Origin of the sequence: Runella sp. MFBS21, assembly GCF_029433105.1 — a bacterium.
In the GTDB taxonomy this organism is placed as follows: Bacteria; Bacteroidota; Bacteroidia; order Cytophagales; family Spirosomataceae; genus Runella.
Window position 1 is genome coordinate 865,073 of the sequence record NZ_JARNTW010000001.1, and the last position, 57,671, is coordinate 922,743.

General features: G+C 42.8%; 39 protein-coding genes (2 of these 39 running past the window's edge). 35 read left to right on the plus strand and 4 right to left on the minus strand.

Features of this window, described 5'->3' with window-relative positions:
• The 14 genes from P1X15_RS03375 to P1X15_RS03440 form a co-directional block, all read left to right on the plus strand.
• A protein-coding gene (locus P1X15_RS03375; RefSeq protein WP_277336720.1) for a FecR family protein crosses the window boundary here: on the plus strand, positions 1 to 545 show its 3' portion. 544 nt of this gene lie to the left of the window's left edge; 545 of the gene's 1,089 nt are visible here — the last part of the coding sequence; its start codon lies off the left edge, out of view; it ends in the stop codon at positions 543 to 545.
• A gap of 360 nt (positions 546 to 905) precedes the next feature.
• Entirely contained in the window at positions 906 to 4,247 is a 3,342-nt protein-coding gene (locus tag P1X15_RS03380; RefSeq protein ID WP_277336721.1) for a TonB-dependent receptor, read from the plus strand.
• Positions 4,248 to 4,267: 20 nt separating this feature from the next.
• Complete coding sequence (locus P1X15_RS03385; protein ID WP_277336722.1) at positions 4,268 to 5,734, plus strand: RagB/SusD family nutrient uptake outer membrane protein; 1,467 nt, start codon at positions 4,268 to 4,270, stop codon at positions 5,732 to 5,734.
• 131 nt (positions 5,735 to 5,865) lie between these two features.
• On the plus strand, positions 5,866 to 7,485 hold the full coding sequence (locus P1X15_RS03390; RefSeq protein ID WP_277336895.1) for an FAD-dependent oxidoreductase: 1,620 nt from the start codon (positions 5,866 to 5,868) through the stop codon (positions 7,483 to 7,485).
• Between the two features lie 532 nt (positions 7,486 to 8,017).
• Positions 8,018 to 8,737 carry a DUF1080 domain-containing protein gene (locus tag P1X15_RS03395; RefSeq protein WP_277336896.1) on the plus strand — a complete coding sequence of 240 codons (720 nt, stop codon included), beginning with the start codon at positions 8,018 to 8,020 and terminating at the stop codon, positions 8,735 to 8,737.
• Positions 8,738 to 8,874: 137 nt separating this feature from the next.
• Positions 8,875 to 9,726 carry a sugar phosphate isomerase/epimerase gene (locus P1X15_RS03400; protein WP_277336723.1) on the plus strand — a complete coding sequence of 284 codons (852 nt, stop codon included), beginning with the start codon at positions 8,875 to 8,877 and terminating at the stop codon, positions 9,724 to 9,726.
• 37 nt (positions 9,727 to 9,763) lie between these two features.
• Positions 9,764 to 10,846, plus strand: a complete 1,083-nt coding sequence (locus tag P1X15_RS03405) for a ThuA domain-containing protein (RefSeq protein WP_277336724.1) — start codon at positions 9,764 to 9,766, stop codon at positions 10,844 to 10,846.
• Positions 10,847 to 10,876: 30 nt separating this feature from the next.
• Complete coding sequence (locus P1X15_RS03410; protein WP_277336725.1) at positions 10,877 to 11,704, plus strand: sugar phosphate isomerase/epimerase; 828 nt, start codon at positions 10,877 to 10,879, stop codon at positions 11,702 to 11,704.
• A gap of 9 nt (positions 11,705 to 11,713) precedes the next feature.
• Positions 11,714 to 12,523, plus strand: coding sequence for an alpha/beta fold hydrolase (locus P1X15_RS03415; RefSeq protein ID WP_277336726.1), 810 nt, complete (start codon positions 11,714 to 11,716; stop codon positions 12,521 to 12,523).
• A 172-nt stretch (positions 12,524 to 12,695) separates the two neighbouring features.
• Positions 12,696 to 13,733: an aldose 1-epimerase family protein gene (locus tag P1X15_RS03420; protein ID WP_277336727.1), complete on the plus strand. Its 1,038-nt coding sequence runs from the start codon at positions 12,696 to 12,698 to the stop codon at positions 13,731 to 13,733.
• 75 nt (positions 13,734 to 13,808) lie between these two features.
• Entirely contained in the window at positions 13,809 to 15,023 is a 1,215-nt protein-coding gene (locus tag P1X15_RS03425; protein WP_277336728.1) for a hypothetical protein, read from the plus strand.
• Positions 15,024 to 15,234: 211 nt separating this feature from the next.
• Positions 15,235 to 15,696 (plus strand): IS200/IS605 family transposase, encoded by a 462-nt coding sequence (gene tnpA / locus P1X15_RS03430; RefSeq protein ID WP_277336729.1) that lies wholly within the window; start codon positions 15,235 to 15,237, stop codon positions 15,694 to 15,696.
• A gap of 425 nt (positions 15,697 to 16,121) precedes the next feature.
• Positions 16,122 to 17,156: a sugar phosphate isomerase/epimerase gene (locus P1X15_RS03435; RefSeq protein WP_277336730.1), complete on the plus strand. Its 1,035-nt coding sequence runs from the start codon at positions 16,122 to 16,124 to the stop codon at positions 17,154 to 17,156.
• Between the two features lie 71 nt (positions 17,157 to 17,227).
• Positions 17,228 to 18,391: a Gfo/Idh/MocA family protein gene (locus P1X15_RS03440; RefSeq protein WP_277336731.1), complete on the plus strand. Its 1,164-nt coding sequence runs from the start codon at positions 17,228 to 17,230 to the stop codon at positions 18,389 to 18,391.
• Between the two features lie 327 nt (positions 18,392 to 18,718).
• Here P1X15_RS03440 and P1X15_RS03445 read toward each other — a convergent pair whose 3' ends face one another.
• Positions 18,719 to 19,435, minus strand: coding sequence for a LytTR family DNA-binding domain-containing protein (locus P1X15_RS03445; protein ID WP_277336732.1), 717 nt, complete (start codon positions 19,433 to 19,435; stop codon positions 18,719 to 18,721).
• A gap of 510 nt (positions 19,436 to 19,945) precedes the next feature.
• Between P1X15_RS03445 and P1X15_RS03450 the strand changes: the two genes are divergently transcribed.
• The 8 genes from P1X15_RS03450 (at position 19,946) to P1X15_RS03485 (ending at position 33,282) form a co-directional block, all read left to right on the plus strand.
• A complete protein-coding gene (locus tag P1X15_RS03450; RefSeq protein ID WP_277336733.1) occupies positions 19,946 to 21,433 on the plus strand; it encodes a sugar ABC transporter ATP-binding protein in 1,488 nt (495 codons plus the stop codon).
• 37 nt (positions 21,434 to 21,470) lie between these two features.
• Positions 21,471 to 22,424: an ABC transporter permease gene (locus tag P1X15_RS03455; RefSeq protein WP_277336734.1), complete on the plus strand. Its 954-nt coding sequence runs from the start codon at positions 21,471 to 21,473 to the stop codon at positions 22,422 to 22,424.
• 55 nt (positions 22,425 to 22,479) lie between these two features.
• A complete protein-coding gene (locus P1X15_RS03460; protein ID WP_277336735.1) occupies positions 22,480 to 23,412 on the plus strand; it encodes a sugar ABC transporter substrate-binding protein in 933 nt (310 codons plus the stop codon).
• A 509-nt stretch (positions 23,413 to 23,921) separates the two neighbouring features.
• Positions 23,922 to 26,951, plus strand: a complete 3,030-nt coding sequence (locus tag P1X15_RS03465) for a SusC/RagA family TonB-linked outer membrane protein (RefSeq protein WP_409049669.1) — start codon at positions 23,922 to 23,924, stop codon at positions 26,949 to 26,951.
• A 72-nt stretch (positions 26,952 to 27,023) separates the two neighbouring features.
• Complete coding sequence (locus P1X15_RS03470) at positions 27,024 to 28,532, plus strand: RagB/SusD family nutrient uptake outer membrane protein (RefSeq protein WP_277336737.1); 1,509 nt, start codon at positions 27,024 to 27,026, stop codon at positions 28,530 to 28,532.
• Between the two features lie 181 nt (positions 28,533 to 28,713).
• Entirely contained in the window at positions 28,714 to 31,419 is a 2,706-nt protein-coding gene (locus P1X15_RS03475) for a c-type cytochrome (protein ID WP_277336738.1), read from the plus strand.
• Positions 31,420 to 31,426: 7 nt separating this feature from the next.
• A complete protein-coding gene (locus P1X15_RS03480) occupies positions 31,427 to 32,317 on the plus strand; it encodes a hydroxypyruvate isomerase family protein (RefSeq protein ID WP_277336739.1) in 891 nt (296 codons plus the stop codon).
• A gap of 395 nt (positions 32,318 to 32,712) precedes the next feature.
• Positions 32,713 to 33,282 (plus strand): hypothetical protein, encoded by a 570-nt coding sequence (locus P1X15_RS03485; RefSeq protein ID WP_277336740.1) that lies wholly within the window; start codon positions 32,713 to 32,715, stop codon positions 33,280 to 33,282.
• A 99-nt stretch (positions 33,283 to 33,381) separates the two neighbouring features.
• Here the strand turns inward: P1X15_RS03485 and P1X15_RS03490 are convergent, their stop codons facing one another.
• Positions 33,382 to 33,828 (minus strand): hypothetical protein, encoded by a 447-nt coding sequence (locus tag P1X15_RS03490; protein WP_277336741.1) that lies wholly within the window; start codon positions 33,826 to 33,828, stop codon positions 33,382 to 33,384.
• Between the two features lie 200 nt (positions 33,829 to 34,028).
• Here P1X15_RS03490 and P1X15_RS03495 point away from each other — a divergent pair, with 200 nt between their 5' ends.
• Together P1X15_RS03495 and P1X15_RS03500 are read left to right on the plus strand one after the other, a co-directional pair.
• A complete protein-coding gene (locus P1X15_RS03495) occupies positions 34,029 to 36,005 on the plus strand; it encodes a sensor histidine kinase (RefSeq protein ID WP_277336742.1) in 1,977 nt (658 codons plus the stop codon).
• Between the two features lie 16 nt (positions 36,006 to 36,021).
• Positions 36,022 to 36,639, plus strand: a complete 618-nt coding sequence (locus P1X15_RS03500; protein WP_277336743.1) for a response regulator transcription factor — start codon at positions 36,022 to 36,024, stop codon at positions 36,637 to 36,639.
• A 20-nt stretch (positions 36,640 to 36,659) separates the two neighbouring features.
• Here the strand turns inward: P1X15_RS03500 and P1X15_RS03505 are convergent, their stop codons facing one another.
• Both P1X15_RS03505 and P1X15_RS03510 read right to left on the minus strand, forming a co-directional pair.
• Entirely contained in the window at positions 36,660 to 37,691 is a 1,032-nt protein-coding gene (locus P1X15_RS03505; protein WP_277336744.1) for a hypothetical protein, read from the minus strand.
• A 145-nt stretch (positions 37,692 to 37,836) separates the two neighbouring features.
• Complete coding sequence (locus P1X15_RS03510; RefSeq protein ID WP_277336745.1) at positions 37,837 to 38,571, minus strand: EcsC family protein; 735 nt, start codon at positions 38,569 to 38,571, stop codon at positions 37,837 to 37,839.
• Between the two features lie 237 nt (positions 38,572 to 38,808).
• On the opposite strand from P1X15_RS03510, the gene P1X15_RS03515 reads away from it, so the two are divergent.
• From P1X15_RS03515 to P1X15_RS03565, 11 genes are all read left to right on the plus strand, one after another.
• The gene (locus P1X15_RS03515; RefSeq protein ID WP_277336746.1) at positions 38,809 to 39,399 is read left to right on the plus strand and encodes an RNA polymerase sigma factor; all 591 of its coding nucleotides are present in this window, start codon (positions 38,809 to 38,811) and stop codon (positions 39,397 to 39,399) included.
• Between the two features lie 57 nt (positions 39,400 to 39,456).
• The gene (locus P1X15_RS03520; RefSeq protein ID WP_277336747.1) at positions 39,457 to 40,545 is read left to right on the plus strand and encodes a FecR family protein; all 1,089 of its coding nucleotides are present in this window, start codon (positions 39,457 to 39,459) and stop codon (positions 40,543 to 40,545) included.
• 269 nt (positions 40,546 to 40,814) lie between these two features.
• Positions 40,815 to 44,243, plus strand: coding sequence for a TonB-dependent receptor (locus P1X15_RS03525; protein WP_277336748.1), 3,429 nt, complete (start codon positions 40,815 to 40,817; stop codon positions 44,241 to 44,243).
• Positions 44,244 to 44,271: 28 nt separating this feature from the next.
• Positions 44,272 to 45,777: a RagB/SusD family nutrient uptake outer membrane protein gene (locus P1X15_RS03530; RefSeq protein ID WP_277336749.1), complete on the plus strand. Its 1,506-nt coding sequence runs from the start codon at positions 44,272 to 44,274 to the stop codon at positions 45,775 to 45,777.
• Between the two features lie 224 nt (positions 45,778 to 46,001).
• Positions 46,002 to 46,838: a ThuA domain-containing protein gene (locus P1X15_RS03535; protein ID WP_277336897.1), complete on the plus strand. Its 837-nt coding sequence runs from the start codon at positions 46,002 to 46,004 to the stop codon at positions 46,836 to 46,838.
• 61 nt (positions 46,839 to 46,899) lie between these two features.
• The gene (locus P1X15_RS03540) at positions 46,900 to 50,058 is read left to right on the plus strand and encodes a PVC-type heme-binding CxxCH protein (RefSeq protein WP_277336750.1); all 3,159 of its coding nucleotides are present in this window, start codon (positions 46,900 to 46,902) and stop codon (positions 50,056 to 50,058) included.
• Positions 50,059 to 50,243: 185 nt separating this feature from the next.
• Entirely contained in the window at positions 50,244 to 50,900 is a 657-nt protein-coding gene (locus P1X15_RS03545; protein ID WP_277336751.1) for an RNA polymerase sigma-70 factor, read from the plus strand.
• A gap of 49 nt (positions 50,901 to 50,949) precedes the next feature.
• On the plus strand, positions 50,950 to 51,960 hold the full coding sequence (locus tag P1X15_RS03550) for a FecR family protein (protein ID WP_277336752.1): 1,011 nt from the start codon (positions 50,950 to 50,952) through the stop codon (positions 51,958 to 51,960).
• Between the two features lie 30 nt (positions 51,961 to 51,990).
• Entirely contained in the window at positions 51,991 to 55,464 is a 3,474-nt protein-coding gene (locus P1X15_RS03555; protein ID WP_277336753.1) for a TonB-dependent receptor, read from the plus strand.
• A 20-nt stretch (positions 55,465 to 55,484) separates the two neighbouring features.
• Positions 55,485 to 56,909: a RagB/SusD family nutrient uptake outer membrane protein gene (locus P1X15_RS03560; RefSeq protein ID WP_277336754.1), complete on the plus strand. Its 1,425-nt coding sequence runs from the start codon at positions 55,485 to 55,487 to the stop codon at positions 56,907 to 56,909.
• 87 nt (positions 56,910 to 56,996) lie between these two features.
• Positions 56,997 to 57,671: the start of an FAD-dependent oxidoreductase gene (locus P1X15_RS03565; RefSeq protein ID WP_277336755.1), read on the plus strand. It continues 900 nt past the right edge of the window; the window shows 675 of its 1,575 coding nt (coding positions 1-675); the start codon lies at positions 56,997 to 56,999; its stop codon lies off the right edge, out of view.

The window sequence follows — 57,671 nt, forward strand, 5'->3', positions numbered from 1 at the left end:
CTTTTTTTGAGGTCTCTAAAAATCCGAACAAACCCTTTTTTGTTTTTGCTAATGGATTGATTACTAAAGTGCTTGGCACTTCTTTTACGGTCAAGGCCTATGATAAAGACCAAGAAGTAAAGGTGATTGTCAAGACGGGAAAAGTATCGGTATTTGCACAAGACGCGGCCTCGCAGGTTCAAAAATCGAGCCGAGAACTTACAGGTTTGGTGCTTACGCCCAATCAGCAAGTGACTTATAGTAGAGCCGATAGCCGACTGGTACGCTCGCTAGTTGAAAAACCCCAACTCCTGGCTTTGCCTGAGATTCAGCAGCAAAGTTTCGAGTTTAGACAAGCTCCGGTATCGGATGTATTTGATGTATTAGAAAAAGCGTATGGCGTCAAAATTGTCTATGATGAAGATTTGATGGGAGGTTGCGAACTCACCGCTACGCTCTCAGATGAGCCTTTATTAGAAAAAATGGAATTGATTTGTAAGGTACTCGAAGCGCAGTACGAACTGATAGATGCCCAAATTGTAGTAACAGGAAAAGGTTGTAAATGAGGCTCTTAAAAAAAGAATTTATAACTACTTAGCCCTAGGCGGTAAGCAGTAGGCATTTTTTACGAGGTTTTAGGCAAGCGCAGCGCAAACTCGTTGAGGAGGCAAACCCCAAAGCTTATAGCTTATAGCCCAAAGCATATTGCTAAGTATTTACGATGCTTTAATGATTGTTTTACCTAACCCCTTTTGTATTCCGAATGACTTAAAATTACGCTCAACCCCCAACCAACAAAAAGCCGGCGATGTGTCCGCATCACCGGCTTAGGATTCCCCAAAGTTTCTCAGGCTTTCACAACACTCGTTCTCAGGCGAGTGCGGGGATGTTTTTGTCAATCTTGTAAACCAACAAAGACCAAAGTTATGTCAAAACGTCGACAATTCAGCAAGATTCTGCTCAAAATCATGCGAATCACTTGTTATCAAATTTTCATCACAATTCTATGCACCTCTCTGGGGTATGCCATAGATACTCAAGCCCAAGAACTACTCGAACGCAAGGTTTCTATTCAAGTAGCAAATCAAGAAATAGGGCGTGCGCTTGAGCGTATTGAGAAAGTCGCCGATGTACATTTTATGTACAGCCCACAGATTATTGCGTCGAAACGTAAAGTGACGCTCGTAGCGAAAAATGAACGGCTTGCTACCATTTTGGACGGTCTGCTAAGACCTCTTAATCTTACGTATGAAGTAGTAGGCAATAAAATATTGCTCAACCGTATCACCACTCCTCCTAATCTTACCCCCGAAAGTCCTCGTTCGGAAATACGTACCAATCAGATGCTCATTGAGCAGCCTATCAAAGGAACGGTGACCGACGAATCAGGCTTGGGCTTACCGGGTGTAAGTGTACTAGTCAAAGGAACCAACAAAGGTACAATCACCGGAGCAGATGGAGGCTATGTATTGGTCGTACCTGACAACAACGCCGTATTGGTGTTTAGTTTTGTGGGTTATGAATCTCAAGAAATTGCGATTGGAAATCAGACGTCTGTCGATGTCAAACTCAAAACAGACATTAAGTCGTTGGGCGAAATCGTGGTTGTGGGGTATGGTCAAGTCAAAAAAAGCGACCTAACAGGCTCAGTAGCTTCAGTCAAAGCCAAAGACATCACGGCTTTTCCTATCACTACGCCCGTACAAGGTATCCAAGGGCGCGTATCGGGAGTGCAAGTTATTCAAAACTCGGGTGCCCCAGGTTCATCAATTTCGGTGCGTATACGAGGCGGAAACTCATTACGTGCCAGCAATGAGCCTTTGTATGTAGTGGACGGATTTGCGCTTTCGGGGAGTCTATCAGCTCTTAACCCTTCTGACATTGAATCCATTGAGGTGCTCAAAGATGCCTCAGCCACGGCTATTTATGGTTCTAGAGGTGCCAATGGAGTGGTGATTGTAACCACTAAAAAAGGAAAAGCAGGTAAAAGTCAAATAGATGTAGAGAGTTTTTATGGAGTACAATCTCCCACAAAACTTATTGAAATGATGAACGCACGCGAAATGGCTGAAATCGCCAACGAACGTGCGGCCAACGATGGCGTCAGTGCATTTTTCACGGCCCAAGAGATTGCTAGTTTTGGAGAAGGGACCAATTGGCAAAAAGAATTGCTACGGTCGGCACCTATTCAAAACCACGGCGCTACCTTCTCAGGAGGTACAGAGCGTATGCAATATTCTTTTTCTACCAATATTCTGTCGCAAGACGGCATTGTTCCCAATTCTAGTTACAAAAAAGGAACCATACGTGGCAACATCAATCACCGAGTCAATGACAAATTGACCTTTGATTTCAGCATGATACTGAGCCGCTTGAATCAGCGCCGTATCGACGGCGAAAACAGTAACCGTGGCAATGGGGCTCTTTCGGCCATTTTGGTAGCTCCCCCTACCGTGACTCCGTTTACCCCTCAAGGCGATTATAGCAATGTAGTGCCTTATTCGTTTAGTTCCAATGTGTTGCTCAATCCTTTTGCTTTGGTCAACGAGCGCCGCGACCAAGATGTGCAAGACTATGTATTGGCCAACACTGCCATTAATTATGAAATTCTCAAAGGACTTACGTTGAGGGTATCGGGTGGGATAGAAGCATTCAACAATCGAAGAGACCAGTACTCTACCCGCAAACTATCTACTTCTCCTTCTGGTTCGGCTTCGGTGTCTACTTCGCGTCAGACCAATCTCCTCAACGAAAATATCCTCAACTATGCGCGTACTTGGGGACAAAGTCATAGCTTGACAGTAACAACAGGATTGACTTACCAAAACCAAAAAAACAACTCTTTGAGTGCAGGTGGTAGCGGATTTGCTTCAGATGTGCTCACTACCAATGCCCTACAAGGTGCGGCTACGCCCGGAATCCCTGGAAGTGGTGCCTCTGAATGGACACTTTTGTCTTATTTAGGAAGGGTGAATTATACTTTCAAAGACCGCTACTTGCTCACCGCAAGCTATCGGGCCGATGGGTCGTCTAGGTTTGGGAAAAACAATAAATGGGGCTATTTCCCTTCTGCTGCTTTTGCTTGGCGAGCCATTGAGGAGGATTTCATGAAACAGCAGACGATTTTATCGGATTTGAAATTCAGAGTGTCTTGGGGACAAACCGGCAATACCGCCCTTAGCCCTTACCAAACCCTCAATAGCCTGAGTTCTTATCAGACCATTTTTGGAAACGATTTGGCGATTGGCTATGCCCCTAGCAGCAGTTTGTCAAATCCTACCTTGAAGTGGGAAACCACCACTCAGACCGATATCGGGGTAGACTTAGGGTTTTTGCGGGACCGCCTTCGAGTCACCGCCGATTATTATATGAAAGACACCAAAGATTTGTTGGCCATTGTATCCCTTCCTACTTCGGCGGGTTATGCTAGTACGACTCAAAACATCGGCGAAATCCAAAACTCTGGTGTCGAACTTGGGATAGATGCTAATGTGTTTTCGGGAGAATTCAAATGGGATATTTCAGCAAATGCTTCTTTCAATCGCAATAAGGTTAAATACTTGGTAGGAGGTAGCGATATTTTTGGAGCTGCTTTGCAAAATCCCTTAGGAGTACCCGTAAGTTTGGTGAGAGTAGGGCAGCCCGTGGGTGTTTTCTTTGGCTACCAAGAAAATGGCCTCAATGAAAAAGGTGAAATTGTTTTCAAAGACCTCAACAACGACGGTGTCATCAATACCAATGATAAAACCATCATCGGTAATCCCAACCCTAAAGCTATTTTTGGTTTTAGCTCATCGGCTTCTTATAAAAACTTCGAACTCAACCTATTTCTTCAGGGAGTGCAGGGGGTAGATTTGTTTAATTTCAACGTGGCGAGTTTTGCCAACAGTTTCAATTTTGGGGAAAATCAAATCAAAGATTTATATCTCAATCGTTGGACGCCGCAAAACCCTAACTCCACTGCCAAATATCCCAAGGTCAGTGTGAATACCAAGTTTAGAGAATCTGATCGGTATGTTGAAAATGGCTCTTTCATGCGTTTGAAAAACATTCAGTTGGCCTACAACATTCCGACCTCAGGCATCAAATGGCTGCGCAAAGCCCAAGTATATGTAAGTGGTCAAAACCTGCTCACCCTTACCAAATACTCTTGGTACGACCCCGAAGTAAGCACCTTAGGTGGCAGTACGTCTATCAGCCCAGGTGTAGATCAGTTTGGTTATCCTGTTGCCAAAACAATCACCCTTGGCGCTCGTCTTGGTTTTTAATTTCCTAAATGAAATCGAATATGAAAAAGATATTTTTTGCTTGCTTGGTCTTATTTCTTACCTCATGTGAACGCCTGTTGGAAGAAGTTCCTACCGACCGTTTGTCTCAAGAAAACTTCTATCAGAGCAAAGATGATTTGATTGCTGCCCTGAATGCGGTGTATTCACAAGTACGCGGAGCCAACTCCTACGGGACCAATTACCCCGCGCAGCTAAATGGTATGGCCGATTATTGTATTTCACGAGGTACTCAAATACCCGTGAGTGAATTTCAGGGATTGGACGGCACAAACATCGCCCGCACCGATGCCGTATGGAGAGATTTGTACCAAAGTATCAATTCAGCCAATATCGTGATTCAGGTTACGCCCAACGTCGCTTCGGTAAGCGAAGCCGACAAGAGTGCGATTGTGGCCGAAGCACGGTTTTTGAGGGCTTTCAATTACTATAATTTGGTGAGAAATTATGGCGGTGTCCCTTTACGAACAGCGCCTATTTTTGAGGTATCACAGGCCAGAGGAAAAAGGGCTTCGGTAGAAGAAGTCTATAAACTCATCATTGAAGATTTGCAATTTGCCGAAAACTCCCTGCCCAAAACCGTATCTGCTGGGCAAGCGGGGCGTCCTACTCAAGGAGCGGCCAAATTGCTCCTAGCCAGTGTCTACTTAACGCGTGAAAACTGGGCAGGTGCGCGCGACAAAGCCGACGAAGTAATAAAGTCGGGCGTGTATTCTTTGGTAGAAGTAAAAACTTCGGATGATTTTGAAAAACTTTTCGGGGCAGATTTAGCCACTACGCCCGAAGAAGTATTTTATATCAAATATGCTCGCATTACAGGGCAAGGCTGGGGATATCCGAGCTATCAACATCCGGCAGATGGCCCTTATACCACGGGAGTAAGAGCCCATTTTACTTTGCCTACTTTGCCCCTTATCCGCGATTGGTCCGACAAAGACCTTCGTAAAGACTACAATTTGTATTCATCCTATACCAATCGTAGCGGCCGCCTTACTACTTTTCCCGCCGCCGAACCGATTTGCTTCCGTAAGTTTAGGGATTTGCCAGCCAATCCTGCTGGTAATGATTTTCCAGTATTGCGATATGCGGAAGCGCTTCTCATCTATGCCGAAGCGGCAAGTCAAGCCAATGGCGGGCCTACCGCCCAAGCACTCGAAGCTCTCAATAAAGTGCACCGTAGAGCCTATGGTTATTTATCTACCACTACTTCGCCCGTTGATTTTTCTTTGGCGGGACTATCGGCTGCTTCGTTTAGAGATTTGGTCATGACCGAAAGAGCCTATGAGTTTATGATGGAAGCAAGCCGCTGGTACGACCTTAAACGGCTAGGCACTACCAAATTAAAAGAAGTTATCAAAACTGCTCGTGGCAAAGATGTCAAAGATACTCACTTGATGTGGCCTATTCCTAAACAAGAAATGGACAATAACCCTGATTTATCAGCTTCGGATCAAAACCCTGGCTATTAAGCACCTATTCAATAGTAAAAAAATGACAAAACAGTCTTTAGTTTAAACCAAAACAACTCTGCATTCTGATGAAAAGAAATATGTTTTTGACGTGGTTGATTCCATGCGTTTTGCTGTTTTCGAGCCATAAAATGGGTTCAGAAGCTACTTCGGCGGATGCCCAAACCGTGGCGGCGACGCGCAAAGCGGATATTATCGTATATGGAGGAACTTCGTCGGCGGTGATTGCGGCCGTTCAAGCAAAAAAAATGGGTAAATCCGTCATTGTCGTTTCTCCCGACAAACACCTCGGCGGACTTACGTCGGGTGGCTTGGGCTTTACCGATACTGGCAACAAAGAAGTGATTGGAGGACTTTCGCGGGAGTTTTATCAACGTCTGTATCAGCATTATCAAAAAGATGCTTCATGGCAATGGCAGAAAAAAGAAGAATATGGCAACAAAGGCCAAGGTACCCCTGCCCTCGACGGAGCCAACCGCACCATGTGGATTTTTGAACCTCATGCTGCTGAAGGAGTTTATGAAGATTTTGTGAAAGAATACGGCCTTACTATTTATCGCAACGAGTGGCTCGACCGTTCTGCCAAAGGCATCACTAAAAAAGGAGGAAGTATTACTTCAATCCGTACTTTGAGTGGTAATGTGTACGAAGGAAAAATGTTTATTGATGCTACTTATGAAGGCGATTTGATGGCCGCCGCCGGGGTCAAGTTTCATGTAGGTCGCGAAGCCAATAGTGTTTACAACGAAAAATGGAACGGCGTACAAGTGGGCGTTTTTCAGCATCGCCATTATTTCAAAGACAAAATCAGTCCTTACAAAATAGAAGGAGACCCTAAAAGTGGTTTGTTGCCAGAGGTATCGGCTTTGCCTCCCGGCAAAAACGGCGAAGGTGATGACAAGATTCAGGCCTATTGTTTTCGGATGTGTTTGAGCAATCACCCCGACAATCGGATTCCTTTTCCTAAACCAGAAGGCTATGATCCTAATCGCTACGAACTTTATGCACGCGTGTTTAAGGCAGGATGGCGCGAAACTTACGACAAGTTTGATCCCATTCCTAACCGCAAAACCGATACCAACAATCACGGACCTTTTAGTACCGACTACATCGGCAAAAACTATGATTATCCCAATGCTTCCTACGAGCGCCGCCGCCAAATCATCAAAGAGCATGAGTTGTACCAAAAAGGCTTGATGTATTTCCTCCAAAATGATGCGCGGGTACCAGCCGACGTACAAGACAAAATGAAGCAATGGGGGCTGCCCAAAGACGAGTTTAAAGACAATGGCGGATGGCCACATCAGCTTTACATCCGTGAAGCTCGCCGCATGCTTGGGGAGTTTGTAATGACCGAAGCCGACGCCCTTGGCAAAACCAAAGTGCCGAATCCAATTGGTATGGGCTCGTATGCGTTGGATTCTCACAATGCACAGCGATTTGTGACCGAAGATGGCTATGTACAAAATGAAGGTGACATCGGAGTGCATCCCGATAAGCCTTATTCGATTGCTTATGGGTCGATTTTGCCCAAAGAAAATGAATGCAACAACTTGCTGGTATCTGTTTGTGTATCAAGCTCTCATATTGCTTATGGCTCAATTCGGATGGAGCCAGTATTTATGATATTGGGGCAGTCGGCTGCTACAGCCGCCGCCCTTGCGATAGATAGTAAAGTGTCGCCACAAAAGCTACCCTACGAGAAATTGAAGGAAGTTTTGCTCAAAGACAAACAACGCTTAGAGTGGTAAAATACTTTACAATTGGTTAGTAATCCCAAAAGCCTCAGTGATTTTCGCTGGGGCTTTTTATTTGACGTTTTTAGCCAAAAAACAGGGGTAGTAATTACCCATAGCTTTCTTTAAAAAATAAGATAAAACCATAAATGAAGGAAAGATTTGAAAGCCAGGAGTTCCAATAATCTAGCATAATATTCAAATATCTCCTTCAAAAAGAGAACGGTGAAGCAAATAAGTGAAATTTTCAAGCTAACTGATAATCAATATTTTATTCCTAAAATTTCTTAAACAAAAAGCATTTTTATCTCACCTAAACTTCATCGAACAGGTATGTAAAGGATAGTAATCCATTGTGTTTTTAGAAATATTTGAATATAATATTGACTCTTGTTGAGGAGTTAAGTAATAAAGAGAGCCAAATACCGCCGAAACCAACAAAAAACATACAATCAAACGCAACATAATAATGATCAGTACTTTCAAACTTAGATATTTCACGTTGGGCTTGATAGCAGCCCTTTTTGTATCGTTTAGCTTCGATGCCATGAGCCAAGGAAAAAAAGCAAAAAAGGCAAAGAAAGACAAAGAGGGTTTTGTAAAAATATTTGACGGAAAATCGTTAGATGGCTGGGAAGGTGACCCTACCTATTGGCGGGTTGAAAACGGAAATTTGGTGGGAGAAATAACCCCTGCTACTCTGTTGAAAGCCAATTCTTTTATCATCTGGCAAGGTGGCGAGCCTGCCGATTTTGAGTTGAAAGGCGAATTCAACATCGCCGCTGCTGGCAATTCTGGTATCAATTATCGTAGTGTACGCGTTCCGGATGTTCCTTTTGCTTTGAAAGGGTACCAAGCAGATATCGACGGAAAGATTAATTATACGGGTCAAAACTACGAAGAACGCGGACGTACAACGCTGGCTTATCGTGGTCAAAAAACCAATATCAGTCCTTATTCAGGCGAAGCTACTCCTCAAGCGGTACGTTCTAAAGTACAAAGAAATGCTTGGACCAATTTGACCGTGACGGGTTCGTTGGGCAGCAGCGATTCTCTCAAAACATTAATCAAAAGCGAAGACTGGAATGAGTTTCATTTGGTCATCAAAGGCAATCACCTCAAACACTACATCAATGGCGTGCTGATGAGCGAAGTAATCGACGAAGATACCGTCAATGGCAAAGCGAGTGGGTTGTTGGGTGTACAAGTGCACGTAGGCCCGCCGATGAAAGTACAGTACCGTAATCTACGCATCAAGCAGTTGTAAAATAAAGATTGGATGAGCCAAGGTGAGTTTTCACCTTGGCACTGTTTTTATAAAAATCCGTACATTATCCACAATTGTCAACTGAAATCCACAATAGTTGACCCTTTAACTTAAAATTAAATAGGCTCAAAATTAAGATGAACAAAATAGGTTTTAATGTATTGGCTTGGTCGGCAGGAATGTCGGAAGAACTTTTTCCAATCCTCGACCGATTAAAAAAAATCGGTTACGACGGCGTTGAGTTTTTTGTAGGCGCACCTGACGATGCGATGTACAAAAAAGTGGGAGAGCATGCTCGTTCGTTGGGATTAGGAGTAACTACAGTGACAGTGGTAAGTCCTGACATGAACCCTATTCACGAGTCAGCCACGGTACGAGCCAAATCCCTCGACCGCATCAAATGGGCCATCGACCGCTCGCATGACCTCAATTCGACCGTATTGTGTGGGCCTTTCCATTCGGCACACGCCCACTTTGCAGCACATCCAGCTTTAGAAGAAGAGTATGCGCGCAGTGCTGAAGTCCTTCATGCGGCTGGCGAACATGCCGCTTCGGGCAATATCGTGTTGGCGATAGAAGCACTCAATCGTTTTGAGTGCTATCTCTGTAATACCATGGAGCAATTGTCGAAATTGGTAAAAATGGCTGACCATCCCCATGTGAGGGCTATGTTTGATACCCACCACGCCAATATCGAAGAAAAAAAATACGACAAAGCTATCAATACGATTGCGCCCGTGCTGAGTCACGTACACATCAGCGAAAATGACCGAGGAACCCCCGGCGACGGTCATGTGCCTTGGGATGCCGCTTTCTCTTCTTTGGCAGCGATAGACTATAAAGGATGGCTTACCATTGAGGCTTTTTCCAGAAATGACCCTGATTTTGCCAATGCTATCAACGTATGGCGTGAATACAACGACCCTTGGCACATTGCCGAAGAAGGATTAAAGTTTATCAAAGAAATGGGAGCCAAGCAAGGACTTTAGCCTTTTTATTATTTATCCGAAATCCTACACCTTTTATATGAAGCATATTCAGCATCTATTATTGCTTTTATCTTTTTTGGCGGTTGGTAGTAGTTTTCAAATCTCTCCTACCTCATCCAAGAATGCTACTCCTAAGGACGATTTAGAAAAATATCGTGTTGTATATCAGGGAGAAAAAGGGCCTGGTGTTGGAAAAAATATTGTTTTTATAGCTTCTGACCATGAATATCGCGGTGAAGAAACATTGCCTGCTTTGGCACGGATATTAGCCAAGCGTTTTGGATTTACTTGCACGGTGATTTTTGCTCTCGACGACCAAGGTAATATTCTACCCGGCAGCTCCAACTTACGAGGATTGGAAGTATTAGATAAGGCTGATTTGATGTTTATTTTCACGCGTTTTTCACATTTTGAAAACGCCGAAATGCAACACATCGATGATTATCTAAAACGTGGCAAACCCGTCATTGGTCTTCGTACCGCAACTCATGCTTTTGATATTAAAAATGACCCTACATGGGAGCACTATGGCTGGAATTATAAAGGCCATAAAACCGCTTGGAAGGATGGATTTGGAGAAGTAGTGCTAGGCGAAACATGGGTGTCACATTATGGTACAAACCACAAACAATCGTCAAGATTGATTCCCGACGAAGCACACGCTAAACATGCAATCCTGAGAGGAGTCAAAGATATGTGGGTGCAGTCAGGTGGCTACACCGCTGATCCCAAAAATGCTACTATAATCGCGCGAGGTGAAGTACTCAATGGTATGACTCCCGATGCAGCACCAGATCCAAACAAAAAACTACTTCCAGTAGCTTGGGTGCGCAATTATACCTTAGAATCAGGAGCAAGCGGACGGGTATTTGCTACTACTCACGGTGCTTCTGAGGATTTGCTCAATGAGGGTTTTCGTCGAATGCTCATCAACGCTGTTTTTTGGACAATGGGTCTTGAAAAGAAAATCAAACCCAATAGTGATATTGACTTTGTAGGGCCTTATAAGCCTACCACGTTCAATTTTACGGGTTATAAAGCCAATGTCAAACCAGCCGATTTAGCGGGCTGGGATTCGTTGATTATGCCAGGAGAAGTGGTAAAAAAAGAAAAAAAGTGATTTTTTAAATTCATTTGACATACTACAAAAATGACAGAAAAACTTCCGTTTCGTTTTGGTTCAGAGGTATATACTTGGTTTATGAGTGGCAATGGCCAAACCCACCAAGGACGTCTAGGACATATGATTGAAATCATTGCGCAAGCAGGCTTTACCGGAATTCAACCTATTTTTACTTGGATGGGAGATTTGGTAGACCCTGAGCGTTTGGCTGCCAAGCTCAAAGAACAAGGTATTGAATTAGCAGCCTTGGCGTTGGCACAAGAATGGAACGGAACCGAAGAATCAGACAGTGAGCGTATCGTAGCCGACAATGCCATTAGCTTATTGACACACTTTCCGGGGGCGGTATTGAATACCGTCCAAATCCCAACGGGACGTCATAGCATAGAAGAACGTCGCAAAAGTTTGGTAAACATTGTCAATTCTGTTTCGGCTCGTGCCAAGGAAAAAGGGATTGAATGTAGTTTTCATCCCAACTCTCCTCATACTTCTATTATCCGTACCGAAGAAGATTACAAAATAGTTTTGGAATCGCTTGATACGCGTGTTACAGGCTGGACTCCCGATGTAGGTCACATCATCAATGGTGATATGGATCCGCTTTCTAAAATGAAAGAATATCAGTCGCTTATCAATCACGTTCATTATAAAGATTGGGATGGTTCCCCGGAGTTTGCACTTATGGGTAAAGGCAAAGTGGATTTTGTTTCCATCACTCAATGGCTCAAAGACATCAACTACGATGGTTGGATTATTTGCGAAGACGAAGGAGCAGAAGCGTTGGAAGACCCTGATTTTGTAACCTTACACGATGGTCGCTGGATTACGACTGAACTTATTCCGAACCTAAAATAATCAATAAGAATGCCTATTGTAGAAACCAACGGACTCAAGCTATACTACGAAGAGCGTGGCTCTGCCTCAGCGCAGCCCCTATTACTGATTATGGGGATTACGGCACCCGGCTCAGTATGGGAGCCTCATGTGGCTTATTGGGAAAAATACTTTCGGTGCATTGTGGTCGATAACCGTGGCGTAGGAAAAACCGATAAACCTGCGGGACCTTATACTACTGCTCAAATGGCCGACGACTATGCAGGGTTGCTGGATGCCCTCAATCTCGAAAAGGTAAAAGTAGTAGGTTGCTCTATGGGTAGCACTATTGCGCAGCAGTTGGCGATTCGTCATCCTCAAAAAGTGAGTTCACTCGTGCTAATGTGCCCTTGGGCGCGCTGCGACAATGTGGCAAAGGCGATTTTTCAACACATCATGACTTGCAAAGCACGTTTTCGCCCCGAAGAATTTAGCCACTATATTCAGTTGCTGATTTATTCTAAAGCTTCTTGGGATGACGAAAAAGTCGCGGCGGAGCTAGCCGAAGGGCGTCAACAAGCAGCTATTGGAGCTGAGCCACAGCCTCTACACGCCCTTGAAGGTCAAGCATGGGCTTGTATTACGCACAATGCCCTAGAATCCCTTCCTACGCTTACCCAACCGGCTTTGGTGATTGGGGGTAAAGAGGATATTTTCACTCCTGTATGGATGGCCGAAGAAGTAGCTAAGGCAATTCCCAAAGCTGATTTGTACTTATACGAAAAAGCAGGGCACATTTTCCATTTCGAAAAACTAGAAGATTTTAATGAAAGAGTCAAAAGTTGGTTATTGGTGCATTAAAAAATCATAATTTTTTATTTGATTAGTGCATTGTATTCAATTTTGACAAGTTTTAAAACTCAATTTGTTGGGAAAAATTTGAGAGTATATCAGTATCCCACAAGGCGGTCATTCAAAACCCAATTGATGAAGGCTTTGTCCTTCTTTTAACCTTAATTTTTAGACATAGTCGATGAACGCATCAAAGCCATCTTGGACCAATAAACTTTCAAATGTAGCACAGTGGGGAGGCATCGAGACGTCGGTGATTGATAATGGCGCAGGGCGCGGTACTCGTATAGCTTGGTTCAATACAGGAGCAGGGTTAAGGTACAAAGTCGTCATAGACCGTGCGATGGATATTGCCGATGCATTTTACAACCAACACGGTTTGGCTTGGATAAGTCACGCTGGGGTGATGTCGCCTCAGCCCTTTTCGGATAAAGGAATCGATTGGTTAAAAACTTTCACGGGAGGTCTTTTGACTACTTGTGGTCTCGCACACGTGGGAGGCCCTGAATCAGACGAGTATGGCGAACGGGGTCTACATGGACAAATCAGCAATATCGCCGCAGAAATAGAATCTATCATTCAACCCGACCCATTGGCTGGAAAAATGGAAATGAGTATTACGGGTGTGATGCGCGAAACAAAAATCTTCGGTCCTAGTTTGGAGTTACGTCGCACTATTTCTAGCACCCTTGGCGAACCCGTATTGCGTATCCACGACGAAGTACTGAATCGAGGAAATACCCCTGCCCCCTTGATGTTGTTGTATCATTTCAATTTTGGGTGGCCCTTGGCCGATGAAGGTACTCAAATCTTGTGGGAAGGAGATTGGCAACCTCGTTTTGGCCCCGAAAAAGCCAAAATATTCAAAGAAGGAAATGATTTCAAAACTTGCCCTCCACCGCCCGAAGACCACCTTGGTTCGGGAGAAGAGGTAGCCTTTATCGACCCTACTGCCGATGAGACAGGGCGCTGCATGTGTGGTTTGCATAATCCTAACTTGGGAGTCACCCTAAAGCTCTATTTCCAAAAGAATCAATTGCCTCATCTTACCAACTGGCAACATTGGGGCAAAAATGAATATGTTACAGGGCTAGAGCCAGGTACGCATCCACCTATTGGACAGGCAAGTGCCCGAGCCCAAAACACGCTCATCTATCTTGCTCCTGGTGAGCGCCGTATCTATGACTTAACCATAGATGTGCGGGGCAGCGAAGCCTAAATCCCCAAAAAGAATCTTTCTAAAAACAAACACATATCAATTCAATCGTGCAAAAGCACTTATTATAACAATACAATGGCAAATATAAGTTTAGCAGCAAAAGCGCTTGAACAAGGCAAAGGAATTTTACGCTTAGCTCCTACGTGGGTACCTCGCTCTTTTTGTGTACCAGGACGCCGCATCAAGCTTCACCCTGATGATTATTATGTATTGGGTGGTGTGCGTGGTGGTATCGATGAGCGTTGGCTATCGTCAACTACTCCTGCCAAAAATGGCCCACTCACTGGCGAGCATGAAGGACTCAGTAAAGTAGTATATGAAGAGGGAGGACAAACCGAGCAAATCCTCTTGAAAGATGTCATTGATGAGCTAAAAGGCGAAATCATCGGCGACCGTCTTTGGGATGAATATCAAAGCTGGCCGATGTACTCTAAGTTTTTTGATAACATGGGGCCACTTCCTCACCATATTCACCACAATGATGAAGAAGCCGCTAAAATCGGGCAATTGGGTAAGCCAGAAGCCTATTATTATCCCCCTCAGCTTAACAATCACGGCGGTGACTTTCCTTATACCTTCTTCGGAATTGCGCCCGGTACTACCAAAGAGCAAATCAAAGAGTGCTTGATGAACTTCACCAAAGGCGACAACAAAATCACCATGTATTCGCAAGCTTTCCCGCTTATTCCGGGTACAGGCTGGGATGTGCCTCCAGGGATGTTGCACGCGCCGGGTAGCCTTTGTACTTATGAGCCTCAAAAAGCATCAGACGTATTTGCGATGTATCAATCGCTCGTAAATGAGGCCGTCATTCCCGAAGAATTGCTTTGGAACGGTACGCCTCCTGAGCGTATTGGGGACTATGACCAATTGATGGAAGTAATCGACTGGGATCTCAATACCAACCCCAATCTTCTCGAAACGCGTTTTATGCGTCCTATTCCAGTAAATCCTGATGTAGAAACAGAAGGCTACAGCGAAGTGTGGGTTTGCTACCGTTCAGAGGCATTTAGCGCTAAAGAATTGACCGTATATCCAGGTCAAACAGTTACTATCAAAGATAGCGCAGCCTATGGTTTAATTATGATGCAAGGTCATGGTAAAATGGGCGAATGGAATATTGAAACACCTGCTTTGATTCGTTACGGACAACTTACCAACGATGAGTTTTTTGTAACTGAAAAAGCGGCCAAAGAAGGCGTAACCATTACAAACTATTCTTCAACCGACCCCATCGTGATGTTGAAGCATTTTGGGCCTAATAACCCTGACTTAACAGTAGTTAAATAAAACACAAGTCCCTACGGGGGAATCTGATGAGATTCCCCCGTAGGGCTTACATAAACAGTAAAGAAAAATCAACAATACCCCATAGGGGTTACAAATCGGTAGAAATAATAGAATAAGGAAGAATTCAACAATGCTCCGTAGGGGTTACATAGCGGTAAAAACAAACGATAGGAAAACAATGATGCCCCGTAGGGGCTAAATATCGGTAACCGTGGCAAATACCTTTACTCAAATACATGTACATCTGGTATTTGCCGTCAAATATCGTCAAGCCATCATTCAACAAAAATGGAAAAATGATTTATATAAATATGCCACAGGCATTATTCAAAACAATGGACATAAATTATTGATTATAAATGGAATGCCAGATCATGTTCACATACTGATTGGATTTCGTACCACACAAACTCTTTCAGACCTAGTGCGTGATATAAAACAAATGACATCATTGTGGATAAATGAAAATAAACTAACGAGTCAAAAATTTGCTTGGCAAGAGGGATATGGTGCATTTTCATACGGACAATCTCAATTACCAACTATTATAAAATACATCGAAAATCAGGAAGAACATCATAAGAAAAAGACATTTAGGGAAGAATACATGGCGTTTTTAAGGCTTTTTGAGATAGAATTTGATGAAAAATATATTTTCAAAGAAATAGAGTAAAGTTTAGCACCTACGGTGCATAGAGGTATGTGGGCTGATTTGTTTGCTACCGATATACAACTCCTAGCGGAGTAAATGAAGAAGCCAAAAATGCCCCATAGGGGCTACATATCGGTAGAAAGGATAAGAATAGAAGAAGTAAAGTTTAGCACCTACGGTGCATAGGGATATGTGGGCTGATTTGTTTGCTACCGATATACAACTCCTAACGGAGTAAATGAAGAAGCCAAAAATGCCCCGTAGGGGCTACATATCGGTAGAAACAAAACATGGACGAAAGAAAAGTCAACCATGCCCCGTAGGGGCTATATATCGGTAGAAAGGATAAGAATAAAGGTTAAAAAATGCCCCATAGGGGCTACATATTATCGGTAAATCATCATAAACCAACAACATAAATCAAAATAAATAAACCTTTTCAAACTATGCCAGAGAATAATTATCCTAAACTCCACAACGCCACATGGCCTGGGATTGTGGGGAAAGGCCCTGATTCAGAGCCAGCTATTGCACTTGACACCATGCTCGAAATGACGGCCGCTGCTGAGGTAGATGGTGTTAAATTCGATGGAGTGGATTTAGGACTTTTTGATCCTCATTACGACCTAGATACATCAGATGACGGTATCAAACGTCTCGCTGATAAAGTAGCCAATCATGGCCTTCAAATTGGTAGCTTAGTAGCGCCTATTTGGGGTGGACCTGCCATGGGTACCAAAGAACAACGAGCTGAATTTGTAGAAATGGTTCGTAAATCTTGCCAAATCGGTCAAAAACTCCGTGAAATGGGCATCCGTCCTAATGGTATTGTACGTATCGACTCAGCTAGTAGTCCGCACGATTGGGCACTTGACCCTGTTGGCAATACCAAATTGATCGCTCAAACCTTCCGTGAAGCTGCTGATGTGGCTGCCGACTTTGGCGAGCGTCTTGCAGCAGAAGGCGAAATTTGCTGGGGCGGTATGCATTCATGGAAATACATGATAGAAACGCTCGAAGCTGTCGATCGTAAAAACGTTGGTTTCCAGGCGGATATGTCGCACACGACCCTTTATTTGTTGGGCTACAATGCTCCTGAGCACCGCGTATTGCCCGAAGATTTTCAGTGGGGTGATCGCGAGACTTTCCTTGAAGGCTTGAAAAAACTGACGGCGGCCCTTCGCCCTTGGACGATTGACTTCCACGTGGCTCAAAACGATGGTACTGTGTTTGGCTCAGGCTCGCACGACAAGACAGGCCGCCACTGCCTTGCCACTGATCCTAATGGAAAACTTGACATTACGCATGATGCAGGTCTTTGGCTACGCGACGAAAGTGGCGAACTTACCAAAGCCTTCCGTCATATTTGTTGGGATGGCTGTATGTTCCCGAATGCGGTTATGACCGAACAAAAAACTTGGAACGACATCTTGGCTGCTATGATTAAAGTACGTCAAGTACACGGTTGGTACGAGGCCTAATTTTATTAGGAAACTTTCTCTTAAAGTAGTTTTTAAGAGAAAGTTTGAAAACGACTAAACTCATTAACAAAATGGCACAAAAAAAACACATAAGAATCGGATTGGTGGGAACAGGTTTGATGGGCCGCACCCACGCCAATGGATACAACCGTATCGCTAACTTTTTTCCTGAATTAGAATATCAACCTGTATTGAAAGCAGTATGCTCACGCAATCCTGAGAAAGTACAGGCTTTTGCAGAGCAATGGGGATTTGAATCGTACGAGACTGACTGGAAAGCATTGGTGGCTCGCGACGACATTGATGCCGTCGACATCTGTACTCCTAACGACTCTCACGCCGAAATCGCCCTTGCCGCTGCCGCAGCTGGCAAAATGATTTTGTGCGAAAAACCCCTTTCACGTACTTTAGCCGAAGGGGAGGCTATGGTTGAAGCTGCTGAGAAGGCTGGCATAGCTACTACAGTATGGTACAATTATCGTCGGATTCCGGCGGTAACTTTAGCCAAACAAATTGTAGATTCGGGCAAATTGGGCAAGATTTTTCACTACCGTGCCAACTTTCTCCAAGATTGGACCATCAATGCCGACCTTCCACAAGGTGGAACAGGGCTTTGGCGGATGGATGTTGATTCGGCAGGCTCAGGCGTAACGGGTGACTTGCTCGCTCACTGTATTGATACCGCTATGTGGCTCAATGGCGCTATCACCGATGTATCGGCCATGACAGAAACTTTCGTAAAGCAGCGTATGCACCAAGTGACGGGCAAAATGACCCCCGTTGGTATCGATGATGCGTGTATTTTCCATTGTCATTTCGAAAATGGTTCTTTAGGGTTGTTTGAGTCAACGCGCTACGCCCGTGGACACAAGGCACTTTATACATTCGAAATCAACGGTGAGCATGCTTCTATCCGCTGGGACTTGCATGACCTCAACCGCCTAGAATACTTCGATCACAGCGATCAATCTATCGTACGCGGATGGCGCTCAATCCACGTGACCGACGGCGACCAACCTTACATGAATCGTTGGTGGATTCCGGGCTGTGGTATCGGGTATGAACATAGCTTTATCCACCAAGTAGCCGATTTCTTGAAAAGCCTCGAAACAGGAGAGCCTTGTGGTCCTACATTTAGAGATGCTTTACAAACACAAAAAGTATGCGAAGCGGTGATTGCCTCGGCCAATTCTCGTAGCTGGAAAGATACGGGCGTGGAAGGCCATATTGGTTAAATAATACTTGATAGTTATACTAAGTTTTAAGGACTTAGTATAATTCATTAAAAACCTCTTGAAGCGCGGACAAGTGTTCGCGCTTTTTCTGTGGGAGATGATAAATTTTAGATAATGGTCTTATCCTACCACGCCTTTCCGTAGAAAAGGAATCTTGATTCTTAGGACTTGTGAATGTCGTTACATTTGCAAACAGTAAGTAAAAAACTTAAATATAGTTTTGCAAAATAGCCTTCTGAATGAGGTAGCAAGTTTACTGCCTAGATTGAGAGGTTTGAAGATAGCCCTATCTTATAAAATAAGAGAAAACTCGCAGTTTGAGATGTATTAATTATTACGTGAAATAGTATGCATCTGAATGTGCTTCTGGTTGATTTTGTTGCGGTATAAGTCTCCAATCGGAATCTGCTCGCCGTTTACTAGTTGTATATCGTTTTTGCCAATACGAGCTATGGCATCCCTATGTACGAGATAAGAGCGGTGTACTCTCAAAAACACATCATGTTTGAGTTTTTCGGCCAGACTGCTGATTGTCAAAATCGGCAGATATACTTCATTTTTTGTCACTATTTGAACAAAATTTTCTTGAGCCTTCATGTAAAGTACATCTCTATAGCGAATCTGTATATAATTAAGGTTTTCTCTTACAAAAAAGTACGGCTCAACCGAGGCTAGTTCGATGGCGGTGTCCATACGTAGGCGTACTTTTTCAATGGCTTTCAAAAACCGATCATATTCCAGCGGCTTAAGCAAAAAATCAACGGGCGATACTTCATAACAATCCAGAGCATAATCGCGGTGGGCTGTTACGAAGATAACCAAGGGAGGAGCCTGGAGACTTTTTACAAAATTCAAACCTGATAGGTCGGGCATTTCGATGTCGCAGATAAGAAGATCTATTTTTTGCTCGGCGATGAGTTCATAGGCTTGCATGGCCGAATCACAAGTACCTATCAGATGAAGGAGTGGGTTCATGTCCACAAACTTTGCAACTATTTTTTGCCAGTATGGAGCATCGTCAATAATAAGGGTGTTAATTTTCATAAAAGTACTCTAATTTAAAGGATAGTTTGTGGGTGTTTGTTGACAAATCAATAGGTTTAGTCAATTAGTGTAATTTCTATTTTAAAGTAACCTAATATATTTATTAATTTTGACTTGGATTTATGAGATGTTGTGTTGACAAATGTAACAAAATAAGCCAATCCTCCGTGTGCATTTAATTATAATCTGGGTCATTTTGGCATTGTAATTAAAAAATAAAATAGGTTGACTCACAAGGGAATTCAAAATTGATACCAAAACTATAAAATACATTAGAAAATTGTCCTAACTTTTCCTAAAACCACCTGTGAGAGTATAAGTTATTTAATTTTCTTTACCCTACTTTAATTTAGTTTTTTGAGCGGGCTGTGAATCTCACAGCCCGCTTTTTAGTATCTACCAGTGAAAAGAGGAGGTAGGTTTTGACTATTTGGTGAGACTCTCTATGAGTATTTTATGCCCTTTTTGTGCTTATTATGGTAATTTTGCCACCAAAGGGCTAATTATAAAATGACCCTCAATCCTGATTATATTCTTCAAGTTTCTAATCTTACCAAGTCATTTTCGGGTATAAAAGCGCTCGAAGGTGTTCAACTCAACGTACGTAGAGGTGAAGTCCATGCCATTATGGGTGAAAATGGTGCTGGCAAATCCACCTTCATGAAGATTTTGATGGGACTGCTGCAAGCGGATGCAGGGCAGGTTTTTTTTGAAGGAGAAGAGTTGCGCCATAGCAGTGTTCATGAGGCATTGAAGAGAGGCATTTCGATGATTCACCAAGAGATATTGATGGTGCCAGAATTGACCGTAGCACAAAATATTTTTTTGGGAAGAGAAAATACCCCATGGCTCAAAGACCATGTTCGCGAGCAGGAAGCTGCGGAACTATTGACGCAATTGGGAATGAAGCTCAATCCGCGTACCAAAATGAAATACCTCAGTGTCGCTGAAATGCAAATGGTCGAAATTGCCAAAGCTATTTCTAACAATGCCAAGGTGATTATCATGGATGAGCCTACGTCGGCCATTTCGGACAAGGAAGTAGATGCGCTTTTCAAAATCATTCGTGACCTCAAGGCGCAAGGTGTGGCTATTTTGTATATCTCTCACAAAATGAACGAGATTTATGAAATCACGGATACTATCACTGTGCTACGCGATGGTAAGTATATCGGAACCAAAAGCACCAAAGATATAGACAACAAGCATCTTATCGCTATGATGGTAGGGCGCGAAATAGAAAGCTTATTTCCGCTTGCACTAGCTTCTAAAGGAGAAGTATTACTAGAAGTAAAAAACCTTAGCAGTAAAGGAAAATTTGAGGATATTAGCTTTGAAGTAAAAGCAGGAGAAGTACTTGGTTTGGCAGGACTCATGGGTGCGGGGCGTACCGAAATTGCCCGAGCGATTTTTGGGCTGGATGCATTCGATGGGGGAGAAGTATGGCTCAAAGGCGAAAAAGTAACTATAAAATCTCCTCAAGAAGCTATCAAAGCTGGCATAGGCTACGTAAGCGAAGACCGCAAAGGATTAGGCTTTATTCCAGGATTATCTGTGAAGCAGAATATCACCTTATCGAGTTTGCGGCGCCACTCAAAGCGAGGGCTTCTGCAATCAAAAAGCGAAGAAGAAATTGCAAATCGGACCATTTCGGAGCTTAAAATCAAGGCATCGAGTATGGAGCAAAAGGTGCGTTATCTAAGTGGAGGCAATCAACAAAAAGTCGTCATTGGGAAAGTACTTCAGGCATCGCCAGAAGTGGTTATTTTGGACGAACCTACGAGAGGGATTGACATTGGCGCTAAATCCGAAATTTATAAACTGATTCGTGACCTCACAGCCCGTGGGATGGCGGTGGTGATGATTTCTTCAGAGTTACCCGAAATCTTAGGGATGAGTGATCGTATTTTGGTGTTGTCGCAGGGGAAACAAACTGCCCTTTTGAACAAAGAAGAGGCATCGCAAGAAACAATCATGCGGTATGCTATGCATGAATAATTTAGTTTTTAAAAGAGAGAATAAATACTTATATACGGTGAAAAATACCTTTAAAATAAATACCAGAGGACTAGGGCAATACGGCATTTTTGTAGCTTTTGTGCTTATTTGTTTATTATTATCTTTTATAACACCCAAGTTTCTAACAGTTTCCAACTGGACTATTATTATCACTCAAGTATCTATCAATGCATTGCTCGCCTTTGGAGTGACATTTGTGATCATTACGGGTGGAATCGATTTGTCGCTAGGTTCGGTGGTGGCAGTTACGGGGGTTGTAGCTGCCTCAATGGCACATCCTGATACCTATCCCGTAGTGGTTCCGGTTTTGGTAGGAATTTTGGCTGGCGTGTCTATGGGGGCGCTCAATGGAGTCGTTATTACAAAGAGCAAAGTTCCACCTTTTATTGTGACGCTTGGGATGATGACCATCGGTCGAGGGTTGGCGTTGATTTTGAGTAAGGGTCGCCCTATCTCTAACCTTTCTGACGAATTTAACTTTATTGGAGGAGGTCAAATTATGGGTATTCCCTTGCCCATTATTATTTTGATAATAGCTTTTGTGATTTGCTCTATTATTTTAAAAAAAACCGTTTTGGGAAGATATATCTACGCGGTAGGTGGTAATGAACAAGCTGCCAAAGCTTCAGGGATTAGAGTAAATAAAGTGAAAATGGCCGTTTATACCCTTTGCGGCGGTTTGGCGGCTTTAGCGGGGATTTTGCTTACTTCTCGTATCACTACTGGGCAACCCAATGCGGGTGTAGGCTTTGAACTAGATGCTATTGCGGCGGCTATCATTGGTGGTACGAGCACATCGGGCGGTACTGGCACGATGACTGGTACCTTGATTGGGGCATTGCTGATAGGTGTAATTAGTAATGGTCTTGATTTGCTCAATGTGACCTCTTATTATCAACAAGTAGTGATGGGGGCGATTATTATTGGAGCGGTAGTTCTAGATAGCTGGAACCAATCCTCCCAAAAATAAACGTCTCATAAAGCTGATTTAGAAAACGATTTTATAAAATATTAATTGATTCAAAATGAGAATTATAAATTTAAGTTTGCTGGTTTTAGTAGCGTTGTTAGGAGGCTGTAATCAATCTTCAAGTGAGGATAAAAGCAGTGGCGATAAACTGACGGTGGGAGTGACGATGTTGAGTATGCAAAATGAGTTTATTGTCAACGTGAGTGATGAAATGGAAAAAAAAGCCAAAGAGCTAGGCGTAGAGCTTATCACTGTCGACGCCGAACGCTCTGCCCTAAAGCAGATTGAGCAGGTTGAGAGTTTTATTGCTCAAAAAGTAGATGTGATTGTGATGAACCCTTGTGAGGTAGAAGCAAGTTCACCTGCTGTAACGAAGGCGTTAGCGGCCAAAATCCCGATTATTAATGTCAATTCTGAGACCACCGCTGCTCCTTCGGCTTTCGTGGGGTCGGATGATGTAGAATCGGGGCGTATCGCTATGAAATACATTGCCGAAAAACTCGGCGGAAAAGGAAACGTATTGATGATGCATGGATATATGGGGCAAGCAGCTCAGATCAAAAGAGAGCAAGGCGCTCGTGAGATTTTAAAGCAGTATCCCAATCTCAAACTCCTAGCACACCAAACAGCCGAATGGGATCGCGCTAAATCTATGGCTTTGATGGAAAACTGGATACAGTCATATGGTAAGGATATCAACGCGGTATTTGCTCAAAACGATGAAATGGGTATGGGTGCCGTCAAAGCTCTTACCGATGCTGGTTTAAAAGATAAAGTGATTGTGGTAAGTATTGATGCAATTCCTGATGCTCTACAGGCTGTAAAGAAAGGAACTCTCAATGCCACAGTTTTCCAAAATGCGCCACAACAGGGCGCAAAAGCCATAGAAACGGCCGTGAAAATAGCCAAAGGCGAGGCCTATGAAAAGTCAGTTTTGATTCCCTTTCAGCTGGTGACGGCCGAAAACGTGGCGCAGTTTGCGAAGTAGCTTCTAAAGCCTATGTTTTGAACAAGTACATAGGTTTCAAAGCGTTTTTTAAAATATATTCAGAATAATTTTTTCATAAAATCTTACATTTCTCTATCTCTCAATAATTCCCTCTTTTTATATCTAATTTAGCCTAGAATAGGAAGAGATAATAAACGTTTGAAAATAGATTAAATTATTGATTATTAATGAATTAAGTGTCTATTTTGGCCACTTGAAATGTGTGCTTGTGCTTCTACCTATAGGTCTCTCCTTAAAGGCTTGATTTTTCTTTATTACTTACTTGTACAATTTATGGGTAGAATGTCATTCTTACAGGATGGCATAGGATAGTTGTTTTGAGAGTGTTTCAAATATTTGTATAATCTTATGGATTTATGGTACTTTTCTGAAAGTCTATGAGATTGTCATCTATCTACTTTTAACCTTTAAATTATTAACAAATGGAACAAAGATCTATCCTACTTAGAAGGGGGCTTTGGGGGTCAAGCTTTATCTTGGCACTGGTGATGTTTTTTTCCTCCACATCTTTTGCTCAAAAAACGGTCCAAGGAAAAGTGACCGGTCAAGAAGGTGAGGTTTTAGCGGGGGTAAGTGTGACTGTCAAAGGAACCACCCGTGGAACTACCACTGATGGCGAAGGGAATTACAAAGTAGATGTAGCCAATACCGCTACTTTAGTATTTAGCTACATTGGGTACACGGCCAAAGAAGTGCAAGTAGGAAGTCAGTCAACGATCAATGTGATTTTGAGTACTGACAACAAAATCCTTAACGAAATCGTAGTAGTGGGCTATGGTAGTCAAGTGAAAAAAGAAGTAACAGGAGCTGTTCAGACCATTACGTCTAAAGAAATCAAAGACATTCCCGTTTCGCAGATTGCCCAAAAACTTCAAGGGCAAGTAGCGGGGGTACAAATCAACCAAACCACAGGCCGTCCTGGACAAGGAATGAACGTACGTATTCGTGGTCAGCTTTCTGTAACTGCGGGTAGTGACCCATTGTATGTAATCGATGGTTTTCCTATCACAGGTAATATCGGCGCTATCAACCCTGACGAAATCGAAGATATTTCTATTTTGAAAGATGCGGCTTCTACTTCCTTGTATGGTTCGAGAGCTGCCAATGGGGTAGTGCTTATCACTACCAAAAGAGGGAAGTCGGGTCAGACAAACGTAAGTTTAAATGTTTTTACTGGAACGCAGGTCGTGCCTAAAAAAGGCCGTTTTGCAATGATGGACGCTGTAGAATTTGCGCAATTTAAAAAAGAATATTACGAAGACCAGGGAGATCCTGTGCCTGTTGAGTTTCAAAACCCTTCGCAATACGAAGGTAAAAACAATGACTGGTATGACGCTCTCCTTCGTCGCGCTCCTGTACAAAGCTACAACTTGACGGTAACGTCTAATAAAGACCGAGTAAGTACTTCGGTAGTAGCAGGGGTATTTAATCAACAAGGGGTAGTACTCAATACCAAATATCAACGCTACTCGCTTCGCTTAAACTCTGAGTACAAAGTGTCAGATAAAGTAACATTAGGGGTAAACATTGCACCTAACTATGTATTTGACAATACACCACGTACCGACGGTGACCGTGGTACAGGTATCTTATTTAATGCTATCCACACTTGGCCAGTGATGCCTATCCGTGACGAAAAAGGTGAGTTGACGCTTTTTAACCGTTTTCCTTCAAGTACTGGTAACATCTTCGCTTATCCTAACTGGGTAAGAGCCGCTTATGAGCTAGTAAATGAAACTCGTCAAGTGAATTTACTTTCAAATGCTTTTGTAGCTTATAGCCCTATTAAAGGTTTGACGTTCAAATCGTCGATGAACGTAGAATTGCTCAATCAAAAATTCTTCTTCTTCAATCCATCGACTGCCACTAACGCCATCAACACGGCTATTCCTGTTACAGCCAATACAATCCGCGAATACACGGATGATCTTGGATGGTTGAACGAAAATTTGGCTACTTATTCTAAATCTTTCAATAATCACAACTTTGAGCTTTTGGCTGGTTATACCAACCAAAGTTATAGAAGGGAAACAAGCCGTATTCAAGCGGATACATATGCTGATGACCGCCTTCCAACTATCCAAGGGGGTATCAATATCAACCGTGGTGGTACCAACAGTAACGTACAAGAATGGAGACTTACTTCTTTGCTTTCACGTTTGACTTACAACTACAAAGGCAAATATCTATTCACAGCATCTATTCGTCGTGATGGCTCTTCTCGTTTTGGTTCAAACAATCGTTGGGGTACATTCCCTTCATTGTCAGCAGGATGGGTATTATCTGATGAGGATTTTATGAAACAGTATAGTGCTATTTCTTTTGCTAAATTGAGAGCTAGTATAGGCATAACGGGTAACAATAACATCGGTAACTATACCCAATATGCTCTTATTAACAATACCGTAAACGTAGCATTTGGAAACAACGTAGCGGCTGGTGCTGTGGTATCTTCACTTGCCAACTCTAATCTTGGTTGGGAAACTACCCGTCAGATAGATTTAGGATTTGACATGGGTTTCCTCAATGACCGTTTCCAATTTACTTACGACTACTATCTTAAAAATACCACCAACTTGTTGTACGCAGTTCAAATCCCACAAGAGTCGGGTTTTGGTAACTTCAACGACAACATTGGTGAAATTAAATTCTGGGGACATGAGTTTTCGTTAAATTCTCGTATTCTTGACGGTAAATTGAAATGGAATGCAAATGCTAATATCTCTTTCAACCGCAATAAAGTTATTGCTCTTGCCCAAGGTATTGACCGTGTGTATGGTTTGCACCACATTACAAAAGTAGGATATCCGTTTGGTCAATTCTATGGACACTTGGCAAATGGAGTGTATAAAGATGCTGAAGACCTTAAAAATTCTCCAGTGGTGCCAGGTCGCTCTACCATAGGTAGTATCAAGCTTGTGGATATCAACGGTGATGGTGTCTTGACCAACGGTGGCGACAAAGATGACCGTACTATTTTGGGTAATCCTTTCCCTAAATTTACTTATGGTATTACTACCAACTTATCGTATGGAAATTTTGACTTTAGTGTGGTAGGTTCTGGTTCGCAAGGCAATCAGCTTTGGGTGCGCCATTTGTATAGTACTGCCAACCTTGACGGGGTATTTAATCTTCACAGAGAAGTGAAGTACCGTTGGCGCTCAGAAGCCAATCCCGGCAAAGGATTCTATGGTACTACTGTAGGTGGGGGTACTGTGACGGGTATCGAGCGTGACTGGCAAAACAGCCGCTTTGTAGCCGACGCGTCTTTCTTTACCATCAAAAACATCACATTAGGTTATACTATCAACAAACCTAACAAGCTGTTCCGTTCTGCGCGTGTGTATGCGTCAATCCAACAAGCATTTGTTTTCACCAAATACTGGGGTGGTTCCAATCCTGAAACAAGTGCCCAACAAAATGGTGCTGGTGACGGTGGAAACCTGAGCCCAGGTGTGGACTTGTTTAACTATCCTGTGCCACGTACTTCAACTCTTGGTGTAAACTTTAATTTCTAAAAAAGTCGATTTTGATTGAAGCTTCTTTCAAAGCCTAATCAAGTTAAATCAACTTAAACACATTGAACACAAATGAAAAAATCAATCATATTCTCTATTGCTTTAAGTTTAGGAGCATTTAGCTGTAGTGACGACTTCCTGACGGTAGTACCCGAGACTGCGTTAAGTTCTGCTACTTTCTTCAAAACGGAGTCAGACTTTATACAAGCTGCCAATGGGGCTTATGCTCCTCTGCGTTCGCTTCACAATATCAACTCGCACTATTTGGCCGAGCAGCACTCCGACAATGCTAGATATGTACGTAACATCTTGTTTGGAGCTACTGAAAACCAGTCTAACTTAGCTGATTTTAACGTACCAACTGCGAATGGAATCACTACCAATTCAAACGTCCTTACGGCGTATCGTCAAAACTACCTTATCATTGCGCGTGCCAATCAGATTTTGGCGCTGATAGATGCGGCTACGATTCCAGATGCGACCAAGAAAAACGTAAAAGGCCAAGCATTGTTTTTGCGGGCATTGTCTTATTTGGAGTTAGCGCGTTATTTTAACCGTGCTCCGCTTCAATTGACTCCAGTAAGCAATCGTTTGGAGGCTGCTGCTCCTCTTGCAGAAGCCAACCAATTGTATGATCAAATCATCAAAGATGCTACAGAAGCAGTAGGGCTATTGCCTGCAAAATCAGCTCAAGAAGCGGGTCGTGCTACTTCAGGAGCAGCGCGTGCGTTGTTAGCAAATGCTTACATCATCCAGAAAAAGTGGGCTGAAGCCGAAACTCAGCTTCGCGCCATAGTGACAAGCAATGAGTATAGCTTAATGCCAACCTATGCAGATGCATTCTCGACCAGCACTAGCAACAAAAACAACAAAGAATCAGTGTTTGAGGTGCAATTTTTGGAAGGCTCACAAGGACTTAATGGTAACTTTTTGTATAACATGATTCCTTATCCTATTGCGGCCAATGAGCTGGTGACTATTACTGGTACTACCAACCCTCAACCTTTGTCAGGAGAAGGTAACAATATCCCTACCCCTGATATGATAGAGGCTTACGAGACAGGAGATGCTCGCAAAGATGCGACGATTGGGTACATTACTTTGTCGGGAGCGTTGCATGTCAACAAAACTTTCCCATACATCAAAAAATATGCGAAGCCACACGCTTTGCACAACAACCACGGAACCAACTGGCCTATCTATCGCTATTCGGAAGTATTGTTGTTTTTGGCGGAAGCTTTGGTGGAGCAAAATAAATTGGCTGATGCTTTGCCGTTTATCAATCAAGTCCGTACTCGTGCAGGTTTGCCAAATGCTACGGTAGGCAGCCAAGCTGCCATGCGTGATTTGGTGTATAAAGAAAGACGTGTGGAGTTGGCATTTGAAGCAAAACGCTTGCACGATTTGGTACGTACGGGTCGTTTAGAGACGGTCATCAAAGCCTACGGCGACCGTGTAAAAGCCAATAAAGCGAGATATTATTTTCCTGAGGCAGGATTTGTACCAGGCGACGCCTTTTCCAACATAAGTCCTTATTATGGGCTTCCTGCGGCAGAGGCTGACTTGAGTCCTAACTTCTAAATAATGTCGGGTCAGTCAGAAAAGGCTGACCCGAACTTTTTCAAGAAGCTAGTGGCCTATTCCTAAAATAGTTGAGTAAAAACAATTGACATATGCGCTTTTAACGGTGAGTTTATTCCCAAAAAGTGGCTCTAAAAAAGGGATTTTAATCAACAAATTTTATCTTATCAATTCTAAAGTTATGTATCCTAAACACCGTTTTTCTTCTGTTTTGTTGGTGATAGTAGCTCTTTTTGTGTTTGGAGCTTCTTTCACAATCCTTCAGAAAACAGAGCCGGCCATCAATGGTCGAGACAATCCGAAGGTCGAGAAATTAAAACTTCAGCCTGGTTTTGTGGCCGAACACCTCTATAGCCCTTCTGACAACAAACAGGGCTCGTGGGTAGCAATGACTTTTGACGACAAAGGCCGAATGATTACTTCCGATCAGTATGGTACCTTATATCGAATCGTAATTCCGGCGATTGGACAAGGCACCAAGCCCACTTCAGTGGAGCCGTTGAAAATTGGAAAAGGTACCGAAATCGATACTATCGGTATGGGGTATGCCAATGGGCTATTGTATGCTTTTAATAGCCTTTATGTAATGATTAACAATGGCAAAAACAACAAAACTTTTCCCCGAAGAAGTGGTTTGTATCGCTTACAAGACACTGACAATGACGACCAATACGACAAAATTACTTTGATTAAGGAATTGGTAGGTGATGGCGAGCACGGACCTCACAGCATTATTTTATCGCCTGATAAAAAATCGCTTTTTGTGATTGCCGGGAACCATACCGATGTACCTAAAATGGATGCCTATCGCTTGCCTTCTAACTGGCAAGAAGATAACCTTTTTCCACTTATCAAAGACCCTCGCGGCCACGCCAACGACCGCATGGCACCGGGTGGCTGGATTGCCAATCTTGACCCTGAAGGAAAGCGTTGGGAGTTGATCAGTGCTGGTTATCGTAATGCCTTTGATATGGCTTTCAACGAAGTGGGAGATTTGTTTGTGTATGATGCTGATATGGAGTGGGATTTTGGTTTACCTTGGTATCGTCCTACGCGTATTTGCCATGCTACAAGTGCCAGCGAATGGGGATGGCGTACTGGAAATAGCAAATGGTCGGCTACTTTCCCCGACAACTTGCCGCCTGTAATGAACATCGGACAGGGATCGCCTACCAACTTGATTCACCTCAAAGACGCCAAATTCCCTGCTAAATATAAAAGAACGCTCTTAGCTTTTGACTGGAGCTTTGGTATCATGCACGGAATTCATTTAAAACCTTCTGGTTCTACCTATACTGCTGAGCATGAGGAGTTTTTGTCGGGTATTCCACTTCCTCTTACGGATGGGGTTATTGGCCCTGACGGTGCGTTGTATTTCTTGACTGGTGGGCGTCGATTGGAGGCTGATATGTATCGCGTGTATTACAATGGAACTGAGAATACGGCACCTGTGGCAGCTGCTCCTATCAATAAAGAAAATGAATTAAGAAGAAGCTTAGAGCGTTTTCATGGAGACCCTGACCCTGCGGCTATTGCCACTGCATGGCCTTATCTCAAACACCCTGACCGCTTCATTCGCTACGCCGCTAGATTGGCGGTAGAGCATCAGCCCGTAGCAGAATGGCAGGCCAAGGCCTTGAGCGAAAAAGACCCTATAACTTCTATCAATGCCATTATCGCATTGGCGCGTCAAGGCAAACCTGAAAACAAAAGTGCAATGATTAAATCATTGCTCAATGTCAACTTTAAATCATTGTCAGAATCTCAGCAACTGGATATTTTGCGTGCTTTTGAATTGATATTTTTAAGAACAGGACAGCCTGATGCTACTCAAAACGCCCAAATAGCAGCGTATCTGAATCCATATTATCCTGCTACAGGAGCTGATTTGAATCGTGCCCTTAGCAAAGCCTTGATTTATTTGGAAGCACCAGGGGTGATTCCTAAGACATTGGCACTTCTTGAAGCTAAAGAGCAGCCTACCAATCTTACCGCTGGAGGTTCTACTGCTACAGCTTCTGCTGAGTTGATTATGAGAAATCCACAGTATGGTTTGGATATTGCGGATATGTTGAAAAACATGCCTCCTGCTCAGCAAACTTACTACGCTACGATGTTGAGTTTGGCTAAAAAAGGTTGGACACCTGAATTACACGAGCGTTATTTCAAGTGGTTTTATAAAGCATTCAGCTACAAAGGTGGCCGTAGTTACGTTGGGTTTATTGACAGAGCTCGCAAACTAGCTTTGAAAAATGTACCTGAAAACAAAGTGGCTTATTACGACAAACTTTCGGGAGGGGAATTGTTGAGCAAATCAGGTAATGATCTTGTGAAAATTACCTATCCAAAAGGCCCCGGTAGAAACTGGAAAATGGATAATGCTATGCCTATACTCGAAGCAGGGCTGACCAACCGTAATTTCCAAAATGGAAAAAATATGTACGAAGCTATCACCTGTAACCGCTGCCACAGTATGCGCGGAGAAGGTGGAAGTATTGGTCCTGATTTGACTCAACTAGGTACTCGCTTCTCAGCCAAAGATATGCTAGAGGCCATTATTGACCCAAGCAAAGCAATATCTGACCAATATGCTGCTACGCATTTTACGCTTAAAAATGGACAGTCGATTGTGGGGCGTTTGACCAACGAAGATGCTAATACCTATTATGTATCTCAAAACCCCTATGAGCCTGAAACCGTAGTGAAAATTCCGAAAAAGAATGTAGTTTCTCATAAATATTCACCTGTTTCGATTATGTTCGGAAACCTCATCAATAGCCTCAACGAAGAAGAATTAAAAGACTTGATGGCTTATTTGATGGCGGGAGGAAACGAAAAGAATCCAATTTTTGCCGCCAAAACCGAAACAAAAAGCGGCGATAAATAATCCCCTTATGGCAGAAGGTTCATCTCGTCGTTCGGCACTCAAATCAATAGTGGGCAGTACAGCTTTGCTGGCTGCCCCTATTTCGCTTACAGAAGCTATGGCGGCTTCTGCGCAAGCATTAGGTCCTGCCTTGAATGGCCGCATCAAACAATCGGTGTGCCGTTGGTGCTACAGCAAAATTCCTCTCGAAGACCTTTGCAAAGAAGCCAAGGCCATAGGCATACAGTCGATAGAGCTGCAAGGCCCTAAAGAATGGCCTATTATTCAACAATACGGTTTGACTTGCGCCCTCCCCAATGGTGCGGGTATGGGTATTGAAAAAGGCTTCAACAACCCCGCCTATCATGATGAATTGGTGGCTAGCTACGAAGCGATTTTTCCTAAACTTGTGGAAGCAGGACTGAATACGATTATCTGTTTTTCGGGAAATCGTAAGGGGATTTCGGACGAAGAGGGCTTGGAGCATTGTACCAAAGGTCTTAAACGCCTTATGGCTGCTGCCGAAAAACACAAGGTAACGATGATTATGGAGCTTCTCAATAGCAAAGTCAATCACAAAGATTACCAATGTGACCATAGCGAATGGGGCGTTGAGTTGTGTAAGCGGGTAGGTTCGGAGCGTTTTAAGCTATTGTATGATATTTACCATATGCAAATCATGGAGGGAGATATCATCGCAAGCATTAAGAAAAATCATATGTATTTTGGTCATTATCACACAGGCGGTGTACCTGGTCGCGCCGAAATCGATGATACCCAAGAATTAAACTATTCCGCTATCATGAAGGCTATCGCCGATACGGGGTATCAGGGTTTTGTGGGGCAAGAATTTATTCCCAAACGTCCCGACCCAATCGCTTCATTGAAGCAAGCTTTCCAGATTTGTGATGTGTCTTGATATCCTCTAAGTTATTTATACTTCAACGGCCTCTGCTTCCAAAGCAAAGGCCGTTTTTGTTTTGAGGGATTTTCCAAAAGGTTAGTTATGATATCAACGCTACTCAAGGCCATATTATGTAGATGTTGGATTAATTTAATCGGAATAATATTTTGTTTAAGTGGTTGTTTTATTTGTTTTTATACTGAATTTTTGGTGCAACTAGGGGTTGAAAAGAATATGTTAGAATATTCTTCCGTTTAACCCGATTTTAGTGTGCTTCACCCTATAAAAACAACGCTTCATCCTAATTCCCTTTTTTACCCCAGAAATAGCTGCCACTTTTGTAGAGTCAAACACGACATAACAGCCAAAAACAATAAATAATACAGCCAACTTTAAGACAAAACTAAATCATGAAAACTCTATTTGCCACCGCCGCTTTAAGCCTTCTTACTTTGAGCACTATTGCAGAAGCTCAGAATGGAAAAAACCAAACAGAAATCGCTACTCAATTGGTAGCTTCGTTGCCTACTCAAGATTTTGAAATATATACCACTGCTTCTTATATCCATGTAAATGGAGCCGCTTTGGTAGCTTCTCTACCTATCGTAGATGAAAATGTACAAACAAGCATCACATGGGTAAATGCTCAGGCTTTGGTAGCTTCTCTACCTATCGTTGACGAAAATGTAGAAATGCCTACTTTGAGAAACGTTGGAAATTTGGTAGCAACCTTGCCTACAGTAGATGAAAATGTGGAGATGCCTTCTTTGAATAGCATCAACCCTAAAGCTTTAGTAGCTTCGTTGCCTATCATGGATGAAAACGTAGAAACTCCTGCTTTGAAAGTGAATATGACAAAATGGATGGCTGCTTTGCCTATCAGCGATGAGCATATCCAAACAAGCGTAGTAGTAGATACTTACATCAAAGCTACAGACTTGAAAAATCATTCAGTAGCAACTCGTTTGACTGAAGAATAATAAATTCGCTAGTTTCCAAATCAGATATAGAAGGCGTGTCAGAAAGAGATAAAACTCTGAAGACACGCCTTTTTTGGTGTTTTTAATAAAACATATTAATTATTTTTTTCCATAAAAAACCACTGTAGATTTTGGGTCAGCATTTGGAAAAGTAACTCCCAATTCTCCATTCATCAAAGAAGCGAGTTTAGTAGTGCCTTGGTATCCTTCTATTTCACCAGAAGAAGATTTTTTTAGCGTTAAACTTTCGTGAGTAGAAAAGGAATCACTGCTTTTGCCGGCCTTATCAGTTAGTGTAAACGTAATTCTAAAAGTAGCTGTCTCATCGCTGATTTTGATGACACTAATTTTTGAGGTCGCTGTTACACCAGAGGTATTAGTAGCAGGCAGATTTACGCGGGTTGTACCACCTACGGTATAGTAGGTACCATTGTATTCCCCCGCCATTTGATCAGCTAAAATAGGCTCTGGATCTTCTTTTTTGCAGGATGCTAGCATTACTATCAATCCGATAGTTACAAAGCAGAATTTAAAAAATGATTTCATAGTAGTAATTCATTGAAAGGATGAATGCGTTTGAAGATACACTACAAATAGTCTTACAAAACTAGGCTTTGCTAAACGCTTAAGTCAATCCTCCAAAAAGCGGATTTTAATAAAATCTGCCTTTTGGAGGATTTTATTAAATGGTTTTGTTTCAGAACTTTACGCTGCTAAATTAGAGGAGAATTGAATGACTCTATTTTATGAAAAACACCTTTGCCCTTCTTTTAATGATAGTGCTTTGTCCGCGAGTATTATGGGCACAGCAGGCTTATATTAATGAGTATCGAAAACAACTTGCCGCCGAGAAAATCGATACTTCTCGGATTCATATCATTGGCGATTTGGCAAGAATGCTAATCATGAACTCAGATACTTCCGAAGCGCTTAAATTGCTCAAGGAAGGATTGCAGCTTAGCCAAAAACATAGGTATGATTATGGCTTTGGGCATATTTATAATGGTTATGGTATTTTATATCTAGAGACTTCACGCTTTGTCGAAGCGGAAGCATACTTTCAAAAAAGCCATGATTACTTTAAAAAAAGTATAAAAGATACAGCACCTCTTGGAGTGGCTACCGCCCTTGCCAATCTGAGTCAGATTGCGGAAGAAAAGCGTGACATTGAAAAAGCCGTTGGGCTAAAATTAAAAGCGCTTGAAGTCTGGAATGCCACTTCCTTTCCTGAAAGATATGTAGCCGTAGGAAATTTATATGTAAGCATTGCGGGACTTTACAGTAAAGAAAAGCTATTTGAGAAAGCTATTTATTACAACAAAAAAGGAATTGACACGCGCCTTAATGCCAATATAAGAGATAGTGATTTGGCAACTTCTTACATTTTTTTGGTCAATGCTTTTATAAGAAATCATCAACTAGATAGTGCTTCGGCGTACTTATCTACAGTAGAAGAGATTGTAAATGAAATCAAAAGCCCAGTTCTCTACATGCGATACTATGGTATTTTAGGAGAGATTGCTTTTGAAAAGTCCCAATTTGAAGCAGCACTAGAAAGCAATAAAATGATGCTTCAATACGCCCAACAATCCCAAAAAGTAGCCTATGAAATAAGTGCCCATTTAAGTATAGGAAAGTGTCTTCAAAGGCTGAGGCAATTTAAACAAGCTTTGCCTTTTTTTAAACAGGCGCTTTTGATTTCCCAAAAAAACAATCGCCTAGAAACCCAAAAAAATGCCCTACAAGGATTGGCAGAAGTGTCTCATCAACTAGCTAATGATAAAGCAGCATTTAGATATTTATCTGAGTATTTGGTCTTGAATGATAGTATTCAAGCAGAAGAAACCAAGATTAAACTCAACGAAATTGACACCAAATATCAGACAGCTCAAAAAGAAAATCAAATACTGACTTTGGAAAAAGATAAACAGTATCAGAGAGCATGGATATATAGTTTGTTGGGAGGAATGTTGCTGTTGGCAGTGGTGATTGGATTTGGGTACCAAAATCTTTCAAACCAACGTAAAATAGCGCAACAACAAACTCTTTTAAAAGAAAAAGAAATACAACAACTCGAAAAAGAGCGACAACTTTTAGCGACCAATTCCATCTTAAAAGGACAAGAAGAAGAACGAACGCGCGTGGCAAGGGATTTACACGATGGATTGGGAGGAATTCTGACAACTGTTAAACTAACTTTAAATCAAGTGAGAGGAAATTTTATTTTGCCAGAAGCTAGTGTGGGGGTATTTAGCCGCGCACTTGATCAATTAGATGGTGCTATCAATGAAATGAGGCGTGTTGCACATAGCATGATGCCCGAAACGCTCGTGAAATATGGCTTAATTGACTCACTCAGAGATTTTTGTGAAGATATCAATGAAACAGGACAGATTCGCATCAAATACCAGTTTTTGGGAATAGACCAAAGATTAGAGTCTTCCACAGAAGTTATATTGTATCGCATAGTGCAGGAATTAATCAACAATATCCTTAAACATGCTCAGGCATCTGAGGCTTATCTACAACTAATAAAACAAGAAAGTGTGATTCATCTTACGGTAGAAGATAATGGAAAAGGATTTGCTCCTATTGCAATAAACCGTCATAAAAGTGCGGGTATGACCAATGTCGAAAATCGAGTGGCTTATTTAGGAGGCACGATAGATATCCAAAGTCAACCTAATGAAGGCACTTCAATCTTGATAGAAATCCCAGTTTAATAATTTTAACTTTTTTATGATTAATGTCTTTATTGTGGATGACCATCCACTGGTGGTAGAAGGTCTGAAGTCACTTTTATATGGTATGGACGACATACAGATAGTAGCCACCGCTGCGAATGCCTTTGAGGCTTTTGAAATCCTTCAAAAGGTCAATATTGATATTGCCTTCTTGGATATTAATTTGCCAGATGTCAATGGCATTGAATTATGTAAAAAAATCAAAGGAAAGTGGCCAAATATTAAGTGTATAGCACTTACTACTTCCAACGAGCGCACTATTATTGGGCGGATGATGCAAAATGGCGCAGTAGGATATCTGATGAAAAGCTCTTCCAAAGATGAACTCATCAGGGCGATTAGGCAAGTGTATGAGGGAGGCTATTTCATGAATGTAACTATGAGCGAACCCGTCGTTGATAGATCATTGACAGTGCCGTTTTTAACTCGTCGTGAAAAAGAAGTTCTGGGACTCATTGCTGATGGTATGACCAATGTCGAAATTGCCGATAAACTTTTTGTGAGTCCTACAACCATAAAAACTCACCGTGAAAACTTGTTGATGAAATTTGGGGTATCAAACACCGCTTCTCTTATCAAAGTCGCAGCCCAGCAAGGACTTTTAGAAGAGTAACAGCAGAAACAAAAGCTTTATTATTTTTCCTGACTGCGCCATTGCTCGGCTTTTTTCCCTACCCACCAAAACGACAGCGCTAGGATAGAAAAGAAAATACCTTTGTGGGTACGGTCCCAAAAATACTCAAAGTAGCGCGTGTAAATATTCAACAAGAAAAACACTAGACATACATCACGAAGCCGTTCGTTTTTGATTTTGAAGGCATAAATCGTAAGGCCAGTAATCACAATCGTAAAACCTACAGCCCAATACCACAAGGTTTGCTGTTTGATATTTGACCAGCGCTCAAAATCATCATAGTTTCCAAAAATAGAAAGCTGCCAAGCGGCCAACAAAAACAAAATAAGCCCGAATACATACGTAACTCGCTCAAATGAATAAAGAGGCTTGATTTTTTTAACCAACCATGAGCTTCCCCACACCACAAGCCCCGCCAATGTCAGACTAAGTGGATAATTCATGCCTGCAAACCTAAAATGTCCACCAGACCATTGGTAGGTTTGGGCCACCCACCAGCTTACCAACGCAAACAAAGCAACTGTCCAGAGAAGACTAGAAGGCAAAAAAGTAGCCACTAATGCGTACGACAATGTAGCTATCAACAAAGAGGGGCCATAATGCGAATCTTCTAACAGGCCCAAGCTTCGGCTCCAATACGCAATTGCCACAGCCATACTGAGGGCGATAGTGATGGTGTAAGACTCATTGCTTATGTGAGAATTAGGGTTTTTTAAATATCTTTTTCGGGCTAAGTAAATGAACGTCCCCGCTATCAAGGTGAATACAATACCCACGCTTGCCTCCGAAAATTCCCATTGCTTGCGTAGGAGTTCAATCCATTTTTCGTCAATGACCAAGGCCCCAAAAGCCAATAACCCGCACGAAACGGCCGAAATAAAAGCGTACCAAGTGATGGTATCGATATTCGAATTCTTGATTTCGTAAGAATTACGTAGGTCACTCGCCAACTCTGGGGAAATGGTTTGGGTTGTGACCCAATGTTGAATAGCGTTGTTGAGAGTGGCAGCTTCTTTTTTATCTAACTTCATATTATACTGTTTTTTTAGAACATTAAATGAATAAAAAATCTCATGCCAGAAGCGTAAGTGTGGCTAGATTTCTAAATTAGGAAAAAGGAAGCAGAGACTGAAAATTTTTTGAGTAAGCGGTCTTCAAATTTATTGAATCGTATTTTTAGGTTAATTTTTTCGTTGTTTCTTCCCACCGCATTCGATAGGCATTCATAGCAGTTTTGCCTAGCTTGTCGATAAGGCGATAGTTAACTACCACACCTACCGCAGCGCCGATTCCTGGGATGAGCTGAGCCATTTTGGCAAGGTCGATATAATCACGATATTCTTGTTGAAATTGTCTCCAATCGAAAGCATGGATATCTTCAGGTAATAATTTGCTTTTGTGTTCCCAATCTACCATCTGTAAATAGACTTCTTTGCGGCGCTGCTGACTCGAAAATGCCAATTGGAAAATATGCAAGATATAAACACGCTCGCGGTAGTCGTCGATAGGGTAGCCATACTGAGCAGCTATATCAAAAAGTAGCTTAAGCTTGATACTGAGCAGTAGGGGAAAATCGGCAATCGCCAATAAAAAACCTCCTGCACCTGCCACCCCTCCTTCGGCAGCACCGGCGGTTTTGTAAAAACTGATGCGTTTGAAAACAGCAGCTTCGCGCAGCTCAAAAGTAGGAGCGGGACTGGGCTGAGGAGTGATGAATTCGGCACCAAACAAAACCGCGCGCGTCATTTGTTTGATAGTGGTCGTAATGACCTCATGGATTTTCTCAGGAATAAGATTGTTGACCCAAGTCTGTATCGATTTGGCAAGCCGATTAGCCGCCGAAGGCTTTCTGAGCATTTGACGTTGCCATTGTTTAAGTTCTTTGAGGGCGAGTTGTTCGTAAGGGGTCATAAATGAAAGTGCGATTTTGTTTTTGATAAAGGTTTGTAAGTCAGTAGTTTGTGTAGGAAAATGATAATTAGTGTACCAATACGTAGTTGGGGTGTAAAAAAATTAAAAAATTTTTAGAAAAAATAGGATTAAAAAACACAGTTTGTGCCATTAGTATATAGAACGGCCCTTGGTCTCAATACGAAGATACGCATACATTTATTTCTAACCCTTATACTCTTTTATCCTTATTGTTTTGTGATACCACATCATCCTCATACTACTCTTTGGAATGCTTTTCGTGAAGGCGATCGTAGTGCGTTTAAGCGTATTTATGAGTTGTACGCCCGAGATTTGGTGAGCTATGGGTACAAAATCACGGCCAATGTCCAATTGATAGAAGATTGTATTCATGACCTTTTCATTGAACTTTGGCAGAGTCGTGGTAATCTCAGCGAGACAGATTCTATCAAATTTTATTTGTTTAGGTCGCTGCGCAACAAAATCACTCGGGTACAGCAGCGTGATGTATTTTATCAAGCTACGGATGTGGGCGAAATAGATACCACCGAAGAAGACGATTTTATCGAAAACCAACTGATAAAAAATGAAGGTCAAGAAGAAATGCTGCGCCAACTCCGCGAAGGCTATCGGCTGCTAAGTCCGCGTCAGCAGCAGGCCATTGATTTGCGATACACGCATCATTTTTCTAACGAAGAAGTCGCCCATATTATGGGAGTCAATTATCAATCAGCTTGCCGATTTATCTACACTGCCCTCAAAACCTTGCGCGAAACAGTACGCATTTTTTCAGTATTGATAGCTGTAAGTGCAAACTATATTTTCTAATCGAAGTCAGAATACTATATCCATACCCTTTTCCTATTCTTTATTACATTTTACCCGATGAACTATTATCAATATACTGCCGAAGACTTTGCCGCTGACGACTACTTCAAGGAGTGGGTTTGTTCGCCGACGGCAGAGAGCGAAACTTTTTGGAGAAATTTTTTGCGAGACTATCCCGAGCGCTATTATCATGTGGAAGAAGCAAAGCGTTTGGTAAGGGGACTTCAGCATCTCAATCTTACCCCTGATGCAGCGAAGTCGGTGCACCATATTTGGTGGCGTATCGAAAACACAATCAACGGCCTCGAAACACCTATCATGGCGCATCCTTCTCATCGTTGGACTCCTCGCCTATGGCTTGCTGCTGCTATCGTAATAGTAGGGCTTGGAGCAGGATGGGTATGGTGGAGTAGCTACGATGAACACCGCACTGTATCGCCCTTGGCGACACCGTATGTAGCTGTGCCAGAATGGGTAGAGGCTGTCAATGGAGCCGACAAAACCATGCTCATACAGCTATCTGACGGTAGCATAGTGCAGCTAGAAAAAAATAGCCGATTAAAGTATCCTACCGAGTTTAGCAAAATAAAACGAGAAGTGTATCTAGTAGGTGGGGCTTTTTTTGACGTACAAAAAAATCCTAATCGTCCTTTTTTGGTTTTTGCCAATGGTTTGGTTACGAGGGTGTTAGGGACAAGCTTTCACGTAAAGGCTTATCAAAAAGATCCCAATGTGACAGTGGCCGTAAAAACGGGTCGAGTATCTGTGTATGCAGACCGGCCTCATCCACAGCAAGACCCTGAGGTAGCAGGAGTAGTACTTACACCCAACCAAAAAGCGGTGTTTCATCGTGAAGAAGCTACCATTAGTAAGTTGCTCGTAGAGGCACCGGCGCTTCAGTTGCCACCCGCCGAAATGGCGCATTTGATATTTGAGGCTGCCCCTGCCAAAAAGGTATTTGAGGCCTTAGAAAAAGCCTACGGAGTAGAAGTGCTATTTGATGAGGAAATTATCAAGAATTGCACTCTGACGATTAATTTGACTGACGAAAATCTATATCAAAAATTGGAAGTAATCTGTAAAGTGCTGGATGCCAGTTATAAACTTATCGACGGGCAAATCATCATTTACAGTAAAGAGTGCTAAAGACTACTAACCTATGCCCTGAATAAACATTAGTATTTTAACTATTGGATAAACAGTGTGCTTATCATAAAACTATTCTTAAACCTTTAATGCTCATTTGATTTTATGACTTCAAACCCCTTACTCTTTTAATTAAAAAGCATCAGCAGTGTTAGGACCACTACTGATGCCATCGCCTCCTTGTGATTTTAGCCGATCAGCAAGCGTCTTTTGGTAAGACGTGTAGGAGGAGTTTTTGCTCAATTCTTAAACAAAAACAATCAAATCTAATGAAAAAAAAGGTACGTTTCAAACCCTTCGTGTATCACCTTATGAAAATTTCACTGATACAATGCCTACTGGCGGTGATTTTTACGGGTGTATCGCTAGCTCGTGTGGCTAGTGCCCAAGAGATACTCAATCAAAGAGTGACCATCCATGTCGAAAATCAAGAAATAAAAAAAGCACTTTCGGCTTTAGAAAAACAGGCCAAAGTCCGCTTTGCGTATCGCCCAGCAGCCCTTCCGTATGATAAAAAAGTGACGTTGATTGCTTCCAATGAACCTCTAGCTCAGGTACTTGGTCGCCTTATTAAGCCTCTAAAATTGCGTTATGAGATAGTGGGGCATCAGATTATTTTGAGTCGTGAAAAAGAAAGTGAGAGTCCTAGTTCATCTTTAAATACTATTCCGAAAGTAAGAACGCTGCCTTTTGCCAAGCGTGTGAATGGAACCGTAACCGACGAAAACAATGCTGGTTTGCCCGGAGTAAGTGTGGTAGTAAAGGGTACTACTAGAGGCACTACTACCAACGCAGAGGGACGTTTTGATATTGAAGTGCCCAACGACAATTCTATTCTTGTATTTAGCTATTTGGGTTATTTCTCCCAAGAAGTTGCGGTGGGAAATCAAACCCAACTCAATGTCTCTTTAAAAGTAGACACAAAATCGTTGGAAGAAGTAGTAGTGGTAGGATATGGAGTGCAGCGTAAGAGTGATTTGACCGGCTCCGTAGGAACAGTGAAAGGAGAGACACTCCAAGAGCGCCCCGCAGCTTCGCTCAATCAAGCCCTATCAGGGCGTATCACAGGGGTCAATGTGTCGGTCAACTCGGGGCGTCCGGGGGGACGAGCCAATATCCGTATTCGAGGAAATACCTCAGTAAGTGTGGCCAACAACCCACTATATGTAATTGATGGTGTGATTTTGAATGCAACTGATTTGGGAAATGGTAGTACGCCTATCGATTATATTAATCCCAATGACATTTCTTCTATCGAAGTATTAAAAGATGCTTCGGCTACGGCTATTTATGGAGCTAGGGGAGCGAATGGCGTCATCTTGGTGACCACCAAACGTGGTAGTCAAGATGGAGGTCGGGTAAGTTATGATACAGATTTTAGTGTTGGGACCCTTCCGCGCAAAATCCCATTGCTCAACTCGGCGGAGTTTTTGCGGGTGGAAGAAATTGCCTATGCCAATGCCCAAAAGTATGACCCCGTAGGCTGGGCTGGTGGCAAATACGTAGACCCCAAAACCAAACGAACCAATCCCCTCTTGTTTGATGCTACCGGCAAACCTCTATATGATACCGATTGGCAAGATGAGGCTTTCCGCAAAGCATTTACCCAAAACCACCAACTTTCTTTTACGGGCGGAAATTCCAAAGATAATTTTGGCCTATACCTTGGCTATCGCAACGAAGACGGGTTGATGAAAGAATCTTGGCTCAAGCGTTTTTCGGGGCGTTTTGTGATGGATAGCCAAATCAAAAAATGGCTTAAAGTAGGTGGTAGCTTGAGTTATAATGACCAAAATGAAAGCCAAGTAGACCCCCTCGGAGCAGGTGGAATCATCGCGATGCGTCAGGTATTAGAAGCATTGCCTATCATTCCCGTAAAATATCCTGATGGCCGTTGGGGTGGTAATGAAGACTATCCTGGTATGGAAGGTGGTGGCAATCCTATCCATGTAGCTACAGAGCGTTTGTATTATCTAAAAACCCAAACGATGTTGGGTAATATTTATACCAATATCAACTTGGCCAAAGGGTTGGAGCTAAGAACTACCCTCGGAACCAACATCATCAATCAGCGGATTGATTACTACGGTGGGCGGACTCTCAACTATATCTCTCGCAACCAAGGTGGCGATGCATCTATTACCAATGAACGCCACAATTCATGGCAGTTTGAAAACTATCTTACTTACAACAAAAAAATAAACAAAGACCATTCGCTCAATGCCTTGTTGGGGCTTGCTTGGCAGCACGTAGATAGATTCAATTCGGTAGCTCGAGCGCAGCGTTTCCAAGATGACTACTTCCAATTCAACAACCTTGGCGCTGGTGCGGTAGCTTTGGCGCCTTCGTCGGGAGTGAGTGCTTATGGCTTGAACTCTTATTTTGGGCGTTTTAACTACAACTTAAAGGAAAAATACTTACTGACCTTCACGGGACGTATTGATGGGTCTTCTAAGTTTGGTTCATCCAATCGCTATGCGATGTTTCCGTCAGCGGCTTTGGCATGGAGGGTGATAGAAGAAGATTTTATGAAAAATCTGCCTTTTGTTTCCAATTTAAAACTGCGTACTAGCTTTGGCGTAACAGGAAATTCCGAAATTACCGCTTATCAAGCCTTGGCAGGATTGGGCAATTACTCGGTGATTTTTAATAACGCTCGTCAGATTGGGATTGGCGTAAACCGCTTGGCAAACCCAGATTTGCGCTGGGAAAAAACCACCCAAGTAGATGCTGGAGTAGAAATAGGGCTTTTCAATAATCGTATCATGCTTGAAGCCGATGTGTATCGTAAGCTTACTACCGATATGCTTTTGAGCGCACCCGTACCGTCGAGCAGCGGTTTTACGACAGTAAGCCAAAACGTAGGAAGTATGGAAAACCGTGGGATAGAGTTGGGCATCAATACCGTCAATTTTGCCCGTCCTAATTTCTCATGGAATTCTACTTTCAATATTTCTATTAACCGAAACAAAGTTATTGCCCTCACAGGGGGAGCCGATATTTTCAATGGTTCTACGATTATCCGTGAAGGAGAGCCTGTAGGTTCGTTTTTTGGATTTGTACACCAAGGTACGTGGAGCCTAAATGAAGAATCAGAAGCGGCCAAATACCTCAAAAAGCCAGGCGACATCAAATACCAAGATGTGAACGGAGATGGTCGTATCAACGACAACGACCGCGTTATTATCGGAAAAGGAATCCCTGATGGGTTCGGGACCTTGATCAACACACTGGCTCACCGAAATTTTGAGCTTACCGTAGATTTGCAGTTTATGTATGGCAACGATGTGCTGTTTAGAAGTAAACACTCCGCCGAAGACCGCACAGGTATCGCCAATAGCTTCAAGACGGTGTTGAATGCATGGACGCCCGAAAATCAAAATACACCACTCGCTCAGCTCAGACCCGTATCGGCAGGCTATAATACCAACAACGACACCGACCGCGTACGTGACGGCTCTTTCTTGAGAGGCCGCAACTTGCTGCTTTCTTATCGCTTCCCTACGAAGGTTATCGAAAAAATTCACCTCAATCGGTTAAGAGCATTTGCATCGGTACAAAACTTCTTCCTGAGCACCAAGTATGAGGGCTATGACCCAGAAGTTTCTACTTCAGGCTCGGCATTTGACCAAGGGGTGGATTTGTATGCTTATCCCAAACCTCGCGTTTTTATGGTGGGGCTAAACATAGGTTTGTAATCGTTGATTCACATTAAAGTAAACTCAAATGAAATACAATATAAAATTTTTCAGTCGATTGGCGATTTGTGGAACCCTGCTTTTTTCGGCAGGTAGCTGTTCGGAGTTTTTGGAAGAACCCGACCGTTCCAATTTTACCATGGAAAACTATTTTACGAAGCCCGAACACGCCGAAAGTGTGGTCAACTCCATTTATGAAAACCTCCGAAATGTATTAGGGGGAGGGTTTAATGGTGCCCCTTGGATGATGCTTGAGTTTGCCACAGGGCTGGCCAATACCGAATTAGGCCAAGCACAAAACAGTATTTTTGTTAGAAACTTGGTCAACAACTCTGATAATGGCTATGGTGCTACCTATTGGACCAACCATTATCGTGGTATTGCCAACGCAAATTTGGCCATTGCCAAAATCCCTGGTATCAATATGGACGAAGCCGCCAAAAAACGCTACTTGGGCGAGGCTAGATATTTGCGGGCGTTGTATTACTATGAGTTGGTAAGGATGTTTGGAAGCATTCCACTCATCAAAGAACCTGTAGATTTGAAATCAACAGATTTGTACGCGCCACAATCACCGGTAGAAGATGTTTATAAGCTCATTGAGGCAGATTTGGTGGAGGCCGAATCTTCAGGACTACCCTATACCGATGCTACGGGACGGGTATCGTTGGGAGCCATAAAATCGCTCTTGTCGAGTGTTTATTTAACAATGGCTGGCTATCCTCTTCAAAAAGGAGCGGAATATTATAAAAAAGCAGCTGACAAGGCGCAAGAGGTGATTCAATCGGGGCGTTATAGTCTTTTTCCTTCGTATGATGACCTTCACAATCCCGCTAAGAAAAACACCGGTGAAAATATTTTCATGGTACAGTTTGCGGCCTTCATTTTGCCTTCCAACTGGCAAACGTCTATCATTCCTTACAACCAAGGGATTTCGGCTTATACCGATGAAACAGGAGCAATTTTTGCCAATAAAGAATTTGTGGAATCGTACGAACAAGGCGATAAACGCGTAGCAGAAAAACAATTTTACTATAAAACGTTTTCGTTGCGGAGCGACCGTACCAAAACCCGTGATTTGGGCGGTTATTATCTTTACAAACACTTCGATACAGAAGCGCAACTTTCTACCACAAGTAGCAACCTAAACTGGACTGTAATGCGCTATGCTCAGGTGTTGTTGACCTATGCCGAAGCAGCCAATGAAGTAGGAGGACCCTCGGCAGCTGTATATGAGGCTGTGAATGCGATTCGTAAAAGGGCTGAACTGCCTGCTTTGGCTGGCTTGTCGAAAGAGCAACTCCGCGAAGCTATCTGGCGCGAACGCTGGTATGAGTTAAGTTTTGAAAACATCACATGGTACGACATGGTGCGTTTGCGCAAGGCCTTTAATGTGAGCACCCGCAAGTTTGAAGATTATGTAGGACACAAATTCTCCTACGGCCCCGTATTAAAAGAAAGAGAGCTGTTGTTTCCGGTACCTACTGCCGAAATCCGCAACAACGGCAAATTGAAGCAGAACCCGGGTTATTAGTTCCATAAATAAGTAGATAGTAGTGATACCGTAAGCATGTTTTATGGCGTGCTTACGGTATAAAGCCTTCCTTTAACTCTTTATTAAGAGTTGTTAAAATAATCCGTCATTTACAAAATGCTTCTGCCTGAGAAAAGAAGCCTCCCAAATCATTGCCACATATGAGTATTAGTGTTAAAAACCAGCGTTTTATGGCTCGCTTTGTGAGCCATGTATGCCTTCTTATGGCCCTTGTTATCGGGGCTTTTGCCTATTCTAAACCTACCCCCAAAGTCAAAGAAAAACCTCTGGTGGTGTTTGTAGCTGGCGACCATGAGTATAGCGGTGAGCAAACTTTGCCTTTGATTGCGGCCGAATTAGAAAAAAATTATGGAGTGCGTGCAAAAGTCATCAAATCGTATCCTGACCAAAATGCCGAGAAGGATATTCCAGGCTTAGAAGTTCTTCGAGAAGCAGATTTGGCGATATTCTTTTTACGCTGGCGACAATTGCCTCCCGAGCAGCTTCAGTATATCGACGAATACCTCAAATCGGGTAAGCCGGTGATGGGTTTTCGGACTACCACTCATGCTTTCAATTTCCCTAAAGGACATCCATCCGAAATTTGGAATGCTTTTGGAGAAAGGGCTTTTGGCTCGCCTCCGGGCTGGGGAAGAGCAGGGCATACACATTATGGACACAATAGCTCCACCGATGTGACGATTGCTCCAGAAGCTGCGAAAAATCCAATACTTACCGGTGTGGCCCCTTCATTCCATGTACGTTCTTGGCTTTATCGCGTGCGTCCTGATTATCCACCTCAAGATGCCACTGTTTTATTGATGGGCAAATCCGTTAATCCTGACAAAGCGGCTATCGACAATCCCGTAGCGTGGACTTGGAAAAACAAAGAAGGTGCGAAGGTGTTTTTTACAACCCTAGGGCATCCCGAAGACTTCAAAGACGAGCCTCTTCAACACCTCACTATCAACGCCATTCATTGGTTGTTGGGTAAGCCTGTTCCTAAAAAATGGAAAGGGAAAATTGACATTAATGTGCCTTATCGGGGTATTGTTAAATAAAACCCTTGGCTTTCAACGCAAATAATCAAAAATAAACCCTTCATATAAAATCCACAAACCCATGAAATTAAGCATCAAGGGATTGTTCGTGGCAGTTGGAACGATGGTGATTGGATTTAGTTCTTTCCAGTCTACTCCGCCCAACGCCCTGCAAGTTGAAAAAGGAAGTCATATTTCGTTGATTGGGGGCAATTTAGGCTCTCGAATGATGAACTATGGATTCTTTGAAACCGAAATGTACGTTCGGTATCCCGACAATTCATTACTGATTCGTAATATGTGTGACGGTGGCGATACCCCCGGATTCCGTCCTCATGCTAGCCGCAATACTCCCTGGGCTTTTCCGGGTGCTGAAAAATTTCAGACCGAATTTGCAACCAATTCGCACAGCGAAGGGCATTTTGAATATCCTGATGAATGGCTTACGCGCCTCAAAACCGACATCATTGTGGCGATGTTTGGCTACAGTGAGTCTTTCCAAGGCAAAGAAGGAGTAGAAAATTATAAAGCCGAATTGGACGCATTCATCAAATGGACGCTCAATCAAAAATACAACGGTAAATCAGCCCCTCAACTTGCCATCGTATCGCCGACTGCTTTTGAAGATTTGTCGTCTATTTATGATGTACCCAATGGCAAAAAAGAAAACGAGAACTTGTGGCTTTATACCCAAGCCATGAAAGAAGTAGCGGAGCGCAACAATGTACTTTTTGTGGATGCTTTTACCCCTTCTAAGCAATGGTACGCCGAAAGCAAAGACCCCTTGACGATTGATGGCTCGCAGCTCAACGAAGAAGGCTATAAAAAGTTTTCGCTTTTGTTGACCGACAAAGTATTTGGCAAAACCTCCGCTAAGGCAGAGTCGAATCGTCAACTTGTGAAGGAGATGGTTTTGGAAAAAAACTGGATGTGGCACAACGACTACAAAATCCCCAACGGTGTACACGTTTATGGGCGGCGCTACAATCCTTTTGGGCCTGATAATTATCCTGCTGAGATTGAGAAGATTCGACAAATGACTTCTATTCGGGATAGTGCCGTATGGCTTGCCGCTACCCAAGGTAAAAAAATGGACCTCGCCGCCGCGGATAAAAATACCCGTACATTGCCTGAGGTGAAGACCAATTTCAATCCTGACAAAAATGGTAGTCTGACCTATCTTTATGGCCAAGATGCCCTAAGCAAACTCAAAGTACCAGACGGATTTAAGATAGAACTGTTTGCTTCGGAGCAGGAGTTCCCAGATTTGGCTAAACCAATGCAGATGTCGTTTGACAATAAAGGCCGTCTGTGGGTAGCAGCTATGCCAAGCTATCCGCATTATAAGCCTGGCGATACCAAACCCAACGACAAAATCATCATCATTGAGGATACCAATGGTGATGGCAAAGCCGATAAAAGTACCGTTTTTGCTGATCATTTGCATTTGCCGCTTGGCTTCGAAATGGCTCCTGAAGGTGTGTATGTTTCGCAAGGAACCAACCTCAAACTTTTCACAGATACCAACGGAGATGATAAAGCAGATAAAGTGGAAATTATCATGAGTGGATTTGACGACCACGATACGCACCACAACAGTAGTGCTTTCTGTGCCGATCCCTCAGGAGCAATTTATACGGGAGAGGGGGTGTTTTTGCACACAAGTGTAGAAACTTCTTATGGTACAGTAAGGGCTACCAATGGCGGATTTTATCGTTATAGCCCACAACTCAAAAAATTAGAACGCACTGCTCAGTTGTCTATCCCTAATCCTTGGGGAATTGCCTTTGATGAATGGGGACAACCTTTCTTTGCCGAGACTTCTAGCCCAGATGTGCGCTGGATGATGCCAGGAAGTGTATTGCCTCGCTATGGCGAAGCTACCCATAAGTCGTTTCAGCTTATTGAAGATAAGCATCGGGTACGGCCTACATCAGGCTTAGAGTTTGTGTCGAGCCGTCACTTCCCTGACGAACTTCAAGGTGCACTTCTCATCAACAATACCATTGGGTTTTTGGGAACCAAAGCCCATAGCATGGTAGATGACGGCACGGGCTACAAAAGCCGTCATTTGGTGGATTTGATTGTAAGCGAAGACCGCAACTTCCGTCCAGTGGATATGGAATTTGCACCTGATGGCTCTTTGTATGTGATTGATTGGCACAATATCCTGATTGGGCATATGCAGCACAATGCCCGTGACCCCCTTCGCGATCACATGCACGGGCGTGTATATCGGATTACGTATCCTTCGCGCCCTCTCGTCAAACCTGCGAAAGTAGATGGTGCAAGTATTGATGAGCTACTTGAAAACCTCAAGCTGCCAGAATACCGTACCCGTTATCGGACGCGTCGCGAATTGAGAGAGCATAATCCTGCTCAGGTACTTACAAAATTAAATGCTTGGATAGCCAAACTCGATAAAAAAGCCCCTCGTTATGAGCATCATTTATTAGAAGGGCTTTGGGTGAGCTGGGGATTGGACAAAGTCGATCAAAAATTGCTACGTCAATTGCTCAAAGCTAAGGATTATCACGTAAGAGCGGCGGCCGTACAAGTAGTAAGATACACGGGGCATCAAGTGGCTGACCAAGCGGAGCTACTCATGCAAGCTGTAAAAGACGAAAACAGTCGCGTGCGTCTAGTGGCGATTGTGGCAGCATCTTGGTTGCCTAAGGAAAAGGGCTTGCCTATCTTGGCTGAAGCTGCAAAAAAACCACTTGACGAGTGGATGGTTAACGCCCACGAAACGGCAGTGGCTCACTTAAGTGGAACCTCAGTCAAGAAAGCCAAGGAAGCCGAAACCAAATCTAACCTCAAAGGTGCCGAGGCAGAGCTTTTTGCGATGGGCAAAGAAATCTATGGCAAAGAAGGCTACTGTGTCACTTGTCACCAAGCCGATGGCAAAGGTTTGTCAGCATCGGGTTTCCCTCCACTGACAGGCAATAAGTGGGTGCAAGGTAGTGAAGAACGGCTCATTAAAATTGTGTTGAAAGGACTCATGGGACCTTTGGAAATTAACGGCGTAAAATACGCGGGCCAAGTGCCAATGACTCCTTACGGTGGGTTGCTCAACGACAAAGAAGTAGCGGCGGTATTGACCTACGTTCGCAATTCTTTCGGGAATCAAGCGTCTGCTATCTCGCCTGAGAAGGTGAAACAAGTACGGGCGGCTACTGAGAGTAAGAAGGATTTTTATACCACTACCAAGCTCCTAAGTGAACATCCTTTAGAAAAATAGACTTAAAATAATTAATTTCTCAAAAAGGCTTTGTATGGTGTGTTGGCATCAGCAAAGCCTTTTTTTGTGATAAAATTCTGGCCACTCAAAAATTTATTTCATAAAGTATTCAAAACACTAAGGGGACTTTTTCCAAAACTTGTCTTTTATATAAAGAGTCAAAGAAATTTTTATCCAAAATTGATATGGTGCAAGTGGCTTTCCCAGATTATACCGACGACCAACCTGCGCAGTCTCAGTCATCATCGCTGTCGGGGGAAAGAAGCGACCTGACGGAAGCATTGTCAGAAAAAGGCCGATTGCATGATACAGAGTTTTTTCTGAAATCTACCTTTGAAGACAATCCCTCCAAAGGATGTGCTTTGTTGTTTAGGCGGTATCACAAGGCACTCTGCAATCATGCCGTTCGGTTTGTGTATTCCAAAGAAATTGCCGAAGACTTGGTAGCAGATGTATTCTGTAAATTTTGGAAAACAAAAGCTTATGAATCCATTGCCACTTCATATCGATTGTATTTGTTTCGAAGTGTAAGAAATGAGGCCATCAATTATCTCAGGTGGGAATTTAAAGAGACCGAAGAAATAGAACAAGCCGTGCAGAGGGAGTCATCATTGGGGCATCAGCCCGACCATGCCACTCAATATGAAGAAGTATGCCGTAAGGTGGAAGAATTGGTCGAAACGCTACCTCCTCAGTGTCAGAAGGTTTTTTTATTGAGTCGTTTTGAAGGTAAAAAATACCAAGAAATTGCCGACGAATTAAGCATCTCTATCAAAACGGTGGAAGTTCATTTAGGAAAGGCGCTGGGTATCATGCGGAGCGGTCTTAAAATGTATTTATGACTAAGGGGATTTGGCCTGATTCTCATCTTTAATAGTAAAAGCACCATCGATGAAAACAGAGATAAGCAAAGGATTGGTTTTTAGCTATTTTGCATCCAAAGCCTCTCCACTCCAGCGGAAGCTGGTAGAAGAATGGTTCAAAACCAATGAAGAGCAATACTACGAATGGCTCGAAGAATGGGAAAGTACGCATCCGCAATACTTGCCCGATAGCGAGGCTGCATTATTGAAATATGAAGCTTTTTTGGAAAATAACCCCCAATCTGTTGAATCTTATGTTGTTTCTTCTGAAGAGCAAGTGCAGGTATTGCCACTTAGACCAACCCCTTGGCGGAAGTGGGGTGTAGCGGCGGCAGTAATGGTAGGGGTGATGACAATCGCAGGTTGGTTTTTTCGAGACAATCTACTTTATCAAACACATCAAACAACTTTTGGCGAAACGGAGTCTCTGACCCTCAAAGATGGTACTCACGTAACCCTCAATGCTAATTCTTCCTTAAGAATACCACGTTTTGGTTTTAGCCAAACCGCACGAGAAGTATTCCTGACAGGAGAAGCCAATTTTGAAGTGACACATCAAGCTAATCACCAAAAATTTGTGGTAAAAACTGACAGAAACTTCGAAGTAGTGGTACTAGGGACGGAGTTTACGGTATATGCGCGTCAGCGCATTTCGAAGGTGGTTCTCAACAAAGGAAAAGTAAAGGTACAATACCAAGAAGGCAATACCCAAAAACATTTGATGATGAAACCAGGTGATTTGATAACCCTTGATAACCAAAATCGCCTTTCACGAAAAGTAACGAATCAGCCCCAAAACTATGCGGCTTGGGAACAAAAACGCTTTGTCTTTGAAGAAACTACTCTACAAGAAGTGGCCTATCTACTCCAAGAAAATTACGGATTAGAGGTCGAAATCAGCAGCAAACCGCTGGCCGAACGCGTGATTATGGGCTCTTTCCGCGCCGAAAATGTGGACGAATTGTTACGCTCTATTTCTGAACTTTTAGACATCAACGTGGTCAGGCAGGGCAATCGCGTGCAGCTGACCGACAAGTAATTCAATAGCATACATTCAACTCTAGTTTTTATGAATAAACAAATACAAAAAGCCTCAAAAATGGGGCTTATGATAGGTGTATTGTTTTTTGGGAAGCAATTGGGCTGGTCGCAGCAAGCCTTTGCCAAAGCCCAAGACAATCCTCAAAAGACGGCAGAGCAGACTCGCTATGGCGCCCCTCGTCTCCTCAAAGACGTACTTAGCGACCTAAAAACCCAATATGGGGTCGAAATTATGTTTGAGCGAAAAGTCGTGGAAGGGATGACCGTAAGGCCTGAAGTAATCAACAATCGGTGGGATGTAGAAAAAAACTTAACGCATATTTTACGTCCGTTAGGGTTGCGATTTAAGAAGGTAAATAACAGTTCTTATTTGGTGATTGCAGCAGATAAAAAAGCGCAAAAATCCGCTGAAAATACCTCGGCAACTCAGCAAGAAATGGAAGCTGAGGTGGTTGGGACAAAATCCCCTCAGGAAATTGCGCCTTTGCAAAGAGTATCACATCAAAATGCCTTAGAGCAGGTCATCAAAGGCAAAGTGGTAGATGCTGATAAAGGAGAAGCATTACCAGGAGTAAATATTTTGTTGAAAGGAACTCAACGAGGAGCTACTACCAATCCGAATGGAGAGTTCTCAATCATCGTTCCTAATGAGAAAGCAATTCTAGTTTTTAGCTTTGTCGGCTATGAATCACAAGAATTAGTGGTAGGTAATCGTACACAATTCGACATTAGTCTTAAAACGGATACCAAAGCCCTCAGTGAAGTGGTAGTAGTAGGGTATGGTGCTGTGAAAAAACGAGATTTGACAGGTTCAGTGAGTTCTATTGGGTCAACTGAATTGAAAGCTCAACCCGTGAGTTCATTTAATCAAGCCCTGCAAGGGCGTGTATCAGGAGTGCAAGTAACCAACTCCTCCAATGCTCCTGGCGGTGGAATTACGATTCGGATTAGAGGTGGTAATTCTATTTCAGCTAGTAACGACCCTCTCTATGTCATTGATGGTTTTCCAGTTACTAATCCTGCACCCGCAACAGGAGCAGGCAACTCGACCCTATATCCTAACCCGCTAGCGACAATCAATCCTAATGATATCGAATCTATAGAAATCTTAAAAGATGCCTCTGCTACGGCCATTTATGGGTCTCGTGGAGCCAATGGAGTGGTATTGGTTACTACCAAACGTGGTAAAGAAGGACAAGCTACGGTTGATTTCGATGTTTATTATGGATATCAAAAAGTTACAAAAATGCTTGATATGGCTACTGCAGAGGAGCATACTGCCTCCAAAAACGAGCAATTAAGAAACCTGAATTTTGCCGAACGCTACGGAAATCCAACGGGAGCGTACCCCAAAAAACCATCGGAGTATGGGGTGGGTACTAACTGGCAAAAAGAGATTTTTCGGGGAGCACCGATGCAAAATTACCAGTTGTCTGTTTCGGGTGGAACGGACAAGTTGAGGTATATTGTCAGTGGCAATTATTTCAACCAAGACGGGATTGTGATTACTTCTAATTTCAAGCGTTATACTTCTCGTATTAATTTAGATGCCAGAGTCAGTAATCGACTAAAAATAGGCACTAATTTTACCATAACGCGCAGTTATAACAATAGTGTCAATGAAATAGGAAGTAATAGCTTGGTAGGATTGGCACTGCGAGCTTCTCCTGCTAGTCCTATTTATGATGCAACGGGCAATTATCAGCTTCTAAATGTAGGGCCAGGTTCGGGATTTAGCTCGGTCGCCAATCCTGTAGCAGTGGCTAGGACTAGCACCAATCTTCTCACTAGTGACCGTGTACTAGGAAGTATTTTTGGGGATATTACGCTCGCAGAGGGTTTGACTGCACGCATCAGTATAGGTACGGATATTCTCAATTCTCGTCGCAACATCTTCTATACGCCCCAGACACTCATTGCTAATACTGTGAATGGCTATGGGAGTAATGGCACCTCTAACAACATTAATTTGCTGAATGAAAACATCTTGACCTATACAAAGAGCTTTAATGAGCATACGTTTGATGCCGTAGCAGGGGTGACATTTCAGAGCAATCGTGAAGAACGCACCTACTCTGAAGCGCAAGATTTTCCAAATTACACCCTTGGCGCAAACAACATTGGGTTAGCAAACAAACCGCTTCCATCAACGGGGGGAGTGCAGGAATGGGGATTGAACTCCTATTTAGGACGGCTGAATTATCGTTTCAAAGATCGTTATTTGCTGACCATTACAGGTAGAGTGGATGGTTCGTCGCGTTTCGGAGCTAATAACAAGTATGGATTTTTTCCATCAGGAGCATTTGCTTGGCGGATTTCGGATGAGAACTTTTTAAAAAATAACCGTTGGATAAGTGAGCTAAAACTGCGCTTGAGTTATGGTATCACAGGAAATGACGGGATCGGTCTTTACAATTCATTGTCACAGTATAGCACTGCACGTACGGTATTTGGTGATCAAGAAGTGTTGATGATTCAGGCTTCACGTATCGCCAATCCAGATTTGCGTTGGGAAAAAACCGCTCAACTTGATGCTGGTTTTGATTTGGGATTATTCAACAATCGTCTTCAATTGACTGCTGATTATTATATCAAAACTACCACAGATTTGTTGCTAGGCGTTGAACTACCTGCCACCACTGGTTTTACAAGTGTTACTAGAAATGTGGGTAGTTTGGAGAATAAAGGCGTGGAGCTAAGCATCAATTCGGTCAATATAGACGGTAAATTTCAATGGAAAACCAATGGTAATATCTCATTTAATCGTAATAAGGTTATCAGACTCAACAATGCAGACCAGTTTTTTACGGGCAATTCCATCGTGAAAGTTGGGGAGTCTGTTGGTTCATTTTACGGAAACGTCTTTGATGGTATTTGGCAAACAGCCGACGAAATCAAAGCAGCAGGGACATTGGCTCGTTCGGGAGATTTGCCTGGTGCTATTCGTTATAAGGACTTAAATGGAGATGGAATCTTTAATGAAGCCACCGACCGCCAGATTTTGGGGACTGGACTTCCCAAGTTTATTTTTGGTCTGACTAATACTCTTTCTTATCAATCTTTTGATTTATCTATTTTTCTGCAAGGTACACAGGGAAACAAACTGTTGAATGTTACACGGAAATCAATGGAACAGTCAGATCCGAGTGATAACTTACTCCGAACGGTCATTGAGGGTGCTTGGCGGGCTGATAAACCATCGAATACATTGCCGTCGATTCGGCAGTGGCGAAATACTGGAACAGACTCATTCTATATTGAAGATGGTTCATTTCTCCGCGTCAAAAATGTATCGTTGGGCTATCAACTCCCTATTCGGACAAAGTTTGTTAAACGGGCACGTGTTTACGTAAGTGGCCAAAACTTATGGACTTTTACTTCTTATCGGGGTTTTGATCCAGAAGTAAACTCTGATTTTACGAGCAATGTTCAGTACGGTGTCGACAATTATGCTTATCCTGCTGCTCGTACATTTACTTGTGGTGCTACCCTTTCTTTCTGAACAGATTAACAAAATTAAAGATGAAAAAAACGACTTTATTTTCGGCGTTGTTTACAGTATTTCTGTTGACAGCATGTGAAAAAAACTTAGAGGAGGTACCTCTTAGTTTTTTTGAAGAATCAAATTCCTTCAACTCTGCCGCTGACGCCACTTCTGCAATCAATGGCGTATATGACCGACTCAAAAATATCTATGGCATGACCATGATAAATTTGGCTGACCTCAACAGTGATGAGTGTGAAGTACGCGAAGACAATGGCAGTGGAGATGAGATACATAAGAATCTATTTAACAGTGGAACGAGCTTGTTTGATGGGTTTTACACCAATAGCTACGTATTAATTGACCGCGCCAATCGAGTGATTGCGAATGTCCCAAAGATTACGATGGATACCAAACTACGTGATCAAATTGTGGGCGAAGCCAAGTTTTTGAGGGCGTTAACATACTTTAATTTGGTACGGGCTTTTGGCGATATACCACTTGTGACGAGTGTTTCCAATGATGTTATCAATGTTCAAATCCCCCGCGAACCAGCCGAAAAAGTGTATCAGCAAATTATCTCTGATTTACAAGAGGCTGAAAAAACGCTCCCAGTAAGATATACAGCGGCTTCCGAAAATGGAAGAGCAACGATTGGAGCAGCTAAATCCATGTTGGCAAAGGTATATTTAACCCGTAAAGACTGGGCTAATGCTGCTTCTAAAGCAAAGGAAGTCATTGATTCCAAAGCATACGCTTTGTTCGCTGATTTTAAGGATGTCTTTTTACCCGAAAAAGAAAATGGTACTGAACATATTTTTTCGATTCAATACAGTTGTGTCTTGCCTGCGTATGGCAGTCCAATGGCCGTGAATTTTTCTATATACTTCAGCTATCCTATTAATTTGACGGGAGGAAGCTATCAAGTAGTACCGCAACACGCCGCTTCATACTTATCAGGAGATTTACGTAAAGACGTAACGGTTATTTATGAGAAAAAAATAGCCAACGGCACCGTAGTAGCCTCACGTACGGGGCCTCATTTGGACAAATATTGGGATCCACAAGCCTGTGGGTCGCAGTCGGCGCGAAACAACTTTTTAGTCATTCGCTATGCAGATGTATTGTTGATGTATGCCGAAGCCCTGAATGAATTAAATGGCCCTACTACTGAAGCTTATACAGCCATTAATTTAGTGCGAGCGAGGGCACGAAAAACTCCAGCAGATTTAAAAGACTTCAGTAACCTGACTCAAACGCAATTGCGTGAGGCAATTTGGCAAGAAAGAAGTTGGGAGCTTTGCTTTGAAGGACATCGTCGTTGGGATTTGTTAAGAATAGGAAAGTATATCGAAAAGATGAAAAAAATAGGAATAAATGCTGAAGCAAAACATTTGCTTTATCCTATTCCTATTCAAGAGATTGATGTAAACCCAGCTTTGGTACAAAACCCAGGTTATTGATTGTTGATGATAGTATGGCCATTCTGAGCCTGGAAGCTAACCTCTCAGAATGGCTTAGATATTCACTTTTTACACTTTTATTTTAATATGAAAATTTGTCTTACTCTTTTAATAATACTGAATACTTGGATTGCGTATGCTCAGGCTTCTTTCGATGTTGTGGTATATGGCGGAACACCAGGCGGTGTCATTGCTGCGGTGGCTGCTGCTCGTGAAGGTGCAAAAGTGATGCTTATTGAGCAGACAAAACATGTTGGAGGACTGAATACCAGTGGTATTGGCACTGCCGAGTCCGAACACATGATTGAAGAAACTATTTCGGGATTACCGTTAGAGTTTTATAGTCGTATGAGTCAATTTTACGGAAAAACTAAAACCGAATTTTACTTTGAATCGCATGTAGCAGAGAAAGTCTTCAATGACCTGTTAGCAGAAGCTAAAGTCAAGGTTATCTATGAAGCATTTGCTCAAAAAGTAAGTAAGAAAAATGCTGCTATTCATACCATTACTTTATCAAACGGCACCACCGTCACAGGCAAAGTATTCATTGATGCTACCTATGAAGGAGATTTGATGGCACGGTCGGGAGTGTCTTATACCTATGGGCGTGAAAGCAAAGACCAGTATGGTGAGTCATTGGCGGGTGTAAGGTTTATTGATACTCCTATTGAAGCCTCTCCCTATGATGATAATGGCAAATTGCTACCTGGATTTGTTGAACGAAGCACACTTACTGATGGGCAAGCCGATAAACGAGTGATG

Coding starts and splice junctions, on each gene's coding strand:
- P1X15_RS03380 (WP_277336721.1), top strand. CDS start 906: ATGTCAAAACGTCGACAATTCAGCAAGATTCTGCTCAAAATCATGCGA.
- P1X15_RS03385 (WP_277336722.1), top strand. CDS start 4,268: ATGAAAAAGATATTTTTTGCTTGCTTGGTCTTATTTCTTACCTCATGT.
- P1X15_RS03390 (WP_277336895.1), top strand. CDS start 5,866: ATGGGTTCAGAAGCTACTTCGGCGGATGCCCAAACCGTGGCGGCGACG.
- P1X15_RS03395 (WP_277336896.1), top strand. CDS start 8,018: ATGAGCCAAGGAAAAAAAGCAAAAAAGGCAAAGAAAGACAAAGAGGGT.
- P1X15_RS03400 (WP_277336723.1), top strand. CDS start 8,875: ATGAACAAAATAGGTTTTAATGTATTGGCTTGGTCGGCAGGAATGTCG.
- P1X15_RS03405 (WP_277336724.1), top strand. CDS start 9,764: ATGAAGCATATTCAGCATCTATTATTGCTTTTATCTTTTTTGGCGGTT.
- P1X15_RS03410 (WP_277336725.1), top strand. CDS start 10,877: ATGACAGAAAAACTTCCGTTTCGTTTTGGTTCAGAGGTATATACTTGG.
- P1X15_RS03415 (WP_277336726.1), top strand. CDS start 11,714: ATGCCTATTGTAGAAACCAACGGACTCAAGCTATACTACGAAGAGCGT.
- P1X15_RS03420 (WP_277336727.1), top strand. CDS start 12,696: ATGAACGCATCAAAGCCATCTTGGACCAATAAACTTTCAAATGTAGCA.
- P1X15_RS03425 (WP_277336728.1), top strand. CDS start 13,809: ATGGCAAATATAAGTTTAGCAGCAAAAGCGCTTGAACAAGGCAAAGGA.
- P1X15_RS03435 (WP_277336730.1), top strand. CDS start 16,122: ATGCCAGAGAATAATTATCCTAAACTCCACAACGCCACATGGCCTGGG.
- P1X15_RS03440 (WP_277336731.1), top strand. CDS start 17,228: ATGGCACAAAAAAAACACATAAGAATCGGATTGGTGGGAACAGGTTTG.
- P1X15_RS03445 (WP_277336732.1), bottom strand. CDS start 19,435: ATGAAAATTAACACCCTTATTATTGACGATGCTCCATACTGGCAAAAA.
- P1X15_RS03450 (WP_277336733.1), top strand. CDS start 19,946: ATGACCCTCAATCCTGATTATATTCTTCAAGTTTCTAATCTTACCAAG.
- P1X15_RS03460 (WP_277336735.1), top strand. CDS start 22,480: ATGAGAATTATAAATTTAAGTTTGCTGGTTTTAGTAGCGTTGTTAGGA.
- P1X15_RS03465 (WP_409049669.1), top strand. CDS start 23,922: ATGTTTTTTTCCTCCACATCTTTTGCTCAAAAAACGGTCCAAGGAAAA.
- P1X15_RS03470 (WP_277336737.1), top strand. CDS start 27,024: ATGAAAAAATCAATCATATTCTCTATTGCTTTAAGTTTAGGAGCATTT.
- P1X15_RS03475 (WP_277336738.1), top strand. CDS start 28,714: ATGTATCCTAAACACCGTTTTTCTTCTGTTTTGTTGGTGATAGTAGCT.
- P1X15_RS03480 (WP_277336739.1), top strand. CDS start 31,427: ATGGCAGAAGGTTCATCTCGTCGTTCGGCACTCAAATCAATAGTGGGC.
- P1X15_RS03485 (WP_277336740.1), top strand. CDS start 32,713: ATGAAAACTCTATTTGCCACCGCCGCTTTAAGCCTTCTTACTTTGAGC.
- P1X15_RS03490 (WP_277336741.1), bottom strand. CDS start 33,828: ATGAAATCATTTTTTAAATTCTGCTTTGTAACTATCGGATTGATAGTA.
- P1X15_RS03495 (WP_277336742.1), top strand. CDS start 34,029: ATGAAAAACACCTTTGCCCTTCTTTTAATGATAGTGCTTTGTCCGCGA.
- P1X15_RS03500 (WP_277336743.1), top strand. CDS start 36,022: ATGATTAATGTCTTTATTGTGGATGACCATCCACTGGTGGTAGAAGGT.
- P1X15_RS03505 (WP_277336744.1), bottom strand. CDS start 37,691: ATGAAGTTAGATAAAAAAGAAGCTGCCACTCTCAACAACGCTATTCAA.
- P1X15_RS03510 (WP_277336745.1), bottom strand. CDS start 38,571: ATGACCCCTTACGAACAACTCGCCCTCAAAGAACTTAAACAATGGCAA.
- P1X15_RS03520 (WP_277336747.1), top strand. CDS start 39,457: ATGAACTATTATCAATATACTGCCGAAGACTTTGCCGCTGACGACTAC.
- P1X15_RS03525 (WP_277336748.1), top strand. CDS start 40,815: ATGAAAAAAAAGGTACGTTTCAAACCCTTCGTGTATCACCTTATGAAA.
- P1X15_RS03530 (WP_277336749.1), top strand. CDS start 44,272: ATGAAATACAATATAAAATTTTTCAGTCGATTGGCGATTTGTGGAACC.
- P1X15_RS03535 (WP_277336897.1), top strand. CDS start 46,002: ATGGCCCTTGTTATCGGGGCTTTTGCCTATTCTAAACCTACCCCCAAA.
- P1X15_RS03540 (WP_277336750.1), top strand. CDS start 46,900: ATGAAATTAAGCATCAAGGGATTGTTCGTGGCAGTTGGAACGATGGTG.
- P1X15_RS03545 (WP_277336751.1), top strand. CDS start 50,244: ATGGTGCAAGTGGCTTTCCCAGATTATACCGACGACCAACCTGCGCAG.
- P1X15_RS03550 (WP_277336752.1), top strand. CDS start 50,950: ATGAAAACAGAGATAAGCAAAGGATTGGTTTTTAGCTATTTTGCATCC.
- P1X15_RS03555 (WP_277336753.1), top strand. CDS start 51,991: ATGAATAAACAAATACAAAAAGCCTCAAAAATGGGGCTTATGATAGGT.
- P1X15_RS03560 (WP_277336754.1), top strand. CDS start 55,485: ATGAAAAAAACGACTTTATTTTCGGCGTTGTTTACAGTATTTCTGTTG.